The organism is Panacagrimonas sp. (genome assembly GCF_965216805.1).
GTDB lineage: Bacteria > Pseudomonadota > Gammaproteobacteria > Nevskiales > Nevskiaceae > Panacagrimonas.
Window position 1 is genome coordinate 737,196 of sequence record NZ_CBDCGN010000002.1, and the last position, 57,671, is coordinate 794,866.

51 protein-coding genes, 1 tRNA gene and 1 pseudogene (2 of these 53 cut by a window edge) are annotated in these 57,671 nt (G+C 65.2%); 38 read left to right on the forward strand and 15 right to left on the reverse strand.

The window, feature by feature from the left end; translation table 11 throughout:
* From accB to ACOOHP_RS03595, 6 genes are all read right to left on the reverse strand, one after another.
* A protein-coding gene (gene accB / locus ACOOHP_RS03570) for an acetyl-CoA carboxylase biotin carboxyl carrier protein (RefSeq protein WP_420465083.1) crosses the window boundary here: on the reverse strand, positions 1-264 show its 5' portion. Its footprint begins 219 nt before the window's first position; the window shows 264 of its 483 coding nt (coding positions 1-264); it begins with the start codon at positions 262-264; its stop codon lies off the left edge, out of view.
* 7 nt (positions 265-271) lie between these two features.
* Entirely contained in the window at positions 272-718 is a 447-nt protein-coding gene (gene aroQ / locus ACOOHP_RS03575) for a type II 3-dehydroquinate dehydratase (RefSeq protein WP_420465084.1), read from the reverse strand.
* Positions 719-843: 125 nt separating this feature from the next.
* The gene (locus ACOOHP_RS03580) at positions 844-1,371 is read right to left on the reverse strand and encodes a TlpA family protein disulfide reductase (protein WP_420465085.1); all 528 of its coding nucleotides are present in this window, start codon (positions 1,369-1,371) and stop codon (positions 844-846) included.
* A 10-nt stretch (positions 1,372-1,381) separates the two neighbouring features.
* On the reverse strand, positions 1,382-1,822 hold the full coding sequence (locus ACOOHP_RS03585; protein WP_420465086.1) for a protein-disulfide reductase DsbD N-terminal domain-containing protein: 441 nt from the start codon (positions 1,820-1,822) through the stop codon (positions 1,382-1,384).
* Positions 1,801-2,127: a divalent-cation tolerance protein CutA gene (cutA, locus tag ACOOHP_RS03590; RefSeq protein ID WP_420465087.1), complete on the reverse strand. Its 327-nt coding sequence runs from the start codon at positions 2,125-2,127 to the stop codon at positions 1,801-1,803. The genes ACOOHP_RS03585 and cutA overlap by 22 nt, the downstream gene beginning before the upstream one ends.
* A gap of 37 nt (positions 2,128-2,164) precedes the next feature.
* Positions 2,165-3,490, reverse strand: a complete 1,326-nt coding sequence (locus ACOOHP_RS03595) for a UDP-glucose dehydrogenase family protein (protein ID WP_420465088.1) — start codon at positions 3,488-3,490, stop codon at positions 2,165-2,167.
* Positions 3,491-3,654: 164 nt separating this feature from the next.
* On the opposite strand from ACOOHP_RS03595, the gene ACOOHP_RS03600 reads away from it, so the two are divergent.
* From ACOOHP_RS03600 to ACOOHP_RS03640, 9 genes are all read left to right on the forward strand, one after another.
* Positions 3,655-4,821, forward strand: a complete 1,167-nt coding sequence (locus ACOOHP_RS03600) for a cysteine desulfurase family protein (protein ID WP_420465089.1) — start codon at positions 3,655-3,657, stop codon at positions 4,819-4,821.
* Positions 4,822-4,834: 13 nt separating this feature from the next.
* Entirely contained in the window at positions 4,835-6,226 is a 1,392-nt protein-coding gene (gene sthA, locus ACOOHP_RS03605; RefSeq protein ID WP_420465090.1) for a Si-specific NAD(P)(+) transhydrogenase, read from the forward strand.
* Between the two features lie 190 nt (positions 6,227-6,416).
* Positions 6,417-6,794, forward strand: a complete 378-nt coding sequence (locus ACOOHP_RS03610) for an iron-sulfur cluster assembly scaffold protein (RefSeq protein ID WP_420465091.1) — start codon at positions 6,417-6,419, stop codon at positions 6,792-6,794.
* Positions 6,791-7,114, forward strand: a complete 324-nt coding sequence (locus ACOOHP_RS03615) for a HesB/IscA family protein (RefSeq protein ID WP_420465092.1) — start codon at positions 6,791-6,793, stop codon at positions 7,112-7,114. The genes ACOOHP_RS03610 and ACOOHP_RS03615 overlap by 4 nt, the downstream gene beginning before the upstream one ends.
* 25 nt (positions 7,115-7,139) lie before the next feature.
* Positions 7,140-7,934: a thymidylate synthase gene (locus ACOOHP_RS03620; RefSeq protein ID WP_420465093.1), complete on the forward strand. Its 795-nt coding sequence runs from the start codon at positions 7,140-7,142 to the stop codon at positions 7,932-7,934.
* A 23-nt stretch (positions 7,935-7,957) separates the two neighbouring features.
* Complete coding sequence (locus ACOOHP_RS03625; protein ID WP_420465094.1) at positions 7,958-8,470, forward strand: dihydrofolate reductase; 513 nt, start codon at positions 7,958-7,960, stop codon at positions 8,468-8,470.
* A gap of 4 nt (positions 8,471-8,474) precedes the next feature.
* Complete coding sequence (locus ACOOHP_RS03630) at positions 8,475-9,767, forward strand: BamA/TamA family outer membrane protein (RefSeq protein WP_420465095.1); 1,293 nt, start codon at positions 8,475-8,477, stop codon at positions 9,765-9,767.
* A gap of 116 nt (positions 9,768-9,883) precedes the next feature.
* Complete coding sequence (locus ACOOHP_RS03635; RefSeq protein WP_420465096.1) at positions 9,884-10,150, forward strand: acyl-CoA-binding protein; 267 nt, start codon at positions 9,884-9,886, stop codon at positions 10,148-10,150.
* A 90-nt stretch (positions 10,151-10,240) separates the two neighbouring features.
* Positions 10,241-10,618 (forward strand): hypothetical protein, encoded by a 378-nt coding sequence (locus tag ACOOHP_RS03640; RefSeq protein WP_420465097.1) that lies wholly within the window; start codon positions 10,241-10,243, stop codon positions 10,616-10,618.
* Positions 10,619-10,622: 4 nt separating this feature from the next.
* Here ACOOHP_RS03640 and ACOOHP_RS03645 read toward each other — a convergent pair whose 3' ends face one another.
* Entirely contained in the window at positions 10,623-13,688 is a 3,066-nt protein-coding gene (locus ACOOHP_RS03645; protein ID WP_420465098.1) for a TIR domain-containing protein, read from the reverse strand.
* Positions 13,689-13,839: 151 nt separating this feature from the next.
* Entirely contained in the window at positions 13,840-14,601 is a 762-nt protein-coding gene (locus ACOOHP_RS03650; RefSeq protein ID WP_420465099.1) for an ATP-binding protein, read from the reverse strand.
* Between the two features lie 215 nt (positions 14,602-14,816).
* Here ACOOHP_RS03650 and ACOOHP_RS03655 point away from each other — a divergent pair.
* The 16 genes from ACOOHP_RS03655 (at position 14,817) to ACOOHP_RS03730 (ending at position 40,023) form a co-directional block, all read left to right on the forward strand.
* Positions 14,817-14,893: transfer RNA gene (locus tag ACOOHP_RS03655), tRNA-Met, on the forward strand.
* 355 nt (positions 14,894-15,248) lie between these two features.
* Positions 15,249-17,699: an efflux RND transporter permease subunit gene (locus ACOOHP_RS03660; protein WP_420465100.1), complete on the forward strand. Its 2,451-nt coding sequence runs from the start codon at positions 15,249-15,251 to the stop codon at positions 17,697-17,699.
* A gap of 154 nt (positions 17,700-17,853) precedes the next feature.
* Positions 17,854-18,858: a WD40/YVTN/BNR-like repeat-containing protein gene (locus ACOOHP_RS03665; RefSeq protein ID WP_420465101.1), complete on the forward strand. Its 1,005-nt coding sequence runs from the start codon at positions 17,854-17,856 to the stop codon at positions 18,856-18,858.
* Between the two features lie 64 nt (positions 18,859-18,922).
* A complete protein-coding gene (locus ACOOHP_RS03670) occupies positions 18,923-20,983 on the forward strand; it encodes a DUF1302 family protein (protein ID WP_420465102.1) in 2,061 nt (686 codons plus the stop codon).
* A gap of 173 nt (positions 20,984-21,156) precedes the next feature.
* Positions 21,157-22,536, forward strand: coding sequence for a DUF1329 domain-containing protein (locus ACOOHP_RS03675; RefSeq protein ID WP_420465103.1), 1,380 nt, complete (start codon positions 21,157-21,159; stop codon positions 22,534-22,536).
* A gap of 351 nt (positions 22,537-22,887) precedes the next feature.
* Positions 22,888-23,688: a glucose 1-dehydrogenase gene (locus ACOOHP_RS03680; RefSeq protein WP_420465104.1), complete on the forward strand. Its 801-nt coding sequence runs from the start codon at positions 22,888-22,890 to the stop codon at positions 23,686-23,688.
* A gap of 48 nt (positions 23,689-23,736) precedes the next feature.
* Complete coding sequence (locus tag ACOOHP_RS03685) at positions 23,737-24,582, forward strand: hypothetical protein (protein ID WP_420465105.1); 846 nt, start codon at positions 23,737-23,739, stop codon at positions 24,580-24,582.
* Positions 24,583-24,626: 44 nt separating this feature from the next.
* Positions 24,627-25,088, forward strand: a complete 462-nt coding sequence (locus ACOOHP_RS03690) for a DUF3237 domain-containing protein (RefSeq protein WP_420465106.1) — start codon at positions 24,627-24,629, stop codon at positions 25,086-25,088.
* A 96-nt stretch (positions 25,089-25,184) separates the two neighbouring features.
* Positions 25,185-27,215 (forward strand): acetoacetate--CoA ligase, encoded by a 2,031-nt coding sequence (locus ACOOHP_RS03695; protein ID WP_420465107.1) that lies wholly within the window; start codon positions 25,185-25,187, stop codon positions 27,213-27,215.
* Positions 27,216-27,300: 85 nt separating this feature from the next.
* Entirely contained in the window at positions 27,301-28,329 is a 1,029-nt protein-coding gene (locus ACOOHP_RS03700; protein WP_420465108.1) for an NADP-dependent oxidoreductase, read from the forward strand.
* 120 nt (positions 28,330-28,449) lie between these two features.
* A complete protein-coding gene (locus tag ACOOHP_RS03705) occupies positions 28,450-31,083 on the forward strand; it encodes a LuxR C-terminal-related transcriptional regulator (RefSeq protein WP_420465109.1) in 2,634 nt (877 codons plus the stop codon).
* Between the two features lie 143 nt (positions 31,084-31,226).
* Positions 31,227-33,137, forward strand: a complete 1,911-nt coding sequence (locus ACOOHP_RS03710) for a hydantoinase/oxoprolinase family protein (protein WP_420465110.1) — start codon at positions 31,227-31,229, stop codon at positions 33,135-33,137.
* 10 nt (positions 33,138-33,147) lie between these two features.
* Positions 33,148-33,597, forward strand: coding sequence for an acetone carboxylase subunit gamma (locus tag ACOOHP_RS03715; protein WP_420465111.1), 450 nt, complete (start codon positions 33,148-33,150; stop codon positions 33,595-33,597).
* The gene (locus tag ACOOHP_RS03720) at positions 33,594-35,729 is read left to right on the forward strand and encodes a hydantoinase/oxoprolinase family protein (protein WP_420465112.1); all 2,136 of its coding nucleotides are present in this window, start codon (positions 33,594-33,596) and stop codon (positions 35,727-35,729) included. Before ACOOHP_RS03715 ends, ACOOHP_RS03720 begins: the two co-directional genes overlap by 4 nt.
* 11 nt (positions 35,730-35,740) lie before the next feature.
* A complete protein-coding gene (locus ACOOHP_RS03725) occupies positions 35,741-37,996 on the forward strand; it encodes a hydantoinase B/oxoprolinase family protein (RefSeq protein ID WP_420465113.1) in 2,256 nt (751 codons plus the stop codon).
* Complete coding sequence (locus tag ACOOHP_RS03730; RefSeq protein ID WP_420465114.1) at positions 37,993-40,023, forward strand: acetoacetate--CoA ligase; 2,031 nt, start codon at positions 37,993-37,995, stop codon at positions 40,021-40,023. Before ACOOHP_RS03725 ends, ACOOHP_RS03730 begins: the two co-directional genes overlap by 4 nt.
* 99 nt (positions 40,024-40,122) lie before the next feature.
* On the opposite strand, the gene ACOOHP_RS03735 is transcribed toward ACOOHP_RS03730, so the two are convergent.
* Entirely contained in the window at positions 40,123-40,413 is a 291-nt protein-coding gene (locus tag ACOOHP_RS03735; RefSeq protein ID WP_420465115.1) for a DUF1330 domain-containing protein, read from the reverse strand.
* A 235-nt stretch (positions 40,414-40,648) separates the two neighbouring features.
* Between ACOOHP_RS03735 and ACOOHP_RS03740 the strand changes: the two genes are divergently transcribed.
* Positions 40,649-40,972 carry a hypothetical protein gene (locus ACOOHP_RS03740; RefSeq protein ID WP_420465116.1) on the forward strand — a complete coding sequence of 108 codons (324 nt, stop codon included), beginning with the start codon at positions 40,649-40,651 and terminating at the stop codon, positions 40,970-40,972.
* Here the strand turns inward: ACOOHP_RS03740 and ACOOHP_RS03745 are convergent.
* The gene (locus ACOOHP_RS03745; protein WP_420465117.1) at positions 40,951-42,072 is read right to left on the reverse strand and encodes an AraC family transcriptional regulator ligand-binding domain-containing protein; all 1,122 of its coding nucleotides are present in this window, start codon (positions 42,070-42,072) and stop codon (positions 40,951-40,953) included. The genes ACOOHP_RS03740 and ACOOHP_RS03745 overlap by 22 nt on opposite strands.
* A gap of 138 nt (positions 42,073-42,210) precedes the next feature.
* Between ACOOHP_RS03745 and ACOOHP_RS03750 the strand changes: the two genes are divergently transcribed.
* Entirely contained in the window at positions 42,211-43,332 is a 1,122-nt protein-coding gene (locus tag ACOOHP_RS03750; protein WP_420465118.1) for a DUF5938 domain-containing protein, read from the forward strand.
* Positions 43,333-43,421: 89 nt separating this feature from the next.
* On the opposite strand, the gene ACOOHP_RS03755 is transcribed toward ACOOHP_RS03750, so the two are convergent.
* Positions 43,422-44,441 (reverse strand): CmcJ/NvfI family oxidoreductase, encoded by a 1,020-nt coding sequence (locus ACOOHP_RS03755; RefSeq protein ID WP_420465119.1) that lies wholly within the window; start codon positions 44,439-44,441, stop codon positions 43,422-43,424.
* 206 nt (positions 44,442-44,647) lie between these two features.
* Between ACOOHP_RS03755 and ACOOHP_RS03760 the strand changes: the two genes are divergently transcribed.
* The 4 genes from ACOOHP_RS03760 to ACOOHP_RS03775 all read left to right on the forward strand — a co-directional run bounded on the left by ACOOHP_RS03760 (position 44,648) and on the right by ACOOHP_RS03775 (position 48,445).
* Positions 44,648-45,661, forward strand: coding sequence for an NADP-dependent oxidoreductase (locus ACOOHP_RS03760; protein WP_420465120.1), 1,014 nt, complete (start codon positions 44,648-44,650; stop codon positions 45,659-45,661).
* A 28-nt stretch (positions 45,662-45,689) separates the two neighbouring features.
* Positions 45,690-46,514 carry an enoyl-CoA hydratase/isomerase family protein gene (locus ACOOHP_RS03765; protein ID WP_420465121.1) on the forward strand — a complete coding sequence of 275 codons (825 nt, stop codon included), beginning with the start codon at positions 45,690-45,692 and terminating at the stop codon, positions 46,512-46,514.
* Positions 46,515-46,637: 123 nt separating this feature from the next.
* Positions 46,638-47,681, forward strand: a complete 1,044-nt coding sequence (locus tag ACOOHP_RS03770) for an NADP-dependent oxidoreductase (protein ID WP_420465122.1) — start codon at positions 46,638-46,640, stop codon at positions 47,679-47,681.
* A gap of 2 nt (positions 47,682-47,683) precedes the next feature.
* Complete coding sequence (locus ACOOHP_RS03775; RefSeq protein ID WP_420465123.1) at positions 47,684-48,445, forward strand: glucose 1-dehydrogenase; 762 nt, start codon at positions 47,684-47,686, stop codon at positions 48,443-48,445.
* 115 nt (positions 48,446-48,560) lie between these two features.
* On the opposite strand, the gene ACOOHP_RS03780 is transcribed toward ACOOHP_RS03775, so the two are convergent.
* Positions 48,561-49,742 carry a lipid-transfer protein gene (locus tag ACOOHP_RS03780; protein ID WP_420465124.1) on the reverse strand — a complete coding sequence of 394 codons (1,182 nt, stop codon included), beginning with the start codon at positions 49,740-49,742 and terminating at the stop codon, positions 48,561-48,563.
* Positions 49,743-49,843: 101 nt separating this feature from the next.
* On the opposite strand from ACOOHP_RS03780, the pseudogene ACOOHP_RS03785 reads away from it, so the two are divergent.
* Together ACOOHP_RS03785 and ACOOHP_RS03790 are read left to right on the forward strand one after the other, a co-directional pair.
* Positions 49,844-50,287, forward strand: a pseudogene (locus ACOOHP_RS03785) (DUF6279 family lipoprotein); the annotation flags it as partial.
* A 112-nt stretch (positions 50,288-50,399) separates the two neighbouring features.
* A complete protein-coding gene (locus ACOOHP_RS03790; protein ID WP_420466992.1) occupies positions 50,400-50,702 on the forward strand; it encodes a hypothetical protein in 303 nt (100 codons plus the stop codon).
* 2 nt (positions 50,703-50,704) lie between these two features.
* On the opposite strand, the gene ACOOHP_RS03795 is transcribed toward ACOOHP_RS03790, so the two are convergent.
* Genes ACOOHP_RS03795 through ACOOHP_RS03805 form a run of 3 tightly spaced genes read right to left on the reverse strand, consistent with a single transcriptional unit; the run spans position 50,705 to position 52,140 of the window.
* Positions 50,705-51,547, reverse strand: a complete 843-nt coding sequence (locus tag ACOOHP_RS03795) for a symmetrical bis(5'-nucleosyl)-tetraphosphatase (protein ID WP_420465125.1) — start codon at positions 51,545-51,547, stop codon at positions 50,705-50,707.
* 6 nt (positions 51,548-51,553) lie between these two features.
* A complete protein-coding gene (vapC, locus tag ACOOHP_RS03800; RefSeq protein WP_420465126.1) occupies positions 51,554-51,949 on the reverse strand; it encodes a type II toxin-antitoxin system VapC family toxin in 396 nt (131 codons plus the stop codon).
* A complete protein-coding gene (locus ACOOHP_RS03805; RefSeq protein WP_420465127.1) occupies positions 51,946-52,140 on the reverse strand; it encodes a type II toxin-antitoxin system VapB family antitoxin in 195 nt (64 codons plus the stop codon). Before ACOOHP_RS03805 ends, vapC begins: the two co-directional genes overlap by 4 nt.
* A 329-nt stretch (positions 52,141-52,469) precedes the next feature.
* On the opposite strand from ACOOHP_RS03805, the gene ACOOHP_RS03810 reads away from it, so the two are divergent.
* The 5 genes from ACOOHP_RS03810 to ACOOHP_RS03830 form a co-directional block, all read left to right on the forward strand.
* On the forward strand, positions 52,470-52,682 hold the full coding sequence (locus ACOOHP_RS03810; protein ID WP_420465128.1) for a Flp family type IVb pilin: 213 nt from the start codon (positions 52,470-52,472) through the stop codon (positions 52,680-52,682).
* Positions 52,683-53,124: 442 nt separating this feature from the next.
* Complete coding sequence (cpaB, locus tag ACOOHP_RS03815; RefSeq protein ID WP_420465129.1) at positions 53,125-54,054, forward strand: Flp pilus assembly protein CpaB; 930 nt, start codon at positions 53,125-53,127, stop codon at positions 54,052-54,054.
* A gap of 133 nt (positions 54,055-54,187) precedes the next feature.
* Positions 54,188-55,525: a type II and III secretion system protein family protein gene (locus tag ACOOHP_RS03820; protein WP_420465130.1), complete on the forward strand. Its 1,338-nt coding sequence runs from the start codon at positions 54,188-54,190 to the stop codon at positions 55,523-55,525.
* Positions 55,526-55,577: 52 nt separating this feature from the next.
* A complete protein-coding gene (locus ACOOHP_RS03825) occupies positions 55,578-56,771 on the forward strand; it encodes an AAA family ATPase (RefSeq protein ID WP_420465131.1) in 1,194 nt (397 codons plus the stop codon).
* A 232-nt stretch (positions 56,772-57,003) separates the two neighbouring features.
* Positions 57,004-57,671: the 5' portion of a CpaF family protein gene (locus ACOOHP_RS03830; RefSeq protein ID WP_420465132.1), read on the forward strand. It continues 553 nt past the right edge of the window; only the first 668 of its 1,221 coding nucleotides appear in the window; the start codon lies at positions 57,004-57,006; its stop codon lies off the right edge, out of view.

Genomic DNA, 57,671 nt, shown 5'->3' on the forward strand with positions numbered 1-57,671 from the left:
CCGCACGGTGTGGCGGTTGTCCACCGCGGGCCGCGCGGCGGGCGCGGGTGCCACGGCCGGGGCTGGCGCGGCAGCGGGGGGCGGTGCGGCGGCGGCCGGCGCCTGTGGTGGTGCCATCATGCCGGCGGGCGCGGTCAGGTACTGGGTGACCGGCCCGGTGTTGCGGCTGATCCGGACCGACTCTTCGCCCTCCTTGACTTCGAGTTCCGAGATGCCGGATTGCTCGACAAGCTCGATGAGGGTCTTGATCTTGCGTAGGTCCATAGTGATGTCAGTCTCCTGTGCCGGTCAGGCGCTGGTGTGCGGCGTGCAGGGCCAGCCCGTAACCGATGGGCCCCAGGCCCACGATGGAGCCGACCGCGATGTCCGAAAAATAAGAGTGATGTCGAAACTTCTCGCGCCGATGCACGTTCGACAGGTGAACTTCGATGAACGGGATGCCCACGCCCAGCAACGCATCGCGCAGGGCCACGCTGGTATGGGTATAGGCGCCGGGGTTGAGCAGGATGAAGTCGACGTCGCCGCGCGCTGCCTGCACGCGGTCCACCAGAGCGCCTTCATGGTTGGACTGAAAACAGCTCAGGCGATGGCCGAGATCGGCCGCGCGGCGCGTCACGTCGGCCTCGATCTCTGCCAGGGTGGTGGCGCCGTAAACCTCGGGCTCGCGGCTGCCGAGCAGGTTCAGGTTGGGGCCGTTCAGCAGCAGCAGATGGCTCAAGGGGGCGGTCGGCGAGGCGTAGTGCCGTCATTCTGCCCCAAGCGTCGCGCGAAGAAAACTTGGCGGACGTTATGCGCTACTTGGCAGCCGTTCGCCGCAAATTCAAGCTGCCGACCGGGCCCGGGTCATGGCTGCGGCAGGTGCGCTTCGACCAGTTCGATCAGCTCGGCGCGCTCGTACTCGCCATGCTTGCGCTGGATGACGTACCCCTCGGGCGAGATCAGTACGGAAAAGGGCAGGGCGCCGAGCGTGTCGCCCAGGGCGTCCATGGCACGCGACACCGCGATTTCGCCGGTCAGCACGGGGTACTGGATTTTCAGGCGCCCGAGCATGGCTCGCACCTGTTCGGGGTCGTCCATCGCAGGACCCAGGATCTGCAGACCACGGTCGCCGTAGCGTGCTTGCGCCTCCACCAGCAGCGGAATCTCCTTGAGGCAGGGAGGACACCAGGTGGCCCAGAAATTGATCAGCACCAGCTTGCCGCGCTGGTCGGACAGCCGCAGCGTGTTGCCGTCCAGGGTGGCCATCTCCAGTTCCGGCGCCATCGCGCTGTCGCCATCGCTGGCGCGCGGTTTGTGCACCCATTGGTAGGCGAGAAAGCCGCCGATCCCGGCAACCAGGGCGACCAGCACAAGCGGAACGATTTTTTTCACGGAACAGGCATCAGGGTGCAGGCACCTGGACCAGGCGCGTTTGGGGGGGATAGCAAACTTTGTCCTCCGCGCATCCTTGAAAGCGGATGCGCAAGGTCGTCGGTACGGCTTTGGAGGGCCGGAACTGCACTTGCACCGCGTTCCGGTAGATCTGCACTTTGCCGAAGTGCTCGTCCCGATACGCCTGCGCCGCAGGCCAGGAGGCCTGGCCCAGAATCTGCCCCACTGGCTCTACCGCCTCGATGATGGTCTTGTCTCGGTAGAGATAACAGCCGGGGGCGATGTCCCAACCCAAAACCAATACGTTGCCATCCCATAGCGGCGGCTGAAGCGCCAGAGCCTTTTCCACCGGCACGATGCCGTCGTCCGGAAACAGGCCATCGAGCAGGCCGGCCGCGGCAGGCCGCACGCCCATGGCGCAAAGCAAAATCAAGCGGAAGAGGAGACGCACTCGGCGATCCAGGCGAGGTAGGGCGCATGCCCCGTGGCCACAGGGACCGCCACGATCTCCGGGAGTTCGTAGGGGTGATGGGCGAGAATGGTCTGTTTGAGCACCTCGAATGCGGCCCTGGTGGACTTGATCAACAGCAGCGACTCGTGATCGGTGCTGATCCCGCCGTTCCAGCGGTAGGTGGACTGCACGCCGTCCAGGCGATTGACGCAGGCGGCGGCGCCCGCTTCCACCAGCGTACGCGCCAGGGCCTCGGCAGCGTCGACCGGGCAGGTGCAGTAAACCATCAGGTAAGCGTCAGTCATGGGTGGTGGTGGGATGCGGCAACGCGCGGTCCGCCGTTCAACTGCGCCCGCGCCCGATGGCGTAGTAGGCGATTCCGGCTTTCTCGACTAACGCTGGTTCATACAGGTTGCGGCCGTCGAAAATGACCGGCGTCTTGAGCAGGCTGGCCAGGCGCTCGAAGTTGGGTGAGTGAAATACGCGCCACTCGGTGACGATGGTCAGGGCGTCGGCGCCAAGCACTGCGTCCTCCGGCGAGGTCGCCAGCACCAGGTCGTCGCGCTCGCCGTAGAGACGACGGGCCTCGTCCATCGCCACCGGATCATAGGCGCGCACGTTTCCCCCCGCGGCCCAGATCGCTTCCATCAAGGCGCGCGACGGCGCTTCGCGCATGTCGTCGGTGCGTGGCTTGAAGGCCAGCCCCCACAGCGCCACGGTCTTGCCCTGCAGGCTGCCGAAGTGCTTCTGCAGCTTCTGGAAAAGGCGGTTTTTCTGGCGCTTGTTGACCGCCTCCACGCCGTTGAGCAGGCGCGCTTCGAAGCCCACCGCGCTGGCCGTGTGTGCCAGTGCCTTGACGTCCTTGGGGAAGCAGGAGCCGCCGTAACCGCAACCAGGGTAGATGAAGTGAAAGCCGATGCGCGGATCGCTGCCGATGCCCAGGCGCACTTTTTCGATATCCGCACCGAGCGCCTCGGCGAGGTTGGCCATCTCGTTCATGAAGCTGATCTTGGTCGCCAGCATCGCGTTGGCGGCGTACTTGGTGAGTTCGGACGAGCGCACGTCCATCACGATCATGCGGTCGTGGTTGCGGTTGAACGGGGCGTACAGCGCGTGCATCAGCTCCGCCGCCTTGTCGCTGGACACGCCCACCACGATGCGGTCGGGCTTGTTGAAGTCCGACACCGCCGCGCCTTCCTTGAGGAATTCGGGGTTGGACACCACGTCGAACTCGATGTCGGCGCCGCGCGTCTGCAGCTCGATCGCGATCGCCTCGCGCACCTTGTCGGCGGTGCCCACCGGCACGGTGGACTTGCTGACCACCACGCGGTACCCGCTCATGTGCTGGCCGATGGACTTGGCCACCGCCAGCACGTACTGCATGTCGGCCGAGCCGTCCTCGTTGGGCGGCGTGCCGACGGCGATGAACTGGTACAGGCCGTGCGCCACCCCTTCGGCGGCCGACGTGGTGAAACGCAGGCGACCTGCCCAGGCGTTGTCCACCAGCAGGCTCTCCAGGCCCGGCTCGTAGATCGGGCACTCGCCACGACGCAGGCGCTCGACCTTGGCGGCGTCCACGTCCACGCACAGCACGTCGTTGCCGGCATCGGCGAAGCAGGCGGCGGTGACCAGTCCGACATAGCCGGAGCCGAAAATGGTGATGTTCAAGCTTGAGCCCTCCTGAGGGCACGGGATCGATCCCGACAGGCTACCGGGCCAGTGTCACAAAAATTTTACGGTTGCGAAGAAGGGCCGTCATATTTTCTTCATGAAACGGCGGCCGCCGCCCTTCGGGCTCGTGCTGCGCGGCCCGAGCGCCGATACTGTGCGGCGTGATCTACCTAGACTACGCCGCGACCGCGCCGCTGGCCGAAGAAGCCTGGCAGGCCATGCAGGCCTGGTTGGCGCCCGGCCGGGGTTTTGCCAATCCGGCCTCCGACCATGTGGCCGGGCGCGCCGCGCGAGATGCCGTGGAGCAGGCCCGGGCGCAGGTGGCCGGTTTGATCGGCGCGCAGCCTGAGGAGGTGGTCTGGACCAGCGGTGCCACCGAGTCCAACAACCTGGCGATCAAGGGTGCCGTGGAATTCCATGCGCGGGGCCGCGCCCACGTCCTGAGTTCGCGCATCGAGCACAAATGCGTGCTCGACGCCTGCCGCTGGCTGGAGACCGCCGGCGCCACTCGGCCGGTGCGCGTCAGCTACCTGCAACCGGACCGGCTTGGCCGCATCACCTTGCCGCAGGTGATGCAGGCGCTTGGCGCGGAGACGGTGCTGGTGTCGCTGATGTGGGTGAACAACGAAATCGGCAACGTCACGGACATCCCCACCATCGCGACCGCCTTGCGCGAGCGCGGCGTGATGCTGCACGTCGACGCCGCGCAGGCCGCCGGCAAGCTGCCCGTCGACGTGCGCGAGGTGCCGGTGGATCTGATGTCGCTGTCGGCGCACAAGCTTTATGGCCCCAAGGGCGTCGGTGCGTTGTTCGTGCGGCGACGGCCACGGGCTCGGGTGGCACCGCAGATGCATGGCGGCGGGCACGAGTGGGGGATGCGCTCCGGCACCCTGGCGACGCATCAGGTGGTCGGTATGGGAGCGGCCTGCGCCCGGGCTCAGCGCACCCTCATGGCCGATGCCGAGCACGCAACGGGCCTGCGCGAGCGCCTGTGGCGCGGATTGCAGGATATGCCGGGCGTGCTGCGCAACGGCGACGCCGATCACGCGGCGCCGCATATTCTCAACCTCAGTTTCGAGGGCGTGGAGGGCGAATCCCTGCGCGCCGCGCTGCACGACCTGGCGGTGTCCAGCGGGGCGGCATGTTCGTCGGCCACCGCCGAGCCCTCGTATGTGCTGCGCGCGCTGGGGCGTGGCGAGTTTCTTGCGCAGGCGTCCCTGCGGTTCTCTTTCGGCCGCGATACCGGTGTCGCGCACGTCGATACCGCGATCCGTCGTGTGCGCCATGAAGTGCAGCGACTGCGTGCGCTGGCACCGGCTTCCACCTGACTGACCATCGGCCATGCAAGATTTCGACGTCGTGGTACTCGGTTCCGGACCTGCTGGCGAGGGCGCTGCGATGATGGCGGCCAAGAACCATCTGCGGGTGGCGCTGGTGGAGCGCCAATCGGAAGTCGGAGGAGGCTGCACGCACTGGGGTACCATTCCCAGCAAGGCGCTGCGGCACGCAGTGAAGACCCTGAACGATCTGCGCCACAACCCCTTGTTGCGCGATTTCCATGCGGCCAATCCGCCGCAGTATCCGCAGATCCTGGCCTCGGCCGACAAGGTGGTGAACGCGCAGGTCGCCAGCCGGCGCCGCTTTTACGAGCGCAACCGCGTACCGGTGTTCGAAGGCCGCGCACGTTTCGCCGACGCCCAGGTGGTGGAGATCGACGGCGGCGGAGAGTCGCCGCTGCGCCTGCGTGCCGCGCATTTCGTCATTGCCACCGGCTCGCGGCCCTACCATCCGCCGGAGCTGGATTTTTCCCATCCCCGCGTGCGCGACAGCGATTCCATCCTGCGCTACGACCAGCATCCCTTCTCGGTGACCATCTACGGCGCCGGCATCATCGGCTGCGAATACGCTTCCATTTTTCTCAACCTCGGTGCCAAGGTCACGCTGGTCAATACCCAGGAGCGGCTGCTGTCGTTTCTGGACGAAGAGATCGCCGAAGCGCTGTCCTATCATCTGCGCGAGCAGGGTTGCATCATCCGTCACGAAGAGGCTTACGCCTCGGTGGAACCGCGCGAGCGCGACGTGGTGCTGCACCTGCAGTCCGGCCGCAAGATCAAATCCGACGTGCTGCTGTGGGCGAACGGCCGCAGCGGCAACGCCGACGATCTGGGGCTGCAGGCCCTGGGCATCGCGCGCAACAGCCGCGGTCAGATCGCGGTGGACGACTGCTTCCGCACCGCCCAGCCGCACATCTATGCGGTCGGCGACGTCATCGGCCCGCCGGCGCTGGCCAGCGCGGCTTACGTGCAGGGCCGCTTTGCCGTGCAGCACCTGCTGCAGCCGGAATCCTCGTCAAGTGTCTCGCTGGAGATGATTCCCAGCGGTATCTACACGCTTCCCGAAATCTCGTCGGTCGGAAAGACCGAACGCGAGTTGCGCGACGCCGGGGTGCCGTTCGAAGTCGGGCATTCGGCGTTCAAGTCGCTGGCGCGTGCGCAGATGACCGGTGAGACCGTGGGCATGCTCAAGCTGCTGTTTCACGCCGAAACGCTGGAGGTGCTGGGGGTGCACTGCTTTGGCGACCGGGCGTCCGAGATCGTGCATATCGGGCAGACCGTGATGGCCAGCGCCGAACTCAACAACCTGCGCTACTTCATCAACACCACGTTCAACTATCCGACGATGGCCGAGGCGTATCGAGTCGCGGCGCATAACGGGCTCAATCGGCTGGCCTGATGAGCACTGAGCACGCGGCCATCGTCGGAACAGCACCGACGTGTGTTTGGGCGCCCGGGCGAGCCCGGGCGCGGGGCCGAAGCGTATCGGGTGGCGGCTCACAACGGGCTCAACCGGTTGGCGTGAGATCGCGAGACATGTCGATGCAGAACTCACGGGTGGATGCGGATTCACCGGGATCGGGTGTTCGATGAACAATCCGCTGGGTTATCCCGAGCGCGTGTGGACGCTGTTCCAGCAAGCGCCCAATGCCGGCACCCTGGCACCGGCGCCGGACGTGCGCACCATCGAAGCGGACAGCACGGCTCACCGGTTTCGCTTGCGCGTCCAGGTGAAAACCTGCCGGGATCGCATCGAAGTCGCGCGCTTCCAGGCCCTGGGTTGCCCCTACACCATCGCCACCGGCGCTTGGCTAACGCTGTGGCTGACCGACCGTGCGCCGGCCGAGATCACCCGTGGACTGCTGGCCGAACTGCGTGCGGCGCTTGAAATCCCCGAGGATCGCGCCCACTGTTGGGTTATGGCGCAGGACGTTCTGCGCGCACTGAATCCGGACGTTTCATCATGAATCTGCAATTGTCCCCGACCGCCGCGGCCCGTATCCAGGCCCAGATTGCCAAGCGCGGCAAGGGCTTGGGCTTGCGCGTCGGTGTCAAGAAATCCGGCTGTTCGGGCTGGGCCTACACCATGGATTACGCCGATGCCGTCGAGGATGGCGATGAAATCTTCGACTCCCATGGCGCCAAGCTGGTGGTGAAGGCCGAACATCTGCCGCTGCTCGATGGGCTGACGCTGGACTGGCAGAAGCAGGGCCTCAACGAGTCCTTCAAGTTCATCAATCCCAACGTCAAGGCGCAATGCGGCTGCGGCGAGAGTTTCGCGGTCTGAAAGCAGTGGCCGGTACAATCCGGTCATGCGCCAATACCTCGACCTGATGCGGCATGTGCTGGACCACGGCACCTCGAAGTCCGACCGTACCGGCACCGGCACGCGCTCGGTGTTCGGTCACCAGATGCGCTTCGACCTGGGTAGCGGCTTTCCGCTGGTGACGACCAAAAAATTGCACCTGAAATCCATCGTGGTCGAACTGCTGTGGTTTCTGCGTGGCGATACCAACATCGCCTGGCTCAAGGAGCACGGTGTTTCGATCTGGGACGAGTGGGCTGACGACAGTGGTGAGCTCGGCCCGGTCTACGGGCGTCAGTGGCGGGCCTGGCCCGCCAGCGGTGCGCGCGAGATCGACCAGATGCGGCTGCTGATCGACCAGATCAATGGCAACCCCGATTCGAGGCGTCTGATGGTCAGTGCCTGGAATGTCGGTGAGCTGGACAAGATGGCGCTTGCACCCTGTCACGCCCTGTTTCAGTTCTACGTGGCGGACGGCAAGCTGAGCTGTCAACTCTACCAGCGCAGCGCCGATATCTTCCTGGGCGTACCTTTCAATATCGCCAGTTATGCGCTGCTGACCTTGATGGTGGCGCAGGTGTGCGCGTTGTCGCCGGGCGACTTCGTGTGGACCGGCGGCGACTGTCATCTGTACCTGAATCATCTGGAGCAGGCGCGCGAGCAGCTCAGCCGCGAACCGCGGGCGCTGCCGCGTATGACCCTGAACCCGGACGTCAGGGACTTGTTCGAATTCCGTCCGCAGGATTTCGTTCTGAGCGGCTACGACCCCCATCCGCATATCAAGGCGCCCGTCGCGGTGTGACGGCTCCACCGCAGTCGAGCGCGATGGAACGCGTGCAAGATCCGTCGCCGAGCCTGATCGTGGCGATGGATCTGAACCGCCTGATCGGTCGCGATGGCGGCCTGCCCTGGCGGTTGCCGAACGATCTGGCCCACTTCAAGCGGGTCACCCTGGGCAAAACCGTGCTGATGGGCCGCAAGACCTGGGATTCCCTGGGCCGGCCTTTGCCGGGGCGCGATAACTGGGTGATCAGCCGCGACCCGGCGTTTGCGCCGGCCGGCGCGCGGACATTCGCTTCGCTGGCGGCAGCGCTGGCTGCGCCGCGCGATACCGCGTTGATGGTGATCGGCGGCGGCGAGCTGTATCGACAGGCGCTGGACCACTGCCGATACCTGCATCTGACCGAGGTGCAGGCGCGCATCGAACCGCAGACGCCGGGCGATGTGCACTTTCCGGCGTTCGACCGGTCACAGTTCCGCGAGGTGGACAGCGAGGTCCACGAGGCCGACGCCCGCCACGCCTATCCGTATCGGTTTCTCCGACTCGAACGAATCTGATTCCATGCGCGCCGCCCTGTACCTGCTCGTCTACGGCGCGGCAGCGCAGGTCCGCGCGGAGACCGGTCCGACGGCTGTGGAGGCGGAGTCGGTCGCCGGGTCGGCGGCACCGCGGGTCGTGGGCATCGAATTTTCCGGCAATCGGGTGACCCGGCCGCGGGTGATGCTGCGGGAGCTGACCTTCGACGTCGGCGATATCGCAGACCCGAAGCAGATCGAGGCCTCGCGCCAGGCGATCCAGAATCTGGGGCTGTTCCGCGCGGTGGAAGTCGAACCGGTGGCGGTATCGGGCGGCGAGATCGTGATCTTCACCGTGGAAGAAAAGCTGTACCTGCTGCCCTTTCCGCGCCTGGATGCCAAGGATTCCGGCGAATATGCCTATGGCATGCAGATGCGCTGGACCAATCTGTTCGGGCGCAACCACGATCTGCGCGCGTTCTGGGAATATCGCGATCGCAAGGAGGCGGGCATCGGCGGCGAAACCGCCTATGCGATCGATTACGGCGCGCCGCAGCTGTTCGACAGCCGTTACTCGCTGGATGTGGGCGCGGGTTACAGCACCCGGCCGGTGGAACGCGACGGCGAAGTGGTGGGCGACTACCAGGAAACGTTTCGCAGCGCGCGTGTGCAGCTCTCGCGCAGCTTGTCGCCGGGTTCGGCCAATCAGGGCTGGTGGATTGGCGGAGGCCTGGGCTGGCTGGAACAATCCACCGAAGGCGCAGACGCCGAGCCGGCTTACGGCACCGCCACCTCGATGCTGCTCGGCGTCGGTTATCGCGACCTGCAATTTCGGCGTTACAGCGAAGTCGGCCAGACGTTCGGGCTGGGCGCGTCCGTCGCCATCGAGGATTGGAATAGCGACTACCACCAGCTCAGCTATCGCCTGGACTGGCGCCGCTACATCGCGGTCGGCCAGCGCGCCCATCAAAACCTCAACCTGGGCGCCGAGGCCGGCCTGCGCCACGGCGGCCCACCGGACAACGACGCCTACGAACTGGGCGGCAGCTCCAGTCTGCGCGGTTACGACAACGATTTCCTGGAAGGCGACGCCTATTACCGCGTCTCGGCCGAGTTCCTGCGACCGCTACGCTGGAACAGCTTGCGCGCCCTGGCCATCGTCGAGGCCGGCAACGTGTTCGAACAGCCCGGCGACGCGTCTCTGGATCGCCTCTACACCAGCCTGGGCCTGGGACTGCGCCTGCGCGTGGACTGGTTTGTGGACGTGGAGCTCGATCTGGGCTACGCGTTGCCGCTGACCGGCGACGGCGGCGGCCGCGTGTTCGTCGGCAGACCCTGATGAAGGCATAGACCGGTCATCGGATGTCATGACGGCGTCGCGCCGCTGGCACGGGCTTCCCCTATGATGGCCTGCGACCCCATCCGCCAGCCGCGGACTTCATCCAGGAAACGCACATGACCGAGATCAAGGAGCTGTTCGAGCAGGCGCAGAAAGAGGTCAAGACCCTGACCAAGCGGCCGAGCAACGAACAATTGCTGCAGCTCTACTCGCTGTTCAAACAGGCCACCGACGGCGACGTCAGCGGTTCGCGCCCGGGCATGCTAGACATGGTCGGCCGGGCCAAGTTCGACGCCTGGACCAAACTCAAGGGCACCGACGCCCAAACGGCCATGCAGCAGTACGTGAGTCTGGTGCAGTCGCTGGTGGGCAAGGGCGGCTAGCCGGATCGCAAATCGATTGCGGCCTCAGGTGGCGCCGGATTAGATTTCACGGGCGGCGCTTGAATGGCCGCTTGATCGGAGGGAAGCGTCATGACCGGGGTGAGGAAGTCGAGCGCAGTCGCGGCGAAAAAGAAGGCGGTGTCGGCCAAAGGGGCAGGAGCGGCCAAGGGCAAGGCCGGAGATTCCTCCAATCTCGTCATCGGGCCCCGAAAGCCGACCGGCCCGGGCAAAGATCTGGGTGCCGCGTTGCTGGCGGTTGCCAAGACGGGCGGCAAGAAAGCCGCATCGGTGGCTCAGAATCTGACCGCGACCGTCAAGGCAAAGGCCAGTACCAAGGGTGACGACAACACCAACCTGGTGATCGGCCCGCGCAAACCGGTTGGCCCGCGCAAGGATCTGGTGGAGGCGGTGAAAGGCAAGGTCAAATCCGCGATCGGGAAAGTCGGCCGCAAGCTTCCGGCGGCCTGAGCCCTCAATCGCGGGTGCAGCCGGGCGCCGCCGCCTGGCTGGCGCGAACCAGTGCCTGACCCTGCAAGGTCCAGGGCGAGGCGCAGCGGATGCGTGCGTCGATCTCGGTGGCGCTGCGGGTCTCAAGCGCCAGGCTCCACAGGCGCGCGGCACCGTCGCGACCGCCGGTCAGCAGTTGCCGGTAGTCCGGGCCGATGTCGAAATCCCAGATCTGGTCGGCATGTACAGCGACCTCGGCCAGCATTTGTGCACTGGCGGCGTCCCACACGCTGAGTCGGCCGGTGGTGCCCGCCGCAGCCATCAGCATCAGCGGCCCGGTTAACGGGACCACGGAATGAACCGGGTAGGGCAGGGCGCCGGCCTGCCGGACCGCGCGTTCGCGATGCTTGACGTAGATGCGCCCGGTGTTGGTTGCCGCCACCCAGAAGTCGCCGCCTTCGCTCAACGCACCGGCGTAGGCGTCTTCGCCGTGACCGATGTCAAAGCGATCCTCCACCGATCCGGTTTCCAGATCGATCAAGCGGACTTCATCGCGATCCAGCACTTCGACGATGCGCTTGGCGCGACCGTGAACGAATTGCGCGCCTGCATGGCTCAATCCGCCGTCGGTCAACGTTTGCAGGGCCTTGCCGGTTTCGACCTCCCAAAGAAACGTGCGGCCGTCGGTGCAGCTACTCATCAGGCGCCGACTGTCGGGCGAGAAGTCCAGGTCGACGACGGTGCAGGGATGCTTGAACTGCGCCTGTCGCGCGCAGCTTGCTGTGGCAAGCACGTGCACCGTGTCGGCGGTGTCGGCCGGGCCCAGGATCGTCGAGGAGGCCAGCCAGCGACCGTCGGCTGAATACACCAGGGCAAAGAACCCGCTCGCGTTGGCCTGGACATCGCAACGCGCTCGCACCGCCGGCATGCGCCAGGTGCGTAGGCGGCCGCTACCGTCGCCGACGGCGAGCTCGTCGCCATCGTCCGATGCTGCCAGTCGATGGACCGGGCCCGACGGCAGTTCCAGCAGCGTTCGGACCGTGTCGTAGGGCGGCGCGGCAATGCCAATGCGGTCGAGGGGGCCGGCCACGATCACTGCTGGCTGCGCGCCGATGAAACGCGACGCAAACACTTTGGGCGGAAACGACAGCTCGGCGTTCTGATGGATCGGCAACCGATAAAGGCGGATGCGTCCGGCGGCGTCGGCGACCGCCATGCGGCGCTGGTCGGACGAAAAGATTGCGGCGGAGACGTTGCCGTCGGTCTGCTCCAGAACGGTCAAACGGCGCTGGCCCGGAACCAGCCACAGTTCCGACTCCGGCTGGTCGGAGGGGGCCGTCAGCAGCCACTGACCCTGGGCCGAGAAATCCGCCGAGGCCCAGCGGGCCAGCGTGGTCCTGCGCTCGAATTCCAGGCTTCCGCGCAGCAGGCTCCACACGCGGTACCCGCCCTGACCCACGGTCATCAGGCGGCTGGCGTCGGATGAAAAGCGGATATCGGCGACCGAGTGCGAGTCTGCCGCGAACGCCAGTTCCAGCGTGCCGGTAGCGACATTCCACAGGCGCAGATCACCGTGGCGACCCACTGCGATCACCCCGCGGTCATCTGGCGTGGGCACCACCGCGACCACTTCTCCGCTCATGGCTCCCGGTAGCAGCGCCAGGCGATTGCCGTTACGCGCGTCCCACACCAGCACCCGACCGTCGGCATCGCCGGAATAGATGCGCGAACCGTCGATCGAGAAGCCCGCCGCCCGGATGCGCGCATCGCCGCGCAGCTCGAACAGCAGCCGTCCACCGGTCAGTTCGCGCACTTGGGCATTGTCCTGATGCGGCATATCGGCCAGCACCACTTTCGAGCCGGCAGCGTCGACGGGCATGCCGAAGCGGCCGGCGTGTCCTTCGAATTCGAACCGCTTTTCGCCGGCCCGCGTGTTCCAGAGCTGGGTGATCGGGGTGTAGCCCTCCCATTGTCCTATGGCGTCGTCGTAACCCTGAAAGCCGGAGACCAGCAGATGCTCGGCGTCCGGCAACCAGGTCAGGCTCTGCGGCATGCGCGGCAGCCCGTCTAGGCGGCCCTGCAGCGCGCCGGTTGCGACATCCCAGATGGCGGCGTGAGTGACTGCCGGCGGCACGTCCGGAGCGGCTGCAGCGATCAGCGCCGGATCCTCGATGGGCGTGACCAGGCGCGAGCCGTCCGGACTGAACAGGGGTCGGCGCACCGGCCCTCCGGCATCGATGCGCACGGGGATCTCTGCGTCCAGCGGCGCCATCGCACGGGCGAGCATGAAGCGCAGGGCAGGGGTGTCGAGCCCAAGTCGATAGGCCTCGGCGAGGTAAACCGCGGCGCGCATGTCGCGGCCGGCAAGCAGCTCGGTGCGCCCGGTTTCGTAAACTTTCTCGATGTGGGCTGCCAGGGCCTGTTCGCGTTTGTAGCGCTCGAACGCCATCCATGCGCCGCTCACCGCGACGAGCAGTGCGGCGATCGCGGAGGTTTGCTGCACGCGTTGCCAAAAGCGTCGCCGACGTTCTCGCTGGCGCAGGTCGTCGAAGCCCAGATTGAGCATGCCGGCAAGCAACCGGACCAGGGCATCCTGACGGCCGTCGCCCTGCGGGCGTGCGTCGGCGGCGATCGGTTCGACGCGGCTGTCGGTCAGCAACTCGCCGTCGGCGCCCACGCGTCGGCGCAGGGCCAAGGGAAAGCACTCGCCATCGCCCGACCCCGGTTCGCCGTCGGCGATCAGTGCCAGTACCCGCGATTCGCGGCCCAGCGACTTGAAGTAGCGGACCTCTTCGTCGATCCATCGGGAGGCGGCGGCGCGCGGCGAGCAGATCACAATCAGATAGCGCGATTCGCGCAAGGCCCGATTCAGCACGCCCCCGAGTTCGGCCGACGAGGACAGCTCGTCGCGGTCGCGGAACAGGGGACGCAGGCGGCGCGGAATCTCGCCATCGGGATGGGGTTGCCCGACCAGCCGCTGTGGGACACGCCAAGTCTCGATGGCCCGGTGCAGCCACTTGGCCCAGCCTTCATCGGCATGGCTGTAGCTGATGAACGCCCAGTACCGGTAGCGCTCGGCTTCGCTTTTCATGCGCGTACTGAGTCGATCCCCGTTGGCCGGTCCACCGTTCCTGAATGGTGCCTCAATCGGCGCCCGGCGAGCGCGTCGTCGACCGATGCAAGCTCGCAGGCCGAGTGCCACTTGCCGAGCTGCGGGTGCGGGGGGAAGCCTTGTCGGCGCATCATGAAGCGGCGTCCGAGCCACCCGCCCAGTCGCGGGCGAATTGGCGCGCCACTCTGCCCGAACGCGATGCCCGCGCCAGCGCCCAGCGCAGCGCCTGCTTCTCCAGGTCTTCGGACCATTGGGTGTGACCGAGGTTGCGCAGGTGAAGGCGGACGGCGTCCAGATACTGGTCCTGAGTGAAGGGCGTAAAGCTCACCCACAGGCCGAAGCGCTCGGACAGCGAGATCTTTTCTTCGGTGGTCTCGCCCGGATGCAGTTCGTCGTTGTCCCAGCGGTACTCCCGGTTCTCCTGGCGCATTTCGGGAATGAGGTGGCGCCGGTTGGAGGTGGCGTAGATCAGCACGTTCTCGGGTGGCTCTTCGATGCCGCCGTCCAGGGCGGTCTTCAATGCCGTCAGGCGCGCATCGCCAGAGGCCACACTGAAATCGTCGACGTAAAGGATGAAACGCTCCGGGCGCGACCTGAGCGGCGCAACTACGTCCGGCAAGTCCGTCAACTCGTGCGGGTGCAGTTCCACCAGCCGCAGGCCGCGGTCGCCGAACTCGTGCAGCATGGCTTTGACTAGGCTGGACTTGCCGGTTCCGCGCGAGCCGGTCAGCAGGGCGTGGTTGGCCGGCCGCCGGGCAACGAACTGCTGCGTATTCCTGACCAGCGCCGCTTTTTGCCGGTCGATACCCAGCAGTCCGGCGAGGGGGACGGCGTGTGGAAAGGCCACGGGTTCAAGGCGCCGATGGCGCCAGCGATAGGCGAGTTCGTTCATTCGATCCGATCATGGCGCGAGAAATCGCCACCGTCGACACGCGGGGCCTGCACCACGCCAACCAGGCCCGGTCAACGGGTCCGGCTACCGGCAGGCCGACATCGGCTCCGTCCGCGCCGGTTCCAACTCCACGTTCCGGCCGCGGCCGTCAGGATTGTCGACGCTGGCAGTGGCGTCCATTACACTTCGCGCCCTCGCGGCAAGGCGTTCGCCGTGGTGATGTAGCTCAGACGGTTAGAGCGCGGCACTCATAATGCTGAGGTCGGTGGTTCGATTCCACTCATCACCACCATTTTCCCGTTCACCGCCTATGCGGCTTCCCGTTCGTATTCCGTCCGTGTGTCCAGGTTTAATTCGCTGGTGCAGATCGCTGCGCCGACAGTCTGCAGAAACGCAGTGCAACAGGATTTAGGGAGTCGCCCCTATCGCTGAACACTACCCCATCGGGTAGTGTTCCGGTACGGACACCGGCGTGTAGTGTCCGTACAAGCGTGCATTCAGACACGCTGTCCACACAAGAACCCGCTGCGGAATGGCTTGCCCGTCGCTGCGTAACGAGGAGATTCATGATCGTCAAGTATTCCGACATGGCGGAACGCGCTTCCGGGCGTTCCCTTGCGCATCGGCTCGCCAGGTAGACCTTCCACATGTACGCACTTCGCTTCCGCATCGCACGGTGGTTCATCCGCAACCGCTCGTTTTCCTGGGCGGCTTTCGTCCTGGTGACAATATTCTTCGCCGTCGGCCTGAAGGACGTCGAACTCCGAACGATCTTCTCGGATCTGCTGCCCAAGGACGATCCGTTCGTCCAAGTGTTCAAGGATCACCCCAATTTCGGTAATCCGCTCACCGTCACCGTCATGCTCAAGCGCACCGACGGCAACATCTACAACGCCGAGACCCTCGACAAGGTCTGGCAGCTCACCCGCGACATCGACCTGTCGCCCGGCGTCGACCACGACCAGATTCTGTCCATCGCCACTGAAAAAGCGCGGTATGCGGAGGCCACGCCGTTCGGCATCGACATGCGTCCGTTGATGGGCGATCACGTCCCCAAGACACCGGAAGAAATTGCCGATTTCCGCATGCGGGTGGACAAATCGCCCGGTTCGCGCGACTTCCTGATCTCCCGCGATCACAGCGCCACCCTGATCAATGCGACCTTCATCGAGGCCAAGCTCGATTACGGCGAAGCGTTTGCCTTCGTGCAGGAGATGGTGAAGAAGTACGACGACGACAACCACGATATCTATGTCGCCGGTCAGCCCACTTTGACCGGCTGGGTGTACTTCTATCAAGAGCAGATGCGCTACATCTTCGGCCTGACCCTGGGTGCGATGGTGCTGCTGCTGGCGCTATACATGCGCAATGTGGTCGGCGTCGTGACGCCGATCATCGTAAGCACCACGGCCGCCGTATGGGGCTTCGGCCTGGTCGGCTGGCTCAAGTCGCCGATCGAGCCGTTGCTGATGATCGTGCCGCTGCTGCTGGTGGCGCGCTCGTTCTCGCACTGCGTGCAGTTCACCGAGCGCTATTACGAGATTTACGCCCACGTCAAGGACCGCACCAAAGCGGCCGAGATCACGATGGGGGTGATGATGCCGCCGTCGGTGCTGGGTATCTTCACCGACATGGCGGGTGTGTTCCTGATCGCTATTGCACCGATTCCGGCGATGGAACGTTTCGCGTTCTTTGCCGGTATGTGGTGTATCTGGCTGATACCCACCGGCATCGTGCTGTGCTCGTTGTTGCTGTCGGTGCTGCCGGCGCCGGCCAACGCAGATGAGCTCGTCGGCGACCACGGTGAGGCCAAGGGTTTCCAGAAGAAGTTCCAGGAGCTCCTGGCCTTCGTCGGTTCGCTTTCGCACGGCAAGCGGGCGCGTATCACGTCCCCGGTCGTCATCATTCTGGCGATCGCGTCGATTTACACTGCGCAGCAAATCAAGATCGGCAACCCCACGGAAGGCAGCAACCTGCTGTGGGACGACTCGGAGTTCAACGAGTCAGTCCGCATGATCAATCGTAATTTTCCCGGTGTGAATACGCTGGAAATCGTGCTGGAATCCAAGGAGCCGATGGGGGAGGACCGCGCGGCGAAACTGGCCGATACCTACCTGACCGCGCAGCGTATCCAGGACATCATGGAGAAGGACACCGGCGCGCATCCGCCGCGCGCCACCCTGTCCTTTGGCGATTACCTCGGCGAGGGCCAGCGCCTGTTTGCCGGCGGCAATCCCAAGTGGCTGCCGGTGGACGGCACCGATGAGATGGTGAGCGCCGCCGCTGGCGTGGCCATGGCGGGCTCCAGCCCCAAGGCCTTCTCGCACGTGGTCGACTTCGAATTGCAGCATTCCACCGTGTCGATGTGGTACCCCGACAACAAGCAGGAAACGGTGGACTACGCGTTGGCTGCGGCGCGCAAGGCCGTTGAAGAGGTTGGCGTCGATCATGATGCGTTCACTGTGCGTCTGGGAACCGGCACTATCGCGCTCCAGCAAGCGGTCAACATCGTGGTCGACCGTTTTCACTACGCGATCATTGGCGCCTTGTCGCTGGTGATCTGGATCGCCTGCAGCATCGCGTATCGCTCGATCATCGCCGGCTTTCTGCTGCTGATCCCAGTGAATCTGGCCAACTTCGTGCTCACCGCGATGATTCACCTCATGGGGGTGGGTCTGGACATCAACACGCTGATGGTGGCCGCCATCGGTGTGGGTGTGGGAATCGACTACGGCATCTATCTGCTGTCGCGCATCTGCGAGGAGTACCACGCGCAGGATGGCGACTGGGGCCGGGCCATCGATCAGTCGCTGATGACGACCGGCAAGGCCATCATGTTCACCGCCACCATCATGTTCATCGGCATCATGCCCTGGTACTTCCTGTCCGGCCTCAAGTTCATGGCCGACATGGGTCTGTTGCTGATGATGGTCATGTTGATCAACATGGTGCTGGCGCTGGTGTTTCTGCCCTTGCTGGTCTGGTGGTTCAAGCCCAAATTCGTCAAGCGCAAGGACCTGTTCGTGGGTGAGGGCGTCGACCTGTCGATCTTCGAAGACGACAAGCCGGAGGACGGCCGCCTGATCCCAGCCAAGTGATCGAAATGACGCGTTTCCGCAACGGAACAGAGTCTGCCCTCGGGCTACAAGGGCAGATATTCGACCGAAGGCGAAGACGGCTACAACCAGTACCCCACCACCTCAGCCATGGCACGTCTGCGGACCTGAGAAATCACGACACCACTCAACTCATATGCGCCTGACCGACACATTGCATCTCCGGAGGAACCGATCCGTGCAACACCACTCGCGGATCAGATCCGCCCTCGCCCTCGGTGCGGGCATGCTGTGCAGCTGCGCGGCGTTTGCTGCGCAGGTAAAGCCAGAAATCGAAGTCCTGGTTTCCGGCACGGCACACCAAGCTCTGTTCGCGCTCGATTTCGAGGGTGATCGCGGCATCGCGGTGGGATCCCATGGCGAGGCGCAGGTCACCGAAGACGGCGGCAAGACCTGGGTCGGACAGCAGTTGCCCACCAATTTGGCGCTGCTGGGCCTCGACACCAACTCGGCGCGCACTATCGCGGTCGGGCAGGCCGGCGTGGTGTTGCTGAAGAACGGCGACGGCGAGTGGGAAGAAGTGGACTCCGGCACCGAGAAGCGCCTGTTCAGCGTCAGCAGCAATATTGGCGGCCTCAGCGTGGCTGTGGGCGAGTTCGGCGCCATGCAGCTCTCCGAGGACGGCGGCCGCACCTGGCACAGCCTGACCCTCGACTGGATGCAGATTGGAACCGATGGCGGCGCCGAGCCCCACCTGTATTCGGTCAATGTGTCTGCGGATGGCGCGGTGACGGCGGTCGGTGAATTCGGATTGATCATGCGCTCGGCAGACCGTGGTCGCACCTGGACCGTACGAAGCCGCGGGACGGCTTCGCTGTTCGATATCCAGATCCTGGACGATGGTCGCGGCTTTGCGGTGGGTCAGGACGGATACGCACTCAAGACTTTCGACCATGGGGTGACCTGGGTCTGCCTGGACATCGGCAGCAAGGCGATCCTCAACGGTGTTTACGCGGATGGCAGCGGGCGGGTGTATGTGTCAGCCATGCGCGAGATGGTGGTGAGTTCGGACGGCGGCATGACCTGGAGCTTGGTCGATCACGACGAGATCACGACGATCTGGTATGTGGGCATCGGTTCCGCCGGACAGGATATTCTTGCTGTGGGGCAGGCGGGACGTATCATTCGGGTGGGCAGTTGAGGGTAAATTGAGCACGGCGCAAAGCCGGGTTCTTACGAGAATTCTTTTTTTTGGAGGAGAGAGCATGAATAGGGTGGAAGGGAAATCTCTGCGCCTGAGCGCGCTGGCGATTGCGGCGATGGCTGCATTCGCAACCCCGTCGGCCATGGCACAAGATGGCGGCGGGTTCTTCAGCGACTTAGGCGTTCAGTTCGGTGGCTTCGTCCGTTTCGATTCGGCGTATCGGACGACCAATCTCGAAAACATGAACAACCTGCGCGGCAACCCGTTCAACGGGGTGGCCACGGCACGTCGCGGCGGTCTGCCGCTGCGAGACCAGTTGCAGATCATAGACCCCCTGAACCCCCTGATCGGCACCATTACTGGTCTGCTTGACGCGCTCGGTGCGAATGAGGTGGGTCTGCTGCCGGACATGGCCGCTCGCAACACCCCGCCTGCCGACAACGACTGGAACCTCAACCAGTTCCGCGGCAAGTTCGATATGCAGTTGCAGTTCTCGTCGAACCTGCAGTTGTACGCGAGCTTGCGCACCATCTATGACATGGGCAACTACGACAACTGGAACCCCAATTCGGTGCCGGGTGCGGACCCGATGGGTTTCAATTCGCAGGAACCCGAATTCTTCGAGTACGACGACTTCGAAAGCGGCGGCTGTCTGAACCCGCTGGAAGTCTGCGGCGAGAAGTACATGGCGGACTTCACCTCGCTGTATCTGGACTACCAGTCCGGCCCGGTGCTGGTGCGTGTCGGTCAGCAGCAGATCGCCTGGGGCCAGGCCCTGTTCTTCCGCGTGTTCGACGTGCCCAACGGCCTCGATCTACGCCGCCATCTGATTCTGGACGACGCCCTGGAAGAATATGCCGACGAGCGCGTGGCCTCGCCCGGTGTGCGCGTCACCTGGCAGGCCACCCAGGAATGGGAACTGGATGCATACGGTCAGTGGTTCGTGCCGACCACCTTCCCCAATGCAAACACCCCGTATAACGTGATTCCGGCGCAGTTTTCGATTCGCGAAAGCTGGTCCGACCGCTTCGACGACAAGATCAACTACGGTCTGCGCCTGCGCGGCAACTTTGGAAACTGGGGCCTGCAGTTCATCGCGACCCAGCGCTACAACCACGAAGGCACCTTCCGCTGGACCGAGTCCGGCTCTACCCAGGACGTGCCGGGCCTTCCGGGCTCCGGCAATGCGGTGCAGAACACGCCGCTGGAAGTCGATCCTTCCGGCGTATGGTCGGCGGCCGAATGGTTCACCTATGCGGGCGCGGTACGCCTGGATGGTGTGGAGGCTCTGAATACGCTGATCCGCGAGTTCCGTGGCGATCAGCCGGCCGGCCTGTTCCTGGGCGAGGGCGCTGGCGCGGGTGCGTTGCTCGCCTCCGAAGTCACCAACATCGGCCAGGCCGCCAACGAGCTGGACCTCTTCTTCCAGCTCGCCGGTGGCAAGCTGCTGAACCCGCTGGGTACCGGTGGCGGTCTGCGTGGACATCTCATTCACGAGTACCACCAGGAAGAGGTTTACGGTGCGGGCGTCAGCTACGTGGTCGAGGCCGAGCCCGGCTCGCTGCTGGACCAGTTGATCATCAACCTGGAAACCAGCTACATCCCGGATCGCGTGTTTACCGAAAAGTCGCTGTCGCGCAACTTCACGGTTGAAGATGAGAGCGTCACCGCTCTGGTGATGGAAAAGTACCAGCGCTTCTCCGGTACTTTCCCGGCCACTTATATGGTGTTCCAGGCCATCCACAAGACCGAGTCCGATCTGTTCGGTCGTCACCTGAGCTGCCAGGGCGGTACCGGCGACAATCCCGGCACCACTCTGGCCAACATTCGTTCGGGCAACAGCCAGTGCCAGCCGCTGGACGGTGGCTTCACCTCGCTGGTGCTGGCGTTCCTGCAGCCCTTCCCCAACTACATCTACCGCGCCTCGGGTGCCATGCTGTACGACCCACGCGGTGGCTTGCTGGTGCAGGGTGGCTTCCGCTGGAGCCCGGGCAACGACATCACCCTCGATCTGATCTACAACCACCTGGAGGGCGACCTCCACGGCAACAAGAACGAGAACATCATCGAGACCATCGACTTTGCGGATGAAGTCGCGGTTCGTCTCGCCTACCAGTTCTGATCCCGGGTCGCGCCAGGATCCTTCCCAGCGCGACCGCCAGGTAGGAGATGTAGCCCTCTCGGCCCCCGGATCAAACCGGGGGCCGTTTTATTTGTCTAGGCTGAAGGGCACGGCTTTGCGACCGAAATCCGGTCGGCGCCGTAGCGCCTAAGACCGCAACAGGAGAACGCCGCATGCGCATCAGGAAGTTCCACCACGATTATTCGCGCCGCAAGTTCTTGCGCGACGCCGGCCTGGGCGTGCTGTCTACCGGCGTACTCGCTCCGTTGGGCAAGACCATGGCGGACACCGGTGAGATCAGCAAAGCCTATCCGGATGAATTGCTCTCCATCGACGCTTACACCAAGGGCAAGATCAAGACCGGTGACGAGATCACGGCCGCCAATGTGGAGCATGTGAAGGATCTGTTGGAGCCGATCCGTTACGAGCAGATTCTGAAACACGGGCGCAAGCTCAAGGTGGTCAAGACCACCAAGGACATCATGCGGCTGTCGCCCTGGGAGTACATCGAGGCCACCCTCAAGAATGCGGGCAAGGCCAAGTTCGATGAGCGCGGCAACGTGGTCAATGCCGCCGATGGCAAGCCGTGGATCGGCGGCAACCCGTTTCCGGATCCCAAGAGCGGAATCGAGCTGTTCGCCGCCCAGACCCTGAGCTGGGGCCGGCACGATGCCTCGTTCTATGCCATCGCCGCTTACGCCATGCGCCAGGACGGCCATCCACGCTTCAAGTACACCGGGGGCTGGGCGGAGCTGTCCACCGTCGCCCGCGTCAGCATGGACCCGGCGCCGTACTGGGAAGAACATATCGACAAGCTGCGTTTCCAGTCGGTGTTCTTCCTGACGCCCAATAATTTCAAGGGCACGTCCTTTCTAAACGTCTGGGCCTACGATCATCGTACGTTCCCCGACCTCTACGGTTATGTTGCCGACTTCAAGCGCATCCGCCAGTTTCCGACCGACCAGCGCTTCGAGCCGCTGCTGCCGGGTCTGTCCCTGTATTTGTCGGATGCCTGGGCAGCCGGGGATCCGCTGCATACCTGGAGCGGCTACGAGATCATCAAACGCGGTCCGTTCCTGGCCGGTCTGTCGGAAAGCTGGAACGCCGACGCGCCCAACTGGGAGCACAGCACCCACGGTGGGCCACAGGGCAAGACGTTCTGGGATTCCACGGTGGAGCTTGTCCCGGAGGCCATCGTGGTCGAGGCCAAGCCGACCGGCTTTCCGCGCGCACCGGTATCGAAAAAGCACGTCTGGTTCGATGCGCGCAACCAGGTGGTGATCGGGATGGTGACCTATGACCGCCGTGGCGAGCCGTTCCGTTCCTTCGATGGCGCCTATTCGCTCTACGAGACCGGCGACAAGAAATTCATGGACGGCAAGCATCCTTACTGGAGCTGGTGTCATGTGACCGCGTCGGACATCCAGACCGGCGACGTGACGCGGCTGGAGCAGGTCAAGGCGCACGACTTGCACGTCAGCGGCGCCAACGATCCCAAGATGTACGAGCAGTACCTGACGCACAATGCGCTGCGCAAGCTGGGGACCAGTTGAGGAAGCGCCGCGGACCCGTTCGATAACGTTCGGCCGCCCTTGAGGGTGGCCGTGTTTCCGATGTGGCTGGGTTAACCTGGAAAAAGCGTTTGCCACGGATGACACGGATTGAAAATCGGCTACTTGCCAGCGCCGATCTATGCACCTAATCGGTGAAGCAAAGACCCTCGGCAGATTTATGTTTTGATCCGTGTTTCTCCGTGAAATCCGTGGCTAATCGTCGTTTTTAGGGTTAAGGGCGCATCCGCCTTGCGTGCCCGGCAGAGCTGGGTTCCGCTACGCTCTGCAGAATTAGCGCGGCGCAACCGCCACCGCGGCTGACCGAAGAGCAGCCAACAGGAGAGAATTCAGATGACAGACTACACGCGGCTGTTTCGAGTCGACGGGAAGGTTGCACTGGTGACCGGAGCGGCACGCGGCATCGGGGCGGCCATCGCCGAGGCGCTGGCGCAGGTCGGCGCGACCGTACTGGTTACCGACGTGCTCGAATCCGCCGGATTGGAAACCGTGGAGCGGATCCGCAAGGCCGGCGGCAAGGCCGAGTTCCAGAAGCACGACGTCACCGACGAAGCACAGTGGGAGGCTGCGGTCGCCGCGGCCACAGGCAAGCTCGGCGGCCTCGACATCCTGGTCAACAATGCCGGCATCGAAACCGCCGCGCTGATCACCCAGTGCAAGGTCGAGGATTTCCGTCACCTCATGGACATCAACGTGACCGGTGTTTTCCTCGGGCTCAAACACGCCATCGGTGTGATGAAGCCGGGTGCGTCCATCGTCAATCTGTCTTCGGTAGCCGGCCTCATCGGCACCTCTGCACACGTTGCCTATCATGCGTCCAAAGGGGCGGTGCGCATCATGACCAAGGCGGCTGCCGTGGAGTGCGCCCAGCTCGGTACCGGCATCCGGGTCAACTCGATCCACCCCGCCATCGTGCAGACCGACATGGGCACCAAGTTCATCCAGGACTTCGTCAATCTCAAGCTGGCACCGGATTACGCCAGTGCGGAGGCGGCGATCAAGGGCGCTCATCCGCTCGGCCGTTTCGGCGAGCCGGCCGATGTCGCAGGCGCCGTGATCTACCTGGCCTCCGAGGCCGCGAAGTGGATCACCGGCTCCGAACTGGTGCTGGACGGCGGCTACACCGCGGCGTAGTGCCGCGTTTGCGGTTCACTCGATTTTTTGTCGCGTTCCAGGAGCGCCATGGCCAAACTGATCGATCGCGTCACTTCTGCGGCGTCGCCGCTCCTGTGGCTGGACGACACCCGCTACGCCGAACGCCTGCTCGCAGGGGGCAAGACGCCCTGGGCGGACGCCACCGAGTACGTGGCATTCCGACGCAAGGCCGCCGGCCTGCTGCGACCGGATGTCTGCGCGATTCCGGTGGGCACGGCCTGTCGTGCCTGGGTGGCAAGCCACCCCGAGCTGCGTGAAGCCATGGCGGCCAAGAAGCGCGCGGTGGTGCCGGCCCGCACGCTGCTGGCGGACGAAGCGCTGCGAACCCAGCTGCTGGAGATGGTGCGCGGCCTGCGCGCAGCGTTTGCGTCGCAGCCGCTGGTGCTGGCCTTTCCCTCGCCACGTGCCTGGGCGGGCGAAGCCTATCGGCTGGCTTTCGGTGAAGATGCAGAGATTGAAGTGGGCGGCGACGAGGCCGACTCCTGTGCCGTCTACGTCGCGGAGTTTCTTCGCAGCTTCGGCGAGGTCGGGGTCGACGCCGTGCTTCTGGAGGAAGCTGCGGACGCCGAGCCCAGCTCTGCCGAAGAAATCGCCTGGTACCAGCCCGTCATCAATCTGGCCGCGCACTACCGTTGGGATTTGGGTCTGCTCCTGAGTCGCGGCAATGATTTCTCGGGCGCGGCCAGCGGCGTGCAGTTCGTCATCGCACCGGCCCAGATCGGTGGCGCCGTTGCCGGTATGGTGCTCTCCGAGGCGTTTTGGGACGGCCAGGACGCTCCCGGCCTGGCAAACGGAGCGTTCCGCTTTGGTCGCGTGCCGGCCGATGCCGTGCCTGAAAAAGTGCTGGAACGGCTTGCCAGCCTGCGCAGCTGATCATCAGCGGACAGATGTCCGCAAGCGACCAGAAGGAGCCTGGAATGATCCCGTATGAGATGGAACATCTCTTCACCTACAGCGCCGCGGTGCGTGAGCCCGTAGTTGTCAGTCCGCCGGGCGAAGGCGACATCCGCATCAATTTCTATGTCGCCGAGGGCAAGGCCTGGGGCCCCAAGCTGAAGGGCAGGCTCCTGCCGGTCGGTGCCGACTGGATGACCCTGCGAACGGATGGCATGGCGGTGCTGGACGTCCGTGCTGCCATCGAAACCGACGACGGCGCGCATATCGACGTGGTCTACAACGGACTGCTGGACATGGGCCACGATGGTTATGCCCGCTTTCAGAAAAGCGAGATTCCCGAATTGGTCAGGATTCACGCCGCACCGCGCCTGCGTACCGCGCATCCCGACTACGTCTGGCTCAACCGCCTGCAGTGCGTAAACATTGGCGAAGGCCGACTCAGGCAGAACCAGGTGACTTACGACGTCTACGCGCTGCGTTGATTGGCGGAATCCTGTTCGCTGTGCCTGCAGACCAGCCGATTCGAATAGCGATACAAGCATGGCGTCGGCGACGGCGAACCGTGCAGGGAGGAGACGATGGCCGTAACCGAAGGTGAGTTGCTGTGGACCCCGAGCGCCGAGTTCCAGCAGCGCTCGCAGGTCGCGAAGTTCATCGCCTGGCTGCACAACACGCGCGGTCTCGAGTTCAATGACTACGAGGCGCTGCGAGCGTGGTCGGTGGACGACATCGAGGGCTTCTGGTCGGCCATCTGGGATTACTTTCAGATCGAGTCGGACACGCCGCCCACGCAGGTCCTGGATCGTCGCGCCATGCCCGGCGCCAAGTGGTTCCAGGGTGCGCGTGTGAATTACGCCGAGCACTTGCTGCGTTACGAAGCCAAGGCCGCAGCGGGCGAAGCCGCGATTCATCACCTGACCGAGAACCGCCCGCTGACCTCAATGAGTTGGCAGGAACTGGGCCGGCAGGTGCGCATCCTGGCGACCAAGCTGCGCGCGCTGGGGATCGCGCCCGGTGATCGCGTCGTGTCCTACCTGCCCAACGTGCCCGAGACCACGGTGGCGATGATCGCAACCATCGCCGTCGGCGCGGTGTGGTCGTCGGCAGCGCCGGAGTTCGGCGTCAAGACCGTGACCGAACGCTTTGCGCAGATCGAACCCAAGCTGATCTTCGTCTGCGACGGCTATCGTTTCGGCGGCAAGGATTTCGATCGCGCGGCGGAAGTCGGGCAGATCGTCTCGGCACTACCCAGCCTGCAGCACGTCGTGTGGCTGCCGTACCTGCATCCGGACCGCAGCGAGCCGCCGGTTGCCGGTGCGCAGTCCTGGGCGGCGATGCTGGCGGGCGCCGACGTGCCACGCGAAGCGTTCCGTTACGAACGCGTGGACTGCGCTCACCCGATCTGGGTGATGTTTTCGTCAGGCACCACGGGCCTGCCCAAGGCCATCGTGCACGGGCATGTCGGCGTGCTGGTCGAACATTTCAAGGTGATGAGCTTTCACCTGAATCTGGCGCCGGGCAGCGTGATGTTCTTCTACAGCACCACTGGCTGGATGATGTACAACCTGGTGGTGTCGTCCCTGCTGACCGGGGCGGCGGCGGTGCAATACGACGGCAGCCCGGTGTATCCGGATCTGGACCTGCTGTGGAAGATGGCGGCAGACACCGGTGCCCAGACCTTTGGCGCCAGCCCCACCTTCGTGCAGATGATGGAAAAAGCCCAGCTCAAGCCGGGCGAGAAATTCGATCTTTCCAGGCTGGAAGCGGCGCTGCTCGGCGGCGCTCCGAGCACGCCGGAAACCTTCAAGTGGTTCTACGACAACGTCAAACAGGACCTGTGGGTGACCTCCCAATCCGGCGGCACTGAACTGTGCAGCGGCTTCGTTGGCGCCTCGCCGACCCTGCCAGTGCACGCCGGTGAGATTCAAACCCGCTGTCTGGGCATGGACGTGCGGGCCTGGAGCGACGACGGCAAGGAAGTGATAGACGAGGTCGGCGAGTTGGTGTGCCTGAAGCCGTTCCCCTCAATGCCGATCTATTTCTGGGGCGACACCGACGGCAAGCGCTACCACGAGGCTTACTTCGACGTCTTTCCCGGGGTCTGGCGTCACGGCGACTTCATCAAGATCAACTCGCGCGGAGGCTGCTACATCTACGGTCGCTCCGACTCCACGCTCAACCGGTTTGGCGTGCGTATCGGCACCGCGGAAATCTATCGTGCGGTGGAGCAGGTCGAGGAAGTCGCCGACAGTCTTGTCGTCTGTTGCGAGCTGGAGGGCGGCACCTTCTTCATGCCGCTGTTCGTCAAGCTCAAGCCGGGCTTCACGTTGGACGAAGCCCTGGTCAAGAAGATCAACGCCAAGCTCAGGCTGGACTGCAGCCCGCGCCACGTTCCCGACAAGACGTATCGGGTGGAACAGATTCCGTACACGCTCACCGGCAAGAAGATGGAAGTGCCGGTGCGCAAGGTGCTGATGGGCTGGCCGCTGGAGAAGGCGGCGAGCCGCGACGCCATGGCCAACTCGGCCAGCATCGACTGGTTTGTCGAGTTTGCAACCACCAGCGATGACTACGTGCGGCCCTCGGCGGCAGTGGGCATGAAGCGCTGAAAACCAAGCTCACCGCCCTAAAGGGTGGGGGCGGGCGCCGGTCCAGCAACCAGACTTCTCCCACAATTGAGAGAGGAGCATGCGCATGGCGCAGAACCGGCAATGGCTGTTCAACAAGCGGCCGAAGAAAGACATCGAAGCAGACACCCTGATTCTTCAGGACACGAACCTGCCCGAACCGGGCGACGGCGAGTTCCTCCTGAGATCGATCTACGTGTCGATGGACGCCACCAATCGGCTATGGCTGGGCGACTGGGATTTGTACATGGAGCCGATCACGCCGGGACAGCCGATGAAAGGCTTCACCCTCGGAGAGGTGGTGAAGTCGCGCAACCCGGCTTTCCCCGTCGGCGCGCTCGCTGCCGGGCTCGCGCCCTGGGCGGAATACTCGGTGCACGACGGCATCGGGTTCTCGGTGATGCCGAACATTCCCGGGCTCAAGCTGGCGGAAGCCTTCGGCGTGCTTGCGATCGCCGGCCCCACCGCCCTGGTCGGGCTGATGGAGGTTGGCAGGGCCAAGAAGGGCGACACCGTGGTCGTCACCGCGGCCGCAGGCGCGGTCGGCATGCTGGTAGGCCAGATCGCGAAGATTCACGGCTGCAAGGCCATCGGCATCGCCGGCGGTGCGGAGAAGTGTCGCTGGCTGACCGAGGAGTTCGGCTACGACCATGCCATCGACTACAAGCGCGAGGACGTGGTGCAGCGCCTGCGGGGGCTGGCGCCGGAAGGTGTAGACGTGCACTACGAAAACGTGGGCGGCGAGCTGCTCGACGCCGGCCTCAGCGTGATGAAGAACTTCGGCAGCGTGGTGATCTGCGGCCTGATATCCACCTACAACAGCGCGGCGGGCGACCGCATCCCAGGACCCTACATGTTCCGCAATCTGATCATGCGCCGCCTGCGGGTAGAGGGGTTTGTCATCCTCGATTACGTCGACAAGTATCCGCAGTACCAGCAGCAGCTGGCGGGCTGGATGCTCGAAGGGCGGCTCAAGGGGCGCATGCACGTAGAGCCCGGCATCGAGCGCGCGGTCGATGCGCTCAAGATGCTGTACACCGGCGCCAATACAGGCAAGCTGATGGTGCAGTTCGGTCGCGAACCTCAAGGCTCCTGAAGTTCTGCCACGATGACCCGGCGCGTTCCCTCTCGTGCAGCGCCGAAGCGGCCGAAGCGTCCGAAGGAAAAGCAAAGCCTCTCTGCCGGTGATTCCGACGCCGCCGCCCACCGCGGCATCTTGCGCCATCGCCTGCTGGATCGGCTGTCGATCGAGCCGCGACCGCGCCTGATCGTCGTCCAGGGGCCGGCCGGATACGGCAAGACCTCCCTGCTGCGGCAGCACTGCGACCGCCGCGCTGCGTTGGGTGAGCGCGTGGCCTGGGTGCGCATGGACGCCCAATCGGCGGATGCCGTGCACCTGCTGCGACGGCTGTGCGACGCGGTGGAGATTTTGGCCGGCCAACGCACCCGCAGGCCGGTCGACGCGGTGGGGCGGCCGGCAACCTTGCAGGACCTGCTGCGGGGACTGGCACGGTTGCACGAGCCGCTGGTGCTGGTGGTCGACAACTTCGAGACTGCGGCGTCCGCGCAGTTCGAATCGGTGTTCGCGCAGATCGTGCGCAGCCTGCCGATGACGGTGCAGCTCTGCGTGGGTACGCGCGTGTTGCCGGGCGCCCGACTTGCGCGCCTACAGATACGTGAAGGCACGGTGGTGCTTTCCAATGAGGAGCTGTGCTTCCGCCCTTCGGAGACCATCGAGTTCCTGCGGGAGTTCGTCAGCTTGCGCCCGGAAGAAATCGCGGAGATCCACGAGCGCACGGATGGCTGGCCGGCTGCTCTGCAGGCCTTTCGCCTGTGTCTGCGCCGCGGTGCGCGCTTCCGCGCCGAAGCCTACTCCGGCCGCGGCGTTACCCGCGAGCTGATGGATTTCCTCGCCGCAGAGGCCTTCGATCAGCTTGCACCCGCACTCGGGACGCTGCTGCTGGAACTCGCGATTCCGGAGAAGCTCTCCGCAGCGCTGGTCGAGCACATCACCGGCGAGCCGCGTGGTGCGGAGCGTCTGGCCGAGATCGAACGCGCGGGTCTGTTCCTTGCCCAGGTCGACCTCGAAGGTACCTGGCTGCGCTTCCATAACCTGTTCCGCCAGTTCCTGCTCGGTCGCGCTGCGCAATTGTTTTCGCCCGAGGATCTGCGCCGTCGGCATCGCGTCGTCGCCGCCTGGTACGCCGACAAGGCTTATCGCGAGGAGGCGATCCAGCACTGGATCGAGGCCGGCGAGACCGACCGCGCGGCTGGGCTGCTGGCAGAGGTGGTCGACGCACTCGTCGCTCAGGAGCGCCTGGGACTGATCCAGAGCTACGCTGATCGCTTGCCCGCCGAGGCGGTCCTGCGACACGACAATCTTGCCCACGCCGCGATCATCGCCTACGGCTTTCGTCGCGCGTTCGACAAGGCGGATCGCCTGCTGCAACTGCATCGGGCGCAACTCGACGCTGACGGTGCCGGGCAGGCGCAGCTCGGGCTGCACAATTTTTCACGCCTGTTCGTCCTCGCTGCCCAGGATCGCGTCGAGGAGTTGGGCGCCGTCGGCGAGCAGACCGCGCAGCAGCTTGCCGACCGTAGCGGCTTCGCCTACGCCGTCACCTTCAACTCGCGCGCCATGCTGTGCATCGGGCGCGGCCAGTACGAGGAAGCGCGCGCATTGCTGATGCAGGCGCGACCGCTACACGACCGCGACCATAGCCTGTTCGGGCAGGCCTACCAGGACGCGATCTACAGCATGAGCCTGGCCTGCCAGGGGCGGATCGATGACGCCGAGCGCGGGCTGGCGAGCGCACTGCGCCGCACCGAAGCGCGGGCCTGCGGCAGTGTGTCAGCGGGTTCGGTGATGGCGGCCTACCTGGTGAGCTGCCTGTACGAACAGAACCGCCTGCCCGAGGCCGAGCGACTGATCGGCGATTACGGCCAGTTGGCCGAGGAGCAGGCCATCGTCGATGCGGTCGCGACCATGGGCATCGCGCGCGCGCGCATCGCGCATCTGGACGGCAGACACGGTGAAGCCGAGGAAACGCTGGAGCGCATGCTCTACGTCGGCTATCGATACACGCTGGAAAGGCTGGTGATCTATGCGCACGCAGAACTCGCGCGTCAGGCCACGCTCGACGGCGAGCTCGGTCGGGCCGAGCGCTGGCTCAAGGAACTGCCGGTGGCATTTCGCGACGAGCCGCGAGACGACCTGATGTTTCCTGCGGGTGAGACCGAGGCCTGCAATCTTGGCTGGGCGCGTTGGCTGATCGCCGCAGGCCGCCACGCCGAAGCACGCGCCCTGCTGGCCCCGGAGATTCGCCGCGCGATCGCCGCGCGGCGACGGCGGCGCGAGCTGAAGCTGCATCTGTTGTACGCGCTGGCACATCAGGCCGCCGGGAAGGCCAATCTCGCTGGTCGCTGCCTGCTCGACGCGGTTCAGATCGCCGCGCAGGGAGGATTCGTGCGCAGCCTGCTGGACGAGCGTGCGCCTGCCGTGGCCCTGATGAAGCAGCTGCGCGCGCAGCAGCGCAACCTCGCACGCGGCGTGGCCCCGGACGCGGTGATGGGCCACCTCGACCGGCTGCTGACGGCGGCAGGCGAGCCCGCCGGTGAGATAGACCGGGCCGACGCCGAAGCAGCGCCGCCGATCGAGTCGCTAACCGACCGCGAGCGCAACCTGTTGCGCTTCGTGGCGGCCGGTCTCACCAATCAGGAGCTGGCGGACCGCCTGTCGGTGTCGACCAACACGGTGAAATGGCACCTGCGCAATATCTTCGAGAAGCTCCGCATCAGGAATCGCGTGCAGGCCATTGCGCTCGCTCGTCGTTTCGGATTGATCGACTGAAAGCACGCGAATCTGCTGCGCTCCGCGCCTTCCACGCTCGATGCAGTAGCTCTGCAACGCTGCCGCTGACCACCGTTTAGGGTGGGGCGGTGCGCCGGGCGCGCTCATACCGTGCGCTTACCGCGAGCTGAGGAGAACAAACGGTGGGGAAACTCATCAACATCGATAATGGCGGCACCCTGACCGACATCTGCGTGCTCGATGGCGATCAGGTCTGGCGCACCAAGACGCTGACCACGCCCTTCGATCTGTCGAAGTGTTTCTTCGATGGACTCGTGAAGGCCTCGAAGGCGATCTACGGGTGCGAGGACATCGTCGCGCTGCTCGCTTCGACCGATCACATCCGCTACTCGACGACGCAGGGCACCAACGCGCTGGTCGAGCGCAAGGGTCAGCGCCTCGGTCTGCTGCTGAGCGGTGGCCTGAGCGTGGACGCGCTGCGCCACACGACGCAGGCGGCGGGACTGCTCGCCGATCTGGTCGGCGAGCGCAGCGTGAGCGTGGACCTCGGGCTGGCCGACGAGGCGCTGGCTTCGGCGGCGGTGCGCGCGGTCAATGCGCTGGCCTCGGCGGGCGCGAACCGCATCGTCGTCGCCCATGGCGGCCATGACCGGCTCGCGCAGGAACAGCGTCTGAAAAAGATCTTCCTGCGCGCCTTTCCGCAGCACCTGCTCGGCGCGATCCCGCTGCTGTACTCGCACGAGGTCGTGGAGGACGACGACGACGTGCGCCGCGCCTGGACCACGATCTTCAATGCCTTCCTGCATCCGGCGATGGAGCGCTTCCTCTACAACGCCGAGCACAAGCTGCGAACCAACAAGGCGCAGAACCCGCTGCTGATCTTTCGCAACGACGGCCACTCCGCGCGCGTGGCCAAGACCATCGCGCTCAAGACCTACAGCTCCGGCCCGCGCGGCGGCATGGAGGGTGCGCGCGCGCTGGCCGCGCACTACGGGTTTGAGCACCTGGTGTCGATCGACATCGGCGGCACCACGACCGACATCGGCGAGGTGCGCGCGGGCGCGGTGCGTGAGGACCGACACGGCCAGGTCGAGGGCGTCGCGGTGTCCTTCCCGCTGTGCAACGTCGTTAGCGTCGGCGTGGGCGGCAGCTCGATCATCCGTGTCGAGAACGGTGCGATCCGCGTCGGCCCGGAGAGCGTGGGTAGCGCGCCCGGTCCGGCCTGCTTCGGTCTGGGCGGCACTCAGGCGACGATCACCGATGCCTTCCTGCTCAGCGGCCTGCTCGATCCGGAATCCTTCTTCGGTGGCGAGCTGAAGATCGATGCGGCGCGGGCGCGCAGCGCGGTGGAAACCCATCTCGCCACGCCGCTGGGCACCAACGCCGAGTCCGCGGTCGCGCGCATGGAACAGGCCTGGGTCGCCAAGGTGGCGGACAGCATCCGCGCGTTCACTGCGGTGACGCCGCAGACCACGCTCGCAGCCTTTGGCGGTGCCGGGCCCTTCGTGGTCTGTCGTGTCGCCGAGGCGGCGGGGATTTCGCGCGTGCTGATTCCGGGCCTGGCCGCGGTGTTCTCGGCGTTTGGCCTCGGCTTCTCGGACATCGCGCACAGCTACGAGGCGGCGATCGCACCCGGTGACGATCTCGCGGCCGTCGTCAGCACGCTGACGCAGCGCGTGCGGCGCGGCATGCACGCGGAAGGGTTCGCGCTGGAGGACTGCACGCTGACGCGTAGCCTGCGCATCGCCTCGGCGCAGTCTGAGCGTGTGCTGCCGCTGGGTGACAGCCTTCCGGCACTGCAGGCCGGCGAGCGTGCCTTCGTCTCGCTGACCGCCTGCAAGCCGATCGCGCAACCGAGCCTGCGCGGGAAGTTCGGTGCGGCGACGACCGCGGCCGTGTCCCGCGCCACCCGCGCGGTGCTGCTCAACGACAAGACCCGCGAGCTGCCGCTGTACCGCGTGGAGGATCAGTGCGCCGGTGCGGCCGCGAACGGCCCCGCGGTGCTGGAGGAAGCGTTCTTCACCTGCCGCATCGACGCAGGCTGGCGCTTCGAAGTGAACGACGCCGGCGATGTGCTGCTGAGCAAGGTCTGAGGACGAATTTATGAAAGTGCTGATCACCGAAAACCTGCGCATCGATCTCGATTCCGAGCAGTGGGAGTGCCGTGCCTGCGCCGCGCCGCTGATCTCGGCGCGTGACAACTACAAGCGCGGCCTGCTGGTCCACAACCGAGACCCGCGCGAGATCCACAAGCCGCTGCTGGACCCGGCCAAGTACGAGCTGACGTATGCGCCGAACCCGGAGTGGTGCCGCATCCTCGAGTACTACTGCCCGCAGTGCGGGACGATGATCGAGACCGAGTACCTGCCGCCGGGTCATCCGCCAGTGCGCGATATCGAACTCGACATCGATGCGCTCAAGGCGCAGTGGAAGGACCGGCCAGAGGTGAAAGAGGCGCCGGTCGGCAGCGATCCGCCTCGCCGCGCCGCACATGGCGGGCAGCCGGCAGCACGGCTATTTACCGGAGAAACTGCCACCGGAGACGGCCAGTGAAGCGCGTCTCGGTCGATATTGGCGGCACGTTCACCGACTGCTTCGTGGCCTGGGATGGGCGCACCGTCGAGTCCAAGGCGCTCACCACGCACCAGAACCTTGCGCTGGGCTTCAACGATGCGCTTCAGGCCGCCTGCCGCGAGCTGGAGATCAGCGAGCGCGAGCTGCTGTCCCAAGTCGACTCGGTTCGCTATGCCACGACGCTCGGCACCAACGCGCTGATCGAGCGCAAGGGTCCGCGCCTCGGCCTGCTGACCACCGACGGCTTTCGATCCTCGGTGCCGCTGACGCGCGCGAAGGGCTATTCCACCGGCCTGCCGTACAAGCAGCAGATGGACGTGCCGAACGCGCAGCGTCCGGACGCGATCATTCCGATCCCGATGATCCAGGAAGTGCGCGAGCGCGTGGACTACGCCGGCGCGGTGGTGATGTCCCTGGACGAGGAGCATCTGCGCGATCAGATGCGCACCCTGGTGGACAAGGGCGCGGAGGCCATCGTCGTGGTGCTCGCGAACTCCGTGGTCAACCCGGTACACGAGCTGCGCATCCGCGAAATCTTTCTGGAGGAATACCCGGGCCACATGCTCGGCGCGATCCCCATGCTGCTCTCGCACCAGGTCGCGGGGCGCAAGGGCGAGTACGTGCGCGCCATGTCGACGATCATCGACGGCTTCCTGCACCAGGTGATGTACCACGGCCTCGGCACCCTGGAACTCAATCTGCGCAACGCGGGCTACGACAAGCCGATGCTGTGCAATCACAACAGCGGCGGCATGGCGCAGTTGAACTCCACCGACGCGCTGCAGACCGTGCACAGCGGACCGGTGTCGGGCATCGCGGCGAGCGAGCACCTTGCCGGCCAGACTGGCCTGGGCAATATCGTCGCCACCGACATGGGCGGCACCAGCTTCGACATCGGCATCGTGGTCGAGGGCGGCGTCAAGCATTACGACTTCAACCCAATCATCGAACGCTGGATGGTCAGCGTGCCGATGGTGCATCTGGTCACGCTCGGCGCGGGCGGCGGTTCGATCTGCCGGTTCGATCGCATGTTCCAGACCGTGCAGGTCGGGCCGGAATCCGCGGGCTCCGATCCGGGCCCAGCCTGTTACGACCGCGGCGGCCTCAAGCCGACGGTGACCGACGCGGACCTGGTGCTCGGCTATCTCGATCCGGCCAACTACGCGGGCGGCCACATCAAGCTCAACCCGCGGCGCTCGAAGCAGGCGATTGAAGAGCACCTGGCCGAAGAGCTCGACACCTCGGTCGTCGAGTGCGCCAAGCTGATCAAGCGCACCGTGGACGCGAACATGGCCAACGGCATCGCGCGCGAGTTGCGCACGCGCGGCTACGAGCCGGAGCACTTCACTACGCTGGCTTACGGCGGCAATGGGCCGCTGCACGCCTGCGGCATCGCACGCGCGCTGGGCGTCAAGCGCATCCTGGCGCCGCCGTTCGCGTCCGTGTTCTCGGCGGTGGGTGCGGGCAACATGAGCCAGCTGCACATCCACGAGATGAGCGCCTGGACCACGCTATTCGACGCCAACCAGCAGTCGTTCTTCAAGGACTACGCGAAGTTCAACGGCATCGTCGAAGAGCTGGAGCGCCGCGGCCGCGAGGACCTGCTGCGCCAGGGCTTCGAGCCGGCGCAGATCCAGTACCGGCTGGAACTCGACATGCGCTACGGCAACCAGCGCGTGGAGACCGCGGTGGTCACCGACCTCAACCGCGTCACCGCGCCGGAGCACGTGCTCAAGCTCATCGACCAGTTCCATTCGCGCTACGGCGAGCGCTTCGGCGCCGGTAGTCAGACACCCGAGGCCGGCGTGCGTATCAACACCATCCGCGTGTGCAGCTATGTGGCGCATCCGGGCATCGCGTTCAGCGACATCAAGCCGGGCAGCAAGGTGCTGCCGCCGCCCGCGCCGGTGACGACGCGCGACTGTCACTTCGTTGGCGTCGAAGGCGCGCAAAAGACGGCGATCTACAACGACGCTGCGCTGGAACCGGGTACGCAGATCGATGGCCCGGCCATTGTGGTGACGCGGGCAACGACCTACCTGATTGAACCGGGCTGGCGCTACCAAGCGGCGGCGCAGAACGCGGTGTGGTTTTCACAGATCGGCGGCTGAGGAGCAGACCCATGAATGACATGACCATCACTCCCGAACAGCAGGCGATGCTCGACCGCTTCGTGCGCCAGAACAAGATGTTCTACGCGCCGGACCCGGCGATCATGGAGAACCACCGCATCGAGTCGCGCAGCGAGATCGAGGAGCGGCTGCTGTCCGGGCCGGTCGACCCGCATCTGGTCAGCGAGATCCGCGGCCTGCTCGTCGCGGCGCTCGACGAGAGCAACACGATGATCGAGCAGATGGGCGCAGCGCCCGGCGCGAAGTGGGGCGACATGACCACCGGCATCTTCACCGCGGCCGGTGACCTGTCGATGATCGCGCCCTACGGCGTCGGCGGCTTCGCCGCAGCGGTGTTCTACCCGATCAAGTTCATCAACAAGTACTGGACAGACGAACCGACCGTCGGCGTGCGCGACGGCGACGGCTTCATCCACAACGATGCGCGCTACGGCGGCATCCACAACACCGACCAGTCGATGATGATGCCGGTGTTCTGGAAGGGGAAGCTGGTGTGCTGGATCTCGGCCACCATCCATGAGGGCGAGAACGGCGCAACCGAGCCCGGCGGCATGCCGGCCGCAGCGGAGAGCAAGTTCGACGAAGGCTTGAAGATGTCGCCGTTCAAGGTCGTGGAGAAGTTCGAGCTCAAGCGCGATCTCGTCACCTTCCTGCAGAACTCGGTACGCGATCCGAAACTGCAACTGGAAGACATGAAGGTGCGCCTGCATTCCTGCCTGCGCCTGCGCGAACGCGTGATCAGCGTGCTGGAAGAGCACGGCGAGGACGCGCTGATCCTGACCCTGCGCAAGAGCATCGAGGACGTGGTGGAGGAGGTGAAGCGGCGCATCATCGAGCTGCCGGACGGCACCATGCGCACCATCTCGTTCGCCGATTCCACCCTGCGCGAGAACGCGCTGCTCAAGCTCAACATGGCGATCACGGTCAAGGGCGACAAGCTCACCGTGGATATGCGGGGATCGTCCCCTGAATTGCTGAACCGCTCGATCAACGCCTGCCAGGGCTCGTTCAAGACCATGCTGTACAGCGGCTGGATGCAGAACGTGTGGCCAGACCTGCCGTTCACGATGGCGGTGTTCACGCCCTTCGATTTCATCTTCGACGAAAAATCCATCATCAACGGCTCGTTCGATACGCCGCAGGCGATGAGCCTGATCCCGCTGTTCAAGACCATGACCATCGCGAGCATTCCGATGGCCAAGTTCAACTACGGTCTGCCGAATCGCTACACCGCGATCGTGGCGCCGCAGTACGATCAGCCGGCCACCCTGATCTATGGCGGGCTCACCCAGCACGCCGAGTTCGTCGGCAACTTCTGCGCGGACATCAACGGCATGGGGCAGGGCGGTCGCAGCCATCGTGACGGCGAGCACTCGGTGTCGCCGCCGTTCGCGGCGCATTGCGACATCGGCGAGATCGAACTGATGGAGGAAGACCTTCCGCTCGTGCGACTCGGCGCGTTCACCCTGACCAAGGATCGCGTCGGCTTCGGCAAGCAGCGCAGTGGCATGGGTTACGAGCAGATCCACACCTTCCGCGGCTCGGCGATGTGGGGCTACATGACCGGCTGCTCGGGCTCGCTATTCCCGTCCGCCCAGCCGCTATTCGGCGGCTATGCCTCGCCCACTTACCCGCTGTGCAAGATCAAGGGCATCAACGTCTTCGACGAGCTGGCGAAGAATCCTTCGAGCGTTCCGTTCGACATCATCAAGCTGATGAACGAGCAGCCGATCAAGGGCGCGACGTACTCCACGCACCCGATGGCGATGACCTTCGAGCTCGCCGCGCCGGGCGAGGTCTACATGATGTGCCAGGGCGCGGGCGGCGGTTACGGCGACGTGCTGCAGCGTGACCCGGCGCTGGTGATGCGGGATCTGGAAGAGAACCTGCTGTCCGACGACACTGCGCGCGACATCTACAAGGTCGCCTATGACCCGGCCTCGCGGCTCGTCGACGAAGACGCAACGCGCCAGCTCCGTGAGCAGGAACGCGCGGCGCGCATCGCGCGCGGCGTGCCCTACGACGAGTTCGTGAATTCCTGGAACACCGACGAGCCACCGGCCACGCTGCCGTACATGGGCTGCTGGGGACCGGACGTGAGCACCGTGTACGGCGTCATGATGGGGCAGCGCGTGAAGATGGAGGGCAAGGCGCTGCAGAGCCAGTTCATGCTCAACCCGAAGGACGTGCGCATCGCGCAGCTGGAAGCCGAGAACGCGGCGCTCAAGGCGCGAGCCGGCGGATGAGCGTCGCCGAAGGCGCGTTGCTGTGGACGCCGAGCGCAGAGTTCGCCGGGCGTTCGCAGATCGCACGTTACCTGCGCTGGCTACGTGCCGAACGCGGCCTGGATTTCGCAGACTACGAGGCCCTCCGCGCATGGTCGGTGGATCAGCCTGAGGCGTTCTGGGATTCGCTGTGGGCCTACTTCGAGATCATGGCGGAAGGCCGTTACGAGCGTGTGCTCGAAGGCTCGACGATGCAGGACGCTCGCTGGTTCACGGGCGCGCGCGTGAACTACGCCGAGCACCTGCTGCGCCACGAGGCGCAGGCCGCGCCCGACGAGACCGCGATCCATCACCTGACCGAGAACCGTCCGCTCTCGCGCATGAGCTGGCAGGAACTGGGTCGGCAGGTCCGCATCGTGGCCATGCGCCTGCGCGCGCTCGGCATCCGACCGGGTGACCGCATCGTGAGCTACATGCCCAATGTGCCGGAGACCACGGTCGCGATGCTGGCCTCGATGGCGATCGGCGCGGTGTGGTCCTCGGCCGCGCCGGAATTCGGCACACGCACGGTGGTGGAGCGCTTCGCGCAGATCGAGCCCAAGCTGATCTTCGCCTGCGACGGTTACCGCTTCGGCGGCAAGGACTTCGAGCGCACGAAGGAAGTGCGGCAGATCGTGGCGGGCCTGCCGACCCTGAAGCACGTCGTGTGGCTGGACTATCTGAAGGCGGATGGCGCGACGCCGCCCATCGATGGCGCGATCCGCTGGCAGGACCTGTCGTCCGGTCCGGAGGTTTCGCGCACGGGCTTCCGCTACGAGCGCGTCGGCAGCGCACATCCGCTGTGGGTGATGTTCTCGTCCGGCACCACCGGCCTGCCCAAGGCGATCACGCACAACCACGTCGGTCAGCTCATCGAGCATCTCAAGCTCACGACGTTCCATTTCAATCTGGCGCCCGGCGGCGTGATGTTCTTTCACAGCACCACGGGCTGGACGATGTACAACCTGCTGGTGTCTGCGCTGCTCAGCGGCGCAGCGATCGTGCAGTACGACGGCAGCCCGGTGCATCCGGGGCTGGATTTCCTGTGGTCGCTGGCCGCGGCCACGCGTGCGACGAACTTCGGTGCCAGCCCGACCTTCGTGCAAATGATGGAGAAGGCAGGTCTCAAACCGGGCGAGAAGTTCGACCTGTCTGCGCTCGAAGCCGTGCTCGTGGCCGGCGCGCCGAGCACGCCCGAGACGTTCAAATGGTTCTACGACAACGTGAAGCCCGATCTCTGGGTCACCTCGCAGTCCGGCGGCACCGAGGTCGGGAGTGCGTTCGTGGGCGCGTCGCCGACGCTGCCTGTGCATGCGGGTGAAATCCAGGCACGTTGCCTGGGCATGGACGTTCGAAGCTGGAGCGATGAGGGCCGCGACCTCGTGGATGAAGTGGGCGAGCTGGTCTGCGTGAAGCCCTTCCCCTCGATGCCGATTCATTTCTGGAACGACGAAGGCGGCAAGCGCTACCACGAGGCCTACTTCGATGTGTTCCCCGGCGTCTGGCGGCACGGCGATTTCATCAAGATCAATGCGCGTGGCGGCTGCTACATCTACGGCCGCAGCGATTCCACGCTCAACCGTTTCGGCGTGCGCATCGGCACCGCGGAGATCTATCGCACGGTCGAGCAGGTCGAGGAAGTGGCGGACAGCCTCGTCGTCTGCTGCGAACTCGACGGCGGCAACTTCTTCATGCCGCTGTTTCTCAAGCTCAAGCCGGGCTTCGCGCTCGACGACGCGCTGGAAAAAAGGATCGCGCAGAAGCTGAAGTCCGATTGCAGCCCGCGCCACGTGCCGGACCGTATGTACGCGGTCGAGCAGATCCCGTACACGCTGACCGGCAAGAAGATGGAAGTACCGGTGCGCAAGATCCTGATGGGCTGGACGCTGCAAAAGGCAGCGAGCCGCGACGCCATGGCTAATCCGGCCAGCATCGACTGGTACCTGAGCTTTGCCGCGACCACCGAGGATTACCAGCGACCCGGCAGACCTTCAGGCGCCAAGAGGTAGCAGGTCGCCGTTCTCCGGAAACCTGGAATTCGCCTGCAGCTCATTCCAGGCTACGGGGGCTTCTGGTCGGCGAGTCCCGACCGGGGCCATGGCCTCGCGTTACGCCGGCTCTTCGATCACCACGAACGTCGGGGACATGACCTGATCGCGTAGCGGCAGCAGGGCCTGATAGGCAGGTGACTGATACCAGTCGCGTGCCGCTGCGACGCTGGGAAATTTCACGATCAGAGCGGAATCAGCCGACAGGCTGCCGGCGAGCGTCTCGGCCAGCTTGCCGCGGCCGACGATGCTGCCGCCTGCGGCAACCAGCGTTGGCGCTGCCGCACCCGCGTATTCCTGCAAACGTGTAGCGTCCTTGATCTTGGCGAATGCGATGAGATATGCGGCCATGCGTGGCGTCTCCTGAGTGGTGCGGGTTGAGGTTGTGATTGTGATGATCGAACGATGACGGCGAATCGCGCCGGCATCAAGCCGGTCTGGTTATGGGCTTGGTCATGATTCCGGTGATGCGATTGTGAGCGCGCGTGGCGCAAGTGTCCCGCGCTTTGTGCGAGCCGGGGCATTCACGAACAATTCAGACCCTGAGTTCAGGCTGGTCGCACAAATTTTCTGAAGGAGTGTGACCGTGAGAATGTCGCTCAAGCCCAAGCTGAAGCTTTCCATGCTGGTCGGCGCAACGTCCTTGCTGCTGACCGCAGCGGCAGCACAGGCAGCTCAGGCAGGCGACCGCTACCGTCATGGCGAGTACGGCCAGTTCCCTGCGCCCCGACACCTCGAGCAGGTGCGCTTTGAGGACGGCAAATCCGAGTACAAGTACGACGATGGCGTCTACAAGGTGGAAGAAAAGATCGATCGTCGTGCCGGAAAATACGAATACAAATACGAAGGGCCGGACGGCAAGTGCGAGGAAAAGTACGATCAGGGCAACTACGAGTACAAGTGCGAATAAGTCGTCCGCTCCGGGCGGCGGTGTGGGGGGTCATGCCGCCAGGGGCGTGATTTTGCAGATTTCGGCTGCGTCATCTGGTTGCGGTACTCGCCCGGCGTCACGCCCAGGCAGCGTTTGAACGAACGCACGAAGCCGCCGGCGTCGCGATACCCCAGGGCCCCGGCAATCTCGTGAATGCGCAGGTGTTCGTTGGCCAGCAGTTCGCAGGCGCGCTGCTTTTTGACCTTGTCCACTACCTCGTGATAGCTAGTGTTCATCGCGCGCAGTCGGCGGATCAGCGTGCGTGGCGAGCAGTGCAGGCGAGCTGCCACCGTTTCCAGACCGGGCGCGAAGCCGTCGCCCTGGTGATGCTCCTGCTCCAGGCTCTCGAACAGAATCTGCCGCACCACGGTCAGGGTGTCGCGCTCCTCGGCGCCACCGCATAGCGCCTTGCACCGGTTGTGGGCGGCTTCCCACAAGGTCTCGTCGAAGCCGACATTGAGCATGTCGCGCCAGCGATGCGGAAATATCAGCGCGTTACGCGTCGCCCCGAACACCACCGGGCACTGAAACCATTGCGCGTACGTCGCCGAATGCCGGTGAGGCGCCGGATATGCCAGTTCGACACGGGCATCGGCGATGGAGCCGGGCCGAATGGTGCGCGCGTATTCGTGCATCACCAGCATCGGCACCTCGATCAGCATGGCGCGGATGGAGCCGAAATCCATCAGCTCCGCCACCTCGGCGACGAAGTTGTCGCCTTCGCGATAGCCCTGCCAGTGCAGGTAGGGCACGCGGCTGGGGATGTATTTGAGGAAGACGTCGAAACCCGCGCCCAGGGTGGGCGCGCTGAGCCAGGCCATGCTGACCGGGCCGTGGAAATGCTCCCCCATGCGCTGGCCCCATTTCAGGTGCCAGTCGCAGGAGCGCGCCAGCGGCTGCGCGTTGCGCAGCATGCGCAGATGCTGAGCCACGGTGACCGGGCGGGGATAATGCTCCAGGTCCTCCGGCGCGATGCCGGTGCCCGCGGTCAGCCGCAGCAGATGACCGCCGATCTCCTGCGCCAACTGCTTGACGTAGGTGTTCGGCATCAGGGCGCGCTCGATGTCGATTTCACGCATATGAAGGGGCCTTTTCGTCACCCTGGGACAACAACCCTGTCACCCGCTGCGAATGGCTGTCAATTGGGCATGGCCTATGCTGCCAGGGATTAGCTTGTCGCCGCATCAACCATTCCAAGCATTCCAGGAGGAGAACCCATGAGCACCAAGAAGCCCGTCGTCATCTATGGCGTGACCGGCTACACCGGCCGTCTGGTCGCCGAATTCCTGCGCGAGTACCACATGCCCTTCATTGCGGCCGGTCGCGACGCCAAGCGCATCAAGGAAGTGCTGGACAAGGTGCCCGGCATCGAGACCGCCGAGTACGACATCGTCGAGGTCAAACACACGGTCGAGGATCTGACCCAGCTCCTCGAGGGCACCAAAGTACTGTGCAACATGGTCGGCCCGTTCATGGAGTTCGGACCCGAGGCCGTCGAGGCCTGCCTGCGCGCAGGTGTCCACTACACCGACACCAACGGCGAGCAGAACTGGATGATGTGGTGCGACGAGAATTACGGCGCCAAGTTCGCGGAAAAGAACCTGTTGCTGACACCCGGCATTGCGCAGATGTACACCACCGGCGAGATCGCGGCGAACATCTGTCTTGAAACGCCGGGGCTCGACACGCTCGACATCCTGGTGCTGTGGAAGGGCTTCCCGACCTACGCCTCGACGCAGACCATCTTTTCCATCCTCACCGCCAACTTCTATTACCTGGAAAACAAGAAGTACGTGCAGTGGTCGCCCTTCGCCAAGGCCGAAGCCATCGTTCCCGGCCAGCACGCGGTAGCGATGGCGCTGCCCTGGGGTGGCACCGCACACCCGGTGTGGTTCAAGAACGATCCGCGCGTGAAAGACTGCAAGGCCATGGGCGGCGTGTTCGAGCGCACAGTCATGGAAGGCGTGGTGCAAATCACCACGGTGGTGGAAGAACAGATCAAGAAGATGCCCAAAGAGGAGCAGAAGAAGGCCTTGTCCGACATGGCTGCGAGCCTCCAGGCGGGCATGCCGCCGCGCGAGAACCAGCGGGTCAATATCTCGGTCGATTCAGTGCACGCCAGCGGACCGGCGGGCCACGCCCATTGCGTGATCCACGGCACCTGCAACTACAAGCAGACCGGCCTGCTGCAGGCCTATGCGGCCTATCATCTGTGCCAGGCGCCGCCCAAGCGCTATGGCTTTGCCTCGGGCTGCCAGGCCTTCGGCCATCGCGAGCTGCTTGGCGTGCTGCAGGCTTTCGGCCTGGTGCAGAAGCCGGTTCTGACCGTGCACGCCTAGGCAGTCATTGCCTCCATGCGTCGCTGCGGTGCCTGGCACCGCAGCGACGCATGTCATTGCCGCATCCGGATTGCAGCCAACGAGCCGGATCAGCTTGGCGACTTGTCGTAGATCACCACGCAGCGCACCTCGATGCTCTGCCGGTCCGGCGCGTCGGGCGCGGTGGCCGGATCGTCGAAGGCACTGTGAAAGCTGAAGGTGCAGGGCGCTTGCGGATTGCTGGCATCGCTGGCGCTGCCGTTCGAGCGTGCCAGCGTTCCGGCCGAATCCCATTGCTTGATCAGCAGGGCCTCGTCGCGCGTCATCTGCGGAAACCAGGCCCAGCGATGACGCTCCGCGTGTTTGGCGAAGTAGTTCTCGCCGATGCGATCCTGATAGTGCAGTTCGAACACCACCAGGTCCTCGGGTGCCACGCTCTGGCCATCGCAGACCGCCAGCGGATGCATCGCCACCGGCTGTGCGTCGATGTTGCGCCAGAGGTTGACGATGGCGAAGCGCCCACGGTCGGAAAGCGCGTCGGTCAGCATCTGCTCCGACACCAGCGCCTGGCCCTCGGCCAGCACGCTGCGCAGGGTGTCGTTGCCGCCCGGCGGCCGCGCCAGGTCGCGCAGACGCTGCGGGCCGCTGGTCAGGGTGTAGTCGCCGTGCACGACCTGGATCGGCTCCTGCACCTGCTGGCCACCGGCGATGCGCAGCTGGCGTTGCTTGGCCCCAGCGACGCGCACATTGTGATCGAAGGCGTAGGCGCGGCCGCCGGTGATCTGGCCGACGATGCGCGCGCACTCTGGATAATAGTGGTCGAGCACCTGCCGCTGGTCGAGAAAGTCCAGCGACGGTCGCGCCGTCGGCCGCGACAGGAGTTCGAAGCCGTTGCGCGCCAGCGTCGCTTGCCGATGGCCGCGCAATCCGCGGCCATCGACCAAGGCCATCGCGTGCGGTTCGGGTTCGAAGCCCTGGATGCCGTCGTCGTTGCCGTCGCGGTCACGGCGCAACAACACGCGCCCGTTCCGATACAGCGAAGAAGGCGTGGACGCCGCGATGTAATTGAAGGTCGCCGCGACCCTGGGCGGGATGGTGGATGTGAACTGCGTGGCGGTTGCGTGCGTCATAGCCTAGGCTTTCCGCTTGTCTGAGGCAGACCTTGCAGGACTCTGCGCCCAGAGGATAGTTGACGGTCCCGGCCAGCGGGGTACGCCCGGGTTAGGGGCCAGCCCTGATGCCTGCGGGGTCCTCGCTACACCGATAATTGAGCAGGCCGGGTACGACCCGGCGGTGCTGGCGATTCTGCCGGACGCAATGATGAGGTGCACGGGCCATGAGCAGCAACCGGCAATGGATACTCACGCGACGCCCGGTGGGCGACATCCGCGACGGCGACCTGGTTTTGCGCCCAGACCGGGTGCCCAAAGCGGGCAAGGGCGAGGTGGTGGTCAGGACCGAATGGCTGTCGCTCGATCCGACCAACCGCCTGTGGATGAGCGACGTGCCGCAGTACATGCCGCCGGTGGAGCTGGGTGCGCCGATGCGCGGCGTCATCTTGGGCAAGGTCGTGGACAGCGGCTCGGACGCCTTCGAGGTCGGCGGCTTCGTGATGGGCATCGGCTCGTGGAGCGACTACTCGGTGTCGCCGGCCGCGATGCTGTCGCCGGTCCCGGACATCCCCGGCATCGCGCGCAAGGACGTGTTCGGCCAGTTCACCGTGGTGGCGCCGACGGCTTACTTCGGGCTGCTCGACATCGGCGCGCCGAAGATCGGCGAGACGCTGGTGGTATCCGGCGCGGCCGGTGCGGTCGGCTGCATCGCCGTGCAGCTCGGCAAGGCCTGGGGCTGCAAGGTCGTCGGCATCGCCGGCGGCAAGGACAAGTGCGACTGGGTGAAGAACGAACTCGGCGCCGATGCGGTCATCGACTACAAGCAGGAAGACATCCAGCAGCGATTGAAGGCGCTGCTGCCCGAAGGCATCGACATCTACTTCGACAACGTCGGCGGCGACACGCTCAATACCGCGCTGGCACAGATGAACCTGTTTGGCAGGATCATCCAGTGCGGCATGATCTCCTCGTACAACAACGAGGGCAGCTACGACGTGCCGCAGAACTATCCGATGATCCTGATGAACCGTCTGCGCGTGCAGGGCTTCATCGTCACCGACTACGCCGCACGTTTTCCGGAGGCGTTCCGTGCGCTCACCAAGCTGTACGTGGAGGGCCGCCTGAAGTGGCGGCAGCACGAGATCGACGGACTCGAGCAGGCCGATCAGGCCGTGCGCCTGCTCTACACCGGCGGCAACACCGGCAAGCTGATGGTCAAGGTCGCGGACCTGGGCTGAACATCGTGATCGAGTTCCGGAACCCCCGATGAAAAAGCTCTGGAAGACCGAAGTCGCCGACGGCATCGTCGTGGCCACCTACGACCATGCGCCGATGAACTACTTCTGCGCCGAAGGCGCGGGCGAGCTGGTCGAACTGATCGAATCCTGGCGCGACCCGGCGATCCGTGCCGTGGTGCTCACCGGCGCCGCTGCGGGCAAATTCATCACCCACTACAGCGTCGAGGAACTGGAAGGCTACGCGGCGGATCACGACGCCCTGCGCGCCGCGGGCACGGCACTCAACGACGGCTACCACGCCATGCTGCAGTCGTTGAGCGACCTGCCTAAGCCGGTGATCGCGGCGATCAACGGCGATGCGATGGGCGGCGGTTTCGAGCTGTGCCTGTCCTGTGACATCCGCATCCTCGCTTGCGGCGATCACCGCGTCGGACTACCGGAGGCCAGGCTCGGCATCCTGCCCGGCGGCAGCGGCACGCAGCGCCTGTCGCGCCTGATCGGCGCCGGCCGGGCCATCGAGTTCATCCTGCGCGGCCGCGTGCTGCGGCCCGAGGACGCCCACGCGATGGGCCTGGTTCACGAGCTGGCCGATGACGCGCTGGCGCGTGCCCGGGAACTGGCCCGCGAACTCGCCGCGTTGCCGCCGGTGGCCCTGGCGCAGATCAAGCGCGCGGTCTATCAGGGCATCGACCTTCCGCTGGCCGAAGGCCTGAAGGTAGAGGCCGAGGCCTTTCTGCAGACCCTGCTCAGCGACGACGCCCGCACTGCGATGCGCGCCTACATCGCACAGCCGCTGGCGCAGCGACGCGAGTGGATCGAGCATCCACCTGCCCTCCCGTACCGCGGCAGCTGAGCGGCACGGGATGACAACAGGGCACACTGTCGGCCCCGACCCGACAACCCGCCGCAACGCGGGAATCAACTCTCACACGCCCGCCGTGCCCGCCGTGCCCGGCGTATATCAAGACTCTGGAGAATGAACGTGCCGCAAACCGCCGCCCTCAACCGCCGCTTTGTCCTGACGCAGCACACCCAGCCGGACGCCGAGCCGACACCCGCCGTATGGAAGCTGGAGACCGTGCCGGTGCCCGAGGCGGGGCCGGGCCAGGTGCTGCTGCGCACCCTGTGGCTGTCGCTGGACCCGTACATGCGGGTGCGACTCAACGATGCCGACACCTACATGCCCAGCGTCAAGAAGGGCGAGGTGATGGTCGGCGGCACGGTGTCGCGGGTCGAGGCGTCCAACCACCCCGACTACCAGGTCGGCGATCTGGTGCATTCCTATGCCGGCTGGCAGGACTACATGATCTCGGACGGCAGCGACATCATCATCAAGCTGCCGGCCGGCGCGCCGCATCCGAGCTGGTATCTCGGCGCGCTGGGCATGCCGGGGTTCACCGCCTGGCATGCGCTGATGAACATCGGCAAGCCCAAGGCCGGCGAAACCTTCGTGGTGGCCGCGGCGACCGGAGCGGTCGGCCAGATCATCGGCCAGCTCGCCAAACAGGCGGGCCTGCGCACCGTGGGTATCGCCGGGGGACAGAAGAAGTGCGACTACGCCACCGGTGAGCTGGGCTTCGACGTGTGCGTCGATCATCGCGCCAAGGATTTCCCCGCACAGCTCAAGGCCGCCTGCCCCAAGGGCATCGACATCTACATGGAGAACGTCGGTGGGCCGGTGTTCGACGCGGTGATGCCGCTGCTCAAGGAGTTCGCGCGCGTTCCGGTCTGCGGCCTGATCTCGCACTACAGCGGCGGCGGCATGGAGGGCGCGGATCGTCTGCCGGGCTTCATGGCGCAGACCCTGTTCAAGCGCCTGAAGGTCGAGGGCTTCATCATTTTCGACGCCTATCCCGAACACCATGCCAACTTCCAGCAGCACGCACGCCCGCTGGTCGAAGGCGGCCAGGTGAAAGTGCGCGAACACATCATCGACGAACTCGAAAGCGCGCCCCAGGGCCTGATCGACCTGCTCAAGGGCGACAACTTCGGCAAGGTCGTCGTCCGCGTGGGGGCCTGACCATGGGTCGCGTCCAGGACAAGGTCTGCGTGATCACCGGCGGCGCGCGCGGACTGGGGCTGGCGGCTGCCGAAGCCTTGCTGGCCGAAGGCGCCCGGGTGTTGATCACCGATGTCGATCGCGCCGAAGGCGAGGCCCAGGCGCAGCGGCTCGGGTCCAACGCGAGGTTCCGCGTTCAGGACGTGACCGACGAGGGCGCCTGGAAGACCACGCTGGACGCGGTGATCGAGCATTGGGGACGGCTCGACGTGCTGGTCAACAACGCCGGCATCGGCCTGATCGGTGATGTCGAGAAGGCCACGCTCAAGGACTGGCAGCGCACCCTGGACATCAATCTCACCGGCGTGTTTCTCGGCACCCAGGCGGCGATCGCGCGCATGAAGGCCAGCCAGAGCTCGATCGTCAACGTCGCCTCCATCGAGGGCCTGATCGGAGAGCAGGAGATTCCGGCCTACAACGCCACCAAGGGCGGCGTGCGCATCTTCACGCGTTCGGCCGCCATTCACTGTGCGCGCGCCGGCTACAAGATCCGCATCAACAACCTCTGCCCCGGCTTTGCCGAGACCCAGATGGTGGCGGGGGCGGTGGCGTCCATGGCGCCCGAAGACGGAGAAGCGTTTGCGGCGCGGACGCTGGCACGGATCCCGATGGGGCGATTCGCGCAGCCGGCGGAGATTGCCAACTGCGTGCTGTTCCTGGCCTCCGACGAATCCAGCTACATGACCGGCTCGGACCTGGTGGTCGACGGCGGGCTGATCGCCTGAACCCACGTCACCCGGGCCACGGTGGGCGGCTGCCCATCAGCCGCGAGGCTGGGCCCGCAGCGGGCCGCGGCGATCGATTCGATCTGATCCGCGGCGTCCCGATCGGACCGCCCGCTCAGGCGCGCCCGTACATCGTCACCACGCAGGCACCCCCCAGTCCCAGGTTGTGCTGCAGGGCAATCTTCGGATTCTCCACCTGCCGTACACCGCAGCGGCCGCGCAGCTGATCGACCAGCTCGGTGCACTGCGCCAGGCCGGTCGCGCCCAGCGGATGGCCCTTGCTCAACAGGCCGCCGGACGGGTTGGTCACCACCTTGCCGCCGTAGGTGTTGTCGCCATCGGCGATGAATTTCTCGGCGGTGCCCTCGGGCGTCAGGCCGAGGCCTTCGTAGGTCAACACCTCGTTGGCGGTGAAGCAGTCGTGCAGCTCGCAGACATCGACGTCGTCCGGACCCACGCCGGCCTTCTCGTAGACCTCTTTAGCAGCGGCGCCCGTCATGTCATAGCCCACCGCCTTGATCATCGAACCCTGGTCGAAGGTGGAGGTGAAGTCGGTGGTCATCGACTGGGCCAGGATCGCCACGTCGGTCTTGAGCCCGTGCTTTCTGGCGAAGGCTTCGCTGACGATGATCGCCGCGGCCGCACCGCAGGTGGGCGGGCAGCACATCAGGCGCGTCATCGGCCCGAAGATGGTGGGCGAACCCAGCACTTCCTCCTCGGTGACAAGGGTCCGGAAGATCGCCTTGTCATTGTGCTCGGCGTGGCGGCGCGCCTTCACCGACACCTTGGCGAACAGTTCCGGCCCCACGCCGAACTTGTCCAGGTATTCGGCGCCAGCAGTGCCAAACATGTGCGGCGCCATCGGGGCGCCGGGCGCCGGCTTGAGCTGCTGGGCGATATCGATGAACGCGCCCAGCGGCTCGGGCCGATCGTCGAAGTGACTGACCAGCGCGCCGGGCTGCATCTGCTCGAAACCCACGGCCAGCGCGCACTCGACCGCGCCGGATTCCACCGCCTGACGCGCCAGATACAGCGCGCTGGAACCGGTGGAGCAGTTGTTGTTGACGTTGATCAAGGGCACCCCGGTCATGCCCACGTGGTACACCGCGCGCTGCCCGCAGGTGCTGTCACCGTAGACATAGCCGGCGTAGACCTGCTGGACCCGGGTGTAGTCCACGCCCGCGTCCTCCAGCGCGATGGCGACGGCCTTGGCGCCCATGATGTCGTAGGACTCGCTCTTGCCGGGCTTGACGAAGGGAATCATGCCGACGCCGGCGACAAAGATTTTGCGGGTCATGCTGGTATCCTGAGGAACGGTCGAACTACTTTAGTGCGCCGCACACCTGTTGAACCCCTCCATTGGTCTAGGGACGAACCCTAGCCCTCGCGATCCGATCGATGTCTCGGGGCAAACTCATCGTCTTGTCGCTGTGTGTGCTGGTATTGACGGCGTGCTCGGCGCCGCGGCTGACATACGAGCGCCTGGACTGGATCGTGGGCTGGCAGCTCGGCCGCTACGTCGAGCTTGACCGCAACCAGCGACGGCAGTTCGACGCGCTTTTCCAGTCGGGCTGGGACTGGCATCGGGCTCGGCAATTGCCGGTGTACGCGCAGGATTTGCAGGCGCTCTCCGCTCAGATCGACCGGACGGTGAGTCCTGAAGACTTGCTGGAGTGGCAACGGCGCGCCGAATCGCACTGGGATCGGCTCGTGCAGCGTGTGGCGCCGCAGGCCTGTGCAATCGTGGCCAGCCTCAGCGACGACCAGCGCGACTCGATCTTGCGCCGTATCGACGAGCGGATCGACCGCGATCGCGAGCGCTTCGTCGAACGTTCCGAGGCCGAGGTCCGCGAACGGGCCGGCAAGCGTCTGCTGCGCTCGCTGGAGCGCTGGGTGGGGCAATCTTGGCGATGCGCAGCATCGACAGGCGCAGATCTGGAACCAGGCGCGCACCTTGACGCACGAGGTCTGGATTCAACGCCGTGCGCAGTGGCGCGAGCGACTTGCGCTGCTGCTCGATGCGCGTGGAGCGCCGGGCGCGTGCGTCGACCTCGAGCGCCTTTTCCTGCGCGGCCCTGCGGACGGCGGGCTGCACCGACCGCCTGACGCGCACAACCTTGCCTGGCGGACGTTCCTGTCCGATTTCGCCAATGGCCTGCAGGCCGATCAGCGCGAGCATCTACGCGATGAACTGGCGGACTGGCGTGAGGATTTCCAGGTCCTGGCAGCGCGCGCCACGCCGGATCCGGTGCCGTAGGCTCAACCGTCGCCGAAGATTTGCGCTGCCGGCGGAGTGCGGCTGGGCACGTCGAACAGGCGACCGGTTTCGAGCTGCAGTGCCGTCAGGCGGCCACCCCACACGCAGCCCGTGTCCAGGCCGTGAACGGCGAATTCCGGCCAGGCGATGCGACCCAGGGTGGACCAGTGACCGAACACGATCGGCGTGTCCCGCGTCAGCCGGCCCGGCACTTGAAACCACGGCAACAGCTCGGCCGCGTGCCGACCGGGGGCGCCCTTGTGCCGCAGGTCCAGGCGCCCGTCGGCGCCGCAGTAGCGCAGTCGCGTGAGGCAATTGACGACAAAGCGCGCGCGCTCGATACCGCGTAGTCCATCGTCCCAGTGATCCGGCTCGTCGCCGTACATGCGCATCAGAAAGCGAGGTCCATCTGCACTCCGGATGATCCGGCTGGCCTCGTCGGCCAGTTCCAGGGCTTGCGACGGGCTCCATTGCGGCGCCACGCCGGCATGAACCATCAGGGTGCCGGTGGGCTCGTGCAGCAGCGCCAGCGGCTGCCTGGCCAGCCAGTCGAGAACCTCGCCGCGGTCGGTTGCCGCCAGTACCTCGTCCAGCGTGTCGCGGCGACCGGTGCGGGCGCCGTACGACACCGCCAGCAGATGCAGGTCGTGATTGCCCAGGACCACGCTGGCAGCGCTGCCGAGCGCGCGCACGAATCGCAGCACCTGCAGCGATCGCGGACCCCGGTTGACCAGGTCGCCGACCAGAATCACATGGTCTTGCGCGACGTCGAAGCGGATCAGTGTCAGAAGCTCCTGCAGTTCGTCGTAGCAGCCCTGGATGTCGCCGATCGCGTAGGTGGCCATGTCAGATCATGGAAATACGGAACGCAGCTTCAGGTGCTGCACGAATGCGTCGAAGTCCCGGTCGTTGTGGAGCAGGACGTAGTCGTTCTCGATGCAACTGGTGGCGATGAGGGTGTCGATGGTCTTTCGCACGGTGACGCCCTTGCGGCGTAGCCTGCGGTGGTTCTGCGCCGCCTGAATGCTGATGTCCTTGCCGCCCAGAGCGACAATGTCCAGCGACGTCAATAGCGCCCTGGCCCTGTTGAAATCGGTCTCCAATGCGAAGCCCTGGAGCACTTCGGTCAGGATCAGATCGCCCGTCAGCAGGGGCTCGGTTTGCAGAAGCTCATCGAGCCGCTCGGCTTCGGCGGTTGGGTGGCCCCGGAAGTAATCGATCCAGACGCTGGAATCGACCAGGATCACCGATCCGTTCTCATGGCGCCCAGGTCGCCCTGCCAGTTCAATTTTCCGCGCAACCGCCTGATCTGCTCTTGCTTGCGCAGCCTCACAAGGGTGCGCAGCCCCAGTTCCACGGCTTCGCGCTTGGTCTTGAGCCCGGTGAGTCGGAGCGTGTCCTTCATCAGCTTGTCGTCAATCACGATGTTGGTCCGCATCATGTGTACTCTTTCTGGATGATGTACACATTATGCACCGACGTAGGCGCGGCATCATCGCACTGCGATATGGCGCGGCCAGTTGACGCGGCGCCGCTTGGTGCAGTCCCGTAGCCAGCGCATTAGCCCGGGTGCAACCCGGTACCGTTACTGCGTCGGCCAGGGACGGTGGTCGTTGTGGCGGCGAATCGTCGCCGCGGCCGCTTTAGAGCGGAACCGACAAGCGGTACAAAAGCCCGGCCTGTATAGCTTTGACGGTTCCGGGCGGCCGGCACATAGTGGCGTCGCTGGCCGAGCTGGGGCCGGTTTACAAAATACGGAGCGTCGCCATGTTGAATAAACTTTCTACCCGTGCATACGTTGCCATGCAGACCCGCAGCCGCAAGCAGGAAGGTGCTAGCGCGGTTGAGTATGGGCTGATTCTGGGCTTGGTCGCAGTGGTGATTATCGCCACGCTGATTCTGTTGGGCGACGGTCTCGACGATCTGTTCGGAACGGCCCAGACCGCCGTCACGGATGCTGCAACAACGCCTACTCCTTAAAGTTTCGTAGGGCGGGCCTCGCCCGCCGACCTGCGGCGGTCGTGGCGCGCTCCCCACATATCGAAGCGTGGAGACCTGTGAATCGGGCTTGCGGCGGCCACGGGCCGTCCTACGTTCGGGACGTTGCCGGCGGCTCTCATGACCGGTTGCAGCCAACGTGGGGCGGGCCGTGGCCGCTGGCTTCGACAGCCTTAGGGTCCTGGTGATGGTTTCAGCGTCGGCGGGTGTGGGCCCGAAGCTGGCAGCAGCGACGTACTGCGGTCCCGGACCGGCGGGTGCACGCGCGGTATGCCGGAGATCGTTGGCGACGTATCGCATTGACGTTACCGGCTAACATGTAGTGCCCGGCTGGCGCTGCGGCGCGCTGTGGCTAGAGAAATGCAGATCGTGGATTGCAGTCTCCGCTGCCGGGTTCGAAAGCTTCGTTTTCCGGGGGAACCGAATGATCAGTAGTACCGCAGCCAAGGTCGTCGCGGGTGTTGCGATCCTGCTTACGATCGTGCTGGCCGTCGTGGGTTACCGGGTCAGCCGCGACTACGCGCTGACCAACGAGCGTGCACAGGCGCAGGCTCGTGTGGCGGAGCAGGCGCCGACCGAAGACCAGGCGCCCAAGATTCTGGCGGTGGTCGCGGTCAAGCCGCTGGCGGCCTACCAGCCGATTCCCAAGGATGATGTGATTCTGGCGGAAGTCACGGTGGCGCCGCGCGAGTACTACACGAGCCTGGAAGACGTGGTGGGCAAGGAGCCGCTGGTGGACATCGACCAGGGCGCGCCGGTCACCCAGCGTTACTTCGCCGAGGGCAATGTGCTGGCCAAGTCGGTGCCACCCGGCTTTCAGGCGATCTCGGTCGAGGTCACCGATGTCATCGGAGTCGGCGGCTTCGTACGTCCGGGCGACATCGTCGACGTGCTGATGTATCTGCGTAACGGCAATGAAGTCGAAAACGCGCAGGCGCGTGTACTGCTGGAAAAGACCCGCGTGCTGGCTTACCACGAGCTCCTGGTCGACCGGCCGGAAGGATTGCGCGACGCCGAGTCCCCGCAACAGGCCAATCGCCGCCAGCGCACCGCGGTGCTGGCGGTTCCGGATGACAAGACCACGCGCCTGATGTTGGGCGCCAGCATGGGCGAGCTGCGTCTGGCCCTGCACGGTACCGCGCAGGAGCCGGTCGCTGCGGATGGCGGTCAGCTTGCGAGCCTGCCGACGAACGAGGCGGCGCGGAAGGCAGAAGAGGCCAAGAAAGTGCCGGACAAGGCCTTGACCGCGCGGCAACTGGCGCAGGTGGAGCCGCCACCCGCACAAAAGAGAACGGTGGTGCGCGAGCGTGTGTACGTGTATCGCGGCACCGAGATCGAGTCGGTGACGCCTTGAGGCGATGCGCTCAGGGATGACAGGCCAGCGCTGTGGCAATTAGGGTCCGGCCCCTGCAGGTCGGCAGCCAGGCCCGGCGATGGATCGGCGAAAACAGGTAGAAGATTGAATTCGAAAGGGAACCCGGCCGCACATGAACTCCAATAACGGCGTATTCCCGCGGCTGCGGACCTGGTTGGTATGGGTTCTGGTGCCCGTCGCGGTGCTGATCGCGGGGCTCGGCTCCGGAAATGCGGTCCCCGCGCCGCCGCAAGTGCTCGAGGTCGAACTCGGCACCCACATCCTGCTGCGCGAAGCCGCAGGCGTGAAACGGGTGGCGGTGGGCGACCCGGGTATTGCGGATGTCAACGTCATCAACGGGCGCGAGTTGTTGGTGACCGGCAAGAAGCTGGGCCTGACCAGCCTGCTGGTGTGGCCCAAGGCGGTGGCACTTCCCAAGGAGTATCGGATTCGGGTTGGCGCCATCCAGGATCCGACCAAGACCGCCACGCCCGATCCGGAGCTGGCCGCCGCGACCATCGAGCGCGGCGCCAGCCTGGAAGGCCGGCTGCCCAATCTGCTGGCCTACCGTCGTGCGCAGCAGGCCGCGCAACCACCTGGCGAGCAGCCGCTGGACCTCAGCCAGGTCGAGGGTGATTTCCAGGTGTTGACTGAAATCAAGATCGCCGAGGTCAACCGCACCACGGCCAAGCGCTACGGACTCAATCTCAATTATTCGCGCATCGGCAACGACGGCAACATCGCCATCGGCACCGGGTTCGATCTGGTTTCGAATGCCTTCAGCCTGCTGGTCAGCCCCACCGACATCGGCAACAACGAGACCATCGGCGGCATGCTGAACATTCTGGAGACCCGCGGCGTGGTGCGTGTGCTGGCCGAGCCCAGCCTTACCGCGATGAGCGGCCAGACCGCCAGTTTTCTGGCGGGTGGCGAGTTCCCCGTGCCGGTCAATCAGTCCGGTGCGACCGGTAGCGGCAGCGTCACGGTGGAGTACAAGGAATTCGGCGTGCGCCTGGCACTGACCCCGACGGTGCTGTCCAAGGACCGCATCGCGCTGAAGGTGGCGCCGGAGGTCAGCGATCTCGACTTCACTGCGGGCATCCAGATCGGCGGCGTGGCGGTTCCGGCGCTGACGGTGCGGCGAACCGAGACCTCGATCGAACTGGGTGACGGCGAAAGCTTTGTGATCTCGGGTCTGGTCAGCAACAACCTGACTGCGAACGTGGACAAGGTTCCGGGCCTGGGCGACATCCCCATCCTCGGTGCTTTCTTCAAGTCGGTGAGCTACGACCGCTCCGAGCGCGAACTGATCATGGTGGTGACGCCGCACTTGGTGCGCCCGATCGCGCGAGAAGCCAGGCTGCCGCCGCTGCCGGGCGTCAAGTACGACCACTACCGGCCGGGCTTTGGCGAACTGATCTTCGAGGAATCGGGCGATTTCGAATCGCAGTCCACCGGCTTCAGCAATTGATCGCGACCTCGGCGAGAATCAAGACTCATAGAACGTTGCACGGGGATAGCAGGTGAGAACGCAGGCGCTGGTCATTGCCGACGATCCGGTCTACCTCAACTGGCTGCAGAACGCCGCGCCGGGCGCCGAGTTTTCGTTGGCGCGCGTGAGCGATGTTGACGATCTGGTGGATCGCATCCACGCCACCGGTCGAGTCGACGTGGTGTTCTTCGAGTTCAGCCCCGCCACTGCAGCGGTGCGTGCCGCCCTGGTGGAGCATCTGCTCGAACGCGTCCCCGACATCGCGGTCGCTGGCGTCGGTCAGGATGGCGACTCGGCCACGATGCTGGCAGCGATGCGAGCTGGCGCGCGGGACTTCTTCATCGTGCAGCGCGATGACGCCAACGTCGCCGCGCTGCTCAGCCGGCTGTTGCGACGCAGTGCGCCGGGGGCCACTGCGGGACGTGCGCAGGGCCGGGTCTACGGTGTCATGGCGGCGTTGCCCGGCGAGAGCATCGCCTTTCTCGGCGAACATCTGGCGCTGGCCTGTGCCGAGCGACTGGGCAAGGGCGAGCGGGTGCTGCTGCTGGACGTGGCAATACCGGCCGGTGCTGCCAGCATCTTCCTGAATCTCAACCAGACCTACGGCGTGCTCGATGCCATCAATGACGGCAACCGCTGCGATGCCACCTTGGTCGACACGGCGTTTTCGCGCCATGCCAGCGGGCTGTATGTGCTCAGCCTGCCGGAAGACTTCATCGGCCGACCGCACATCGACGGCACCGAGCTGATGCAGTTACTGAGTGTTCTGCGCGGCCTGTTTGCCTGCACGGTGGTGGCCTACGACGGCCATCTGGGCGTTGATGCGCTGCGCGGGCTGCTCGGTCTTGCGGATCGCAGCTTGATGCTCACCGACCAGTCGATCCTGCGATCGCGGCATAGCAAGTACCTGCTGCGTGCGCTGCGTCTGGACGACTGTCCGCTGGACCGCCTCGGCCTGGTCGTGGACGATTATCGAAAACGTGTAGGTCTGGAACCGCAGAACCTTTCCGAGCTGCTGGACCTGCCGGTGTCGGCCACCCTGAGTACGCAGGCGGCCAACCGCACCCAGGCGATGAACCAGGGCGAGCCCATGTTCGTCTGTGCGCCCAAGGACGAATACTGTGCCGGCGTGCGCCAACTCGCGGCCACGCTGCAGGCGCCCCGGGACGCCACGACCGGCACCAGTGAATCGGGCGGTGGCCTGCTGAGCCGGCTGTTCAAGTGAAGCGTGGCCCGCAATTCCTCGCTGCGGCGGCCATGGGCCGCCCTAGGTGCGATTCCGACGGTAGGGCGGGCCGTGCCCGCCGCCGCGGTTCGTTGCATGTGCCGAGCCGACAGCTGCAGCCCCGTAGCCCGGGTGCAACCCGGGGCTCCACGTGCCGGCGTAGGCAAACCCCGGGTTGCACCCGGGCTACGCGGGTTGTTCAAGGGAAGCGGGGAGGCGCTTTGTGGATTCAATGAGCACCGAGCCTTCCACGCGATTCCGCCTGTCGGACCAGTACCAGCAGCTCAAGAGCGCGATCCACCGCAATCTCATTGCGCAGATCGAAGAGCGCAATCTGGATATCGACGGCTGGGACGCTCCGCGGGTGGAGCGCTACGTGCTGGAGCAGGTGCGCCTATACGTGACCCAGCAGCGCCTGCCGGTGAACGCGCGCGAAAGCGAAATCCTGGCGCGCGATGCACGCGACGAACTGATGGGCTACGGGCCGATCCAGGCGCTGGTCGACGACGACACCGTCAACGACATCGTGGTCAACGGACCCAACCGCGTGTTCATCGAGCGCGAAGGCCTCCTGTCGGTGGCGCCGATCCGGTTCGTCAACGACGGCCATGTCATCCGTGTCATCCAACGCATCCTGTCGCCGATCGGCCGGCGTGTGGACGAATCCACCCCCATGGTCGACGCCCGCCTGCCGGACGGTTCGCGCGTCAATGCCATCATCCCGCCCATCGCGCTGGACGGCCCCTGCCTGTCGATCCGCAAATTCCGCAAGCAGGCCTTGCGCGCCGAGGACCTGGTGCGCGGCGGCAGCGTCAGCCAGGCGGCGCTCGAGTATCTGCAAGGCCGCGTGCGCAAGCGTGCCAATCTGATCGTGATCGGCGGCACCGGCTCGGGCAAGAC

Coding starts and splice junctions, on each gene's coding strand:
- cutA (WP_420465087.1), bottom strand. CDS start 2,127: ATGACTGACGCTTACCTGATGGTTTACTGCACCTGCCCGGTCGACGCT.
- sthA (WP_420465090.1), top strand. CDS start 4,835: ATGCAAGATTTCGACGTCGTGGTACTCGGTTCCGGACCTGCTGGCGAG.
- ACOOHP_RS03610 (WP_420465091.1), top strand. CDS start 6,417: ATGAACAATCCGCTGGGTTATCCCGAGCGCGTGTGGACGCTGTTCCAG.
- ACOOHP_RS03615 (WP_420465092.1), top strand. CDS start 6,791: ATGAATCTGCAATTGTCCCCGACCGCCGCGGCCCGTATCCAGGCCCAG.
- ACOOHP_RS03620 (WP_420465093.1), top strand. CDS start 7,140: ATGCGCCAATACCTCGACCTGATGCGGCATGTGCTGGACCACGGCACC.
- ACOOHP_RS03625 (WP_420465094.1), top strand. CDS start 7,958: ATGGAACGCGTGCAAGATCCGTCGCCGAGCCTGATCGTGGCGATGGAT.
- ACOOHP_RS03630 (WP_420465095.1), top strand. CDS start 8,475: ATGCGCGCCGCCCTGTACCTGCTCGTCTACGGCGCGGCAGCGCAGGTC.
- ACOOHP_RS03635 (WP_420465096.1), top strand. CDS start 9,884: ATGACCGAGATCAAGGAGCTGTTCGAGCAGGCGCAGAAAGAGGTCAAG.
- ACOOHP_RS03640 (WP_420465097.1), top strand. CDS start 10,241: ATGACCGGGGTGAGGAAGTCGAGCGCAGTCGCGGCGAAAAAGAAGGCG.
- ACOOHP_RS03645 (WP_420465098.1), bottom strand. CDS start 13,688: ATGAAAAGCGAAGCCGAGCGCTACCGGTACTGGGCGTTCATCAGCTAC.
- ACOOHP_RS03650 (WP_420465099.1), bottom strand. CDS start 14,601: ATGAACGAACTCGCCTATCGCTGGCGCCATCGGCGCCTTGAACCCGTG.
- ACOOHP_RS03660 (WP_420465100.1), top strand. CDS start 15,249: ATGTACGCACTTCGCTTCCGCATCGCACGGTGGTTCATCCGCAACCGC.
- ACOOHP_RS03665 (WP_420465101.1), top strand. CDS start 17,854: ATGCGCCTGACCGACACATTGCATCTCCGGAGGAACCGATCCGTGCAA.
- ACOOHP_RS03670 (WP_420465102.1), top strand. CDS start 18,923: ATGAATAGGGTGGAAGGGAAATCTCTGCGCCTGAGCGCGCTGGCGATT.
- ACOOHP_RS03675 (WP_420465103.1), top strand. CDS start 21,157: ATGCGCATCAGGAAGTTCCACCACGATTATTCGCGCCGCAAGTTCTTG.
- ACOOHP_RS03680 (WP_420465104.1), top strand. CDS start 22,888: ATGACAGACTACACGCGGCTGTTTCGAGTCGACGGGAAGGTTGCACTG.
- ACOOHP_RS03685 (WP_420465105.1), top strand. CDS start 23,737: ATGGCCAAACTGATCGATCGCGTCACTTCTGCGGCGTCGCCGCTCCTG.
- ACOOHP_RS03690 (WP_420465106.1), top strand. CDS start 24,627: ATGATCCCGTATGAGATGGAACATCTCTTCACCTACAGCGCCGCGGTG.
- ACOOHP_RS03695 (WP_420465107.1), top strand. CDS start 25,185: ATGGCCGTAACCGAAGGTGAGTTGCTGTGGACCCCGAGCGCCGAGTTC.
- ACOOHP_RS03700 (WP_420465108.1), top strand. CDS start 27,301: ATGGCGCAGAACCGGCAATGGCTGTTCAACAAGCGGCCGAAGAAAGAC.
- ACOOHP_RS03715 (WP_420465111.1), top strand. CDS start 33,148: ATGAAAGTGCTGATCACCGAAAACCTGCGCATCGATCTCGATTCCGAG.
- ACOOHP_RS03725 (WP_420465113.1), top strand. CDS start 35,741: ATGAATGACATGACCATCACTCCCGAACAGCAGGCGATGCTCGACCGC.
- ACOOHP_RS03730 (WP_420465114.1), top strand. CDS start 37,993: ATGAGCGTCGCCGAAGGCGCGTTGCTGTGGACGCCGAGCGCAGAGTTC.
- ACOOHP_RS03735 (WP_420465115.1), bottom strand. CDS start 40,413: ATGGCCGCATATCTCATCGCATTCGCCAAGATCAAGGACGCTACACGT.
- ACOOHP_RS03745 (WP_420465117.1), bottom strand. CDS start 42,072: ATGCGTGAAATCGACATCGAGCGCGCCCTGATGCCGAACACCTACGTC.
- ACOOHP_RS03750 (WP_420465118.1), top strand. CDS start 42,211: ATGAGCACCAAGAAGCCCGTCGTCATCTATGGCGTGACCGGCTACACC.
- ACOOHP_RS03755 (WP_420465119.1), bottom strand. CDS start 44,441: ATGACGCACGCAACCGCCACGCAGTTCACATCCACCATCCCGCCCAGG.
- ACOOHP_RS03760 (WP_420465120.1), top strand. CDS start 44,648: ATGAGCAGCAACCGGCAATGGATACTCACGCGACGCCCGGTGGGCGAC.
- ACOOHP_RS03765 (WP_420465121.1), top strand. CDS start 45,690: ATGAAAAAGCTCTGGAAGACCGAAGTCGCCGACGGCATCGTCGTGGCC.
- ACOOHP_RS03770 (WP_420465122.1), top strand. CDS start 46,638: ATGAACGTGCCGCAAACCGCCGCCCTCAACCGCCGCTTTGTCCTGACG.
- ACOOHP_RS03775 (WP_420465123.1), top strand. CDS start 47,684: ATGGGTCGCGTCCAGGACAAGGTCTGCGTGATCACCGGCGGCGCGCGC.
- ACOOHP_RS03780 (WP_420465124.1), bottom strand. CDS start 49,742: ATGACCCGCAAAATCTTTGTCGCCGGCGTCGGCATGATTCCCTTCGTC.
- ACOOHP_RS03795 (WP_420465125.1), bottom strand. CDS start 51,547: ATGGCCACCTACGCGATCGGCGACATCCAGGGCTGCTACGACGAACTG.
- ACOOHP_RS03805 (WP_420465127.1), bottom strand. CDS start 52,140: ATGCGGACCAACATCGTGATTGACGACAAGCTGATGAAGGACACGCTC.
- ACOOHP_RS03810 (WP_420465128.1), top strand. CDS start 52,470: ATGTTGAATAAACTTTCTACCCGTGCATACGTTGCCATGCAGACCCGC.
- cpaB (WP_420465129.1), top strand. CDS start 53,125: ATGATCAGTAGTACCGCAGCCAAGGTCGTCGCGGGTGTTGCGATCCTG.
- ACOOHP_RS03820 (WP_420465130.1), top strand. CDS start 54,188: ATGAACTCCAATAACGGCGTATTCCCGCGGCTGCGGACCTGGTTGGTA.